At 56.3% G+C, this 57,671-nt stretch carries 54 protein-coding genes and 1 pseudogene (1 of these 55 running past the window's edge); 45 read left to right on the top strand and 10 right to left on the bottom strand.

Going from position 1 to position 57,671, the window contains the following annotated elements:
• Both ACTNBZ_RS08510 and ACTNBZ_RS08505 read left to right on the top strand, forming a co-directional pair.
• A protein-coding gene (locus tag ACTNBZ_RS08510) for a helix-turn-helix domain-containing protein (RefSeq protein WP_441209242.1) crosses the window boundary here: on the top strand, window positions 1-272 show its 3' portion. Its footprint begins 43 nt before the window's first position; 272 of the gene's 315 nt are visible here — the last part of the coding sequence; its start codon lies beyond the left edge, outside the window; its stop codon occupies window positions 270-272.
• Between the two features lie 172 nt (window positions 273-444).
• Complete coding sequence (locus tag ACTNBZ_RS08505; protein ID WP_441134905.1) at window positions 445-696, top strand: hypothetical protein; 252 nt, start codon at window positions 445-447, stop codon at window positions 694-696.
• 433 nt (window positions 697-1,129) lie between these two features.
• On the opposite strand, the gene ACTNBZ_RS08500 is transcribed toward ACTNBZ_RS08505, so the two are convergent.
• Complete coding sequence (locus ACTNBZ_RS08500; RefSeq protein ID WP_441209241.1) at window positions 1,130-1,723, bottom strand: sugar O-acetyltransferase; 594 nt, start codon at window positions 1,721-1,723, stop codon at window positions 1,130-1,132.
• Between the two features lie 555 nt (window positions 1,724-2,278).
• Here ACTNBZ_RS08500 and ACTNBZ_RS08495 point away from each other — a divergent pair.
• On the top strand, window positions 2,279-2,662 hold the full coding sequence (locus tag ACTNBZ_RS08495) for a recombinase family protein (RefSeq protein WP_441209249.1): 384 nt from the start codon (window positions 2,279-2,281) through the stop codon (window positions 2,660-2,662).
• Window positions 2,663-2,853: 191 nt separating this feature from the next.
• Here the strand turns inward: ACTNBZ_RS08495 and ACTNBZ_RS08490 are convergent, their stop codons facing one another.
• The 4 genes and pseudogenes from ACTNBZ_RS08490 to ACTNBZ_RS08475 all read right to left on the bottom strand — a co-directional run.
• A complete protein-coding gene (locus tag ACTNBZ_RS08490) occupies window positions 2,854-4,119 on the bottom strand; it encodes a hypothetical protein (RefSeq protein WP_441209240.1) in 1,266 nt (421 codons plus the stop codon).
• 32 nt (window positions 4,120-4,151) lie between these two features.
• The gene (locus ACTNBZ_RS08485; protein ID WP_441209239.1) at window positions 4,152-5,282 is read right to left on the bottom strand and encodes a hypothetical protein; all 1,131 of its coding nucleotides are present in this window, start codon (window positions 5,280-5,282) and stop codon (window positions 4,152-4,154) included.
• On the bottom strand, window positions 5,279-5,881 hold the full coding sequence (locus ACTNBZ_RS08480) for an RNA polymerase sigma factor (RefSeq protein WP_441209238.1): 603 nt from the start codon (window positions 5,879-5,881) through the stop codon (window positions 5,279-5,281). Before ACTNBZ_RS08480 ends, ACTNBZ_RS08485 begins: the two co-directional genes overlap by 4 nt.
• A gap of 294 nt (window positions 5,882-6,175) precedes the next feature.
• Window positions 6,176-6,232 (bottom strand): annotated as a pseudogene (locus ACTNBZ_RS08475) (helix-turn-helix domain-containing protein); the annotation flags it as partial.
• A 50-nt stretch (window positions 6,233-6,282) separates the two neighbouring features.
• On the opposite strand from ACTNBZ_RS08475, the gene ACTNBZ_RS08470 reads away from it, so the two are divergent.
• From ACTNBZ_RS08470 to ACTNBZ_RS08460, 3 genes are all read left to right on the top strand, one after another.
• Window positions 6,283-6,516, top strand: coding sequence for an LLM class flavin-dependent oxidoreductase (locus ACTNBZ_RS08470; protein WP_441209237.1), 234 nt, complete (start codon window positions 6,283-6,285; stop codon window positions 6,514-6,516).
• A gap of 107 nt (window positions 6,517-6,623) precedes the next feature.
• Window positions 6,624-7,430, top strand: coding sequence for a LytTR family transcriptional regulator DNA-binding domain-containing protein (locus tag ACTNBZ_RS08465; RefSeq protein WP_441209236.1), 807 nt, complete (start codon window positions 6,624-6,626; stop codon window positions 7,428-7,430).
• 171 nt (window positions 7,431-7,601) lie between these two features.
• Window positions 7,602-13,490 carry an S-layer homology domain-containing protein gene (locus tag ACTNBZ_RS08460; protein ID WP_441209235.1) on the top strand — a complete coding sequence of 1,963 codons (5,889 nt, stop codon included), beginning with the start codon at window positions 7,602-7,604 and terminating at the stop codon, window positions 13,488-13,490.
• 228 nt (window positions 13,491-13,718) lie between these two features.
• Here ACTNBZ_RS08460 and ACTNBZ_RS08455 read toward each other — a convergent pair whose 3' ends face one another.
• Window positions 13,719-13,895, bottom strand: a complete 177-nt coding sequence (locus ACTNBZ_RS08455; protein ID WP_441209234.1) for a transposase domain-containing protein — start codon at window positions 13,893-13,895, stop codon at window positions 13,719-13,721.
• Between ACTNBZ_RS08455 and ACTNBZ_RS08450 the strand changes: the two genes are divergently transcribed.
• Window positions 13,894-14,166 carry a hypothetical protein gene (locus ACTNBZ_RS08450; protein WP_441209233.1) on the top strand — a complete coding sequence of 91 codons (273 nt, stop codon included), beginning with the start codon at window positions 13,894-13,896 and terminating at the stop codon, window positions 14,164-14,166. The two genes, ACTNBZ_RS08455 and ACTNBZ_RS08450, sit on opposite strands and share 2 nt — an antisense overlap.
• Before the next feature lie 186 nt (window positions 14,167-14,352).
• Here ACTNBZ_RS08450 and ACTNBZ_RS08445 read toward each other — a convergent pair whose 3' ends face one another.
• The 4 genes from ACTNBZ_RS08445 to ACTNBZ_RS08430 all read right to left on the bottom strand — a co-directional run bounded on the left by ACTNBZ_RS08445 (window position 14,353) and on the right by ACTNBZ_RS08430 (window position 17,014).
• Window positions 14,353-14,625, bottom strand: coding sequence for a hypothetical protein (locus ACTNBZ_RS08445; protein WP_441209232.1), 273 nt, complete (start codon window positions 14,623-14,625; stop codon window positions 14,353-14,355).
• Window positions 14,626-14,832: 207 nt separating this feature from the next.
• A complete protein-coding gene (locus tag ACTNBZ_RS08440; RefSeq protein ID WP_441209231.1) occupies window positions 14,833-15,699 on the bottom strand; it encodes a nucleotidyl transferase AbiEii/AbiGii toxin family protein in 867 nt (288 codons plus the stop codon).
• On the bottom strand, window positions 15,696-16,283 hold the full coding sequence (locus ACTNBZ_RS08435) for a type IV toxin-antitoxin system AbiEi family antitoxin domain-containing protein (RefSeq protein ID WP_441209230.1): 588 nt from the start codon (window positions 16,281-16,283) through the stop codon (window positions 15,696-15,698). Before ACTNBZ_RS08435 ends, ACTNBZ_RS08440 begins: the two co-directional genes overlap by 4 nt.
• Window positions 16,284-16,651: 368 nt before the next feature.
• Window positions 16,652-17,014 (bottom strand): helix-turn-helix domain-containing protein, encoded by a 363-nt coding sequence (locus ACTNBZ_RS08430; protein WP_441209229.1) that lies wholly within the window; start codon window positions 17,012-17,014, stop codon window positions 16,652-16,654.
• 133 nt (window positions 17,015-17,147) lie between these two features.
• Between ACTNBZ_RS08430 and ACTNBZ_RS08425 the strand changes: the two genes are divergently transcribed.
• The 38 genes from ACTNBZ_RS08425 to ACTNBZ_RS08240 form a co-directional block, all read left to right on the top strand.
• A complete protein-coding gene (locus ACTNBZ_RS08425; RefSeq protein WP_441209228.1) occupies window positions 17,148-17,699 on the top strand; it encodes an SLOG family protein in 552 nt (183 codons plus the stop codon).
• A gap of 386 nt (window positions 17,700-18,085) precedes the next feature.
• Window positions 18,086-21,184 (top strand): helicase-related protein, encoded by a 3,099-nt coding sequence (locus ACTNBZ_RS08420; RefSeq protein WP_441209227.1) that lies wholly within the window; start codon window positions 18,086-18,088, stop codon window positions 21,182-21,184.
• Window positions 21,185-21,197: 13 nt separating this feature from the next.
• Window positions 21,198-22,328 carry a DNA polymerase III subunit beta gene (locus tag ACTNBZ_RS08415; RefSeq protein ID WP_441209226.1) on the top strand — a complete coding sequence of 377 codons (1,131 nt, stop codon included), beginning with the start codon at window positions 21,198-21,200 and terminating at the stop codon, window positions 22,326-22,328.
• A 13-nt stretch (window positions 22,329-22,341) separates the two neighbouring features.
• On the top strand, window positions 22,342-22,737 hold the full coding sequence (locus ACTNBZ_RS08410; RefSeq protein ID WP_441209225.1) for a zinc-finger-containing protein: 396 nt from the start codon (window positions 22,342-22,344) through the stop codon (window positions 22,735-22,737).
• A gap of 2 nt (window positions 22,738-22,739) precedes the next feature.
• Complete coding sequence (locus ACTNBZ_RS08405) at window positions 22,740-23,198, top strand: hypothetical protein (protein ID WP_441209224.1); 459 nt, start codon at window positions 22,740-22,742, stop codon at window positions 23,196-23,198.
• Between the two features lie 4 nt (window positions 23,199-23,202).
• Window positions 23,203-23,736, top strand: coding sequence for a hypothetical protein (locus tag ACTNBZ_RS08400; protein WP_441209223.1), 534 nt, complete (start codon window positions 23,203-23,205; stop codon window positions 23,734-23,736).
• A 180-nt stretch (window positions 23,737-23,916) separates the two neighbouring features.
• Window positions 23,917-24,264, top strand: coding sequence for a hypothetical protein (locus ACTNBZ_RS08395; RefSeq protein WP_441209222.1), 348 nt, complete (start codon window positions 23,917-23,919; stop codon window positions 24,262-24,264).
• Window positions 24,265-24,273: 9 nt separating this feature from the next.
• A complete protein-coding gene (locus tag ACTNBZ_RS08390; protein WP_441209221.1) occupies window positions 24,274-24,795 on the top strand; it encodes a hypothetical protein in 522 nt (173 codons plus the stop codon).
• A 144-nt stretch (window positions 24,796-24,939) separates the two neighbouring features.
• Complete coding sequence (locus tag ACTNBZ_RS08385; RefSeq protein WP_441209220.1) at window positions 24,940-26,307, top strand: AAA family ATPase; 1,368 nt, start codon at window positions 24,940-24,942, stop codon at window positions 26,305-26,307.
• 24 nt (window positions 26,308-26,331) lie between these two features.
• Complete coding sequence (locus tag ACTNBZ_RS08380; RefSeq protein ID WP_441209219.1) at window positions 26,332-26,742, top strand: single-stranded DNA-binding protein; 411 nt, start codon at window positions 26,332-26,334, stop codon at window positions 26,740-26,742.
• Between the two features lie 60 nt (window positions 26,743-26,802).
• Window positions 26,803-27,252 carry a hypothetical protein gene (locus ACTNBZ_RS08375; protein WP_441209218.1) on the top strand — a complete coding sequence of 150 codons (450 nt, stop codon included), beginning with the start codon at window positions 26,803-26,805 and terminating at the stop codon, window positions 27,250-27,252.
• The gene (locus tag ACTNBZ_RS08370; protein ID WP_441209217.1) at window positions 27,230-28,810 is read left to right on the top strand and encodes a hypothetical protein; all 1,581 of its coding nucleotides are present in this window, start codon (window positions 27,230-27,232) and stop codon (window positions 28,808-28,810) included. Before ACTNBZ_RS08375 ends, ACTNBZ_RS08370 begins: the two co-directional genes overlap by 23 nt.
• Before the next feature lie 121 nt (window positions 28,811-28,931).
• On the top strand, window positions 28,932-29,147 hold the full coding sequence (locus ACTNBZ_RS08365) for a type II toxin-antitoxin system Phd/YefM family antitoxin (RefSeq protein WP_441209216.1): 216 nt from the start codon (window positions 28,932-28,934) through the stop codon (window positions 29,145-29,147).
• Window positions 29,144-29,572 (top strand): PIN domain-containing protein, encoded by a 429-nt coding sequence (locus tag ACTNBZ_RS08360; protein ID WP_441209215.1) that lies wholly within the window; start codon window positions 29,144-29,146, stop codon window positions 29,570-29,572. Before ACTNBZ_RS08365 ends, ACTNBZ_RS08360 begins: the two co-directional genes overlap by 4 nt.
• Before the next feature lie 427 nt (window positions 29,573-29,999).
• Window positions 30,000-30,599 carry a TetR/AcrR family transcriptional regulator gene (locus tag ACTNBZ_RS08355; protein ID WP_441209214.1) on the top strand — a complete coding sequence of 200 codons (600 nt, stop codon included), beginning with the start codon at window positions 30,000-30,002 and terminating at the stop codon, window positions 30,597-30,599.
• A 4-nt stretch (window positions 30,600-30,603) separates the two neighbouring features.
• Window positions 30,604-34,128: an S-layer homology domain-containing protein gene (locus ACTNBZ_RS08350; protein ID WP_441209213.1), complete on the top strand. Its 3,525-nt coding sequence runs from the start codon at window positions 30,604-30,606 to the stop codon at window positions 34,126-34,128.
• Between the two features lie 452 nt (window positions 34,129-34,580).
• Window positions 34,581-35,948, top strand: a complete 1,368-nt coding sequence (locus ACTNBZ_RS08345; RefSeq protein WP_441209212.1) for a hypothetical protein — start codon at window positions 34,581-34,583, stop codon at window positions 35,946-35,948.
• Window positions 35,945-36,712 carry a ThiF family adenylyltransferase gene (locus tag ACTNBZ_RS08340; protein WP_441209211.1) on the top strand — a complete coding sequence of 256 codons (768 nt, stop codon included), beginning with the start codon at window positions 35,945-35,947 and terminating at the stop codon, window positions 36,710-36,712. The genes ACTNBZ_RS08345 and ACTNBZ_RS08340 overlap by 4 nt, the downstream gene beginning before the upstream one ends.
• Window positions 36,709-37,806, top strand: a complete 1,098-nt coding sequence (locus tag ACTNBZ_RS08335; RefSeq protein ID WP_441209210.1) for a hypothetical protein — start codon at window positions 36,709-36,711, stop codon at window positions 37,804-37,806. Before ACTNBZ_RS08340 ends, ACTNBZ_RS08335 begins: the two co-directional genes overlap by 4 nt.
• A gap of 210 nt (window positions 37,807-38,016) precedes the next feature.
• Window positions 38,017-38,772, top strand: coding sequence for a hypothetical protein (locus ACTNBZ_RS08330; RefSeq protein ID WP_441209209.1), 756 nt, complete (start codon window positions 38,017-38,019; stop codon window positions 38,770-38,772).
• Between the two features lie 66 nt (window positions 38,773-38,838).
• Window positions 38,839-39,288, top strand: a complete 450-nt coding sequence (locus tag ACTNBZ_RS08325; RefSeq protein ID WP_441209208.1) for a hypothetical protein — start codon at window positions 38,839-38,841, stop codon at window positions 39,286-39,288.
• 22 nt (window positions 39,289-39,310) lie between these two features.
• Window positions 39,311-40,729 (top strand): DUF6094 domain-containing protein, encoded by a 1,419-nt coding sequence (locus ACTNBZ_RS08320; protein WP_441209207.1) that lies wholly within the window; start codon window positions 39,311-39,313, stop codon window positions 40,727-40,729.
• Window positions 40,730-40,745: 16 nt separating this feature from the next.
• The gene (locus ACTNBZ_RS08315; protein WP_441209206.1) at window positions 40,746-41,294 is read left to right on the top strand and encodes a hypothetical protein; all 549 of its coding nucleotides are present in this window, start codon (window positions 40,746-40,748) and stop codon (window positions 41,292-41,294) included.
• The gene (locus ACTNBZ_RS08310) at window positions 41,291-41,584 is read left to right on the top strand and encodes a hypothetical protein (protein WP_441209205.1); all 294 of its coding nucleotides are present in this window, start codon (window positions 41,291-41,293) and stop codon (window positions 41,582-41,584) included. Before ACTNBZ_RS08315 ends, ACTNBZ_RS08310 begins: the two co-directional genes overlap by 4 nt.
• A gap of 11 nt (window positions 41,585-41,595) precedes the next feature.
• Complete coding sequence (locus ACTNBZ_RS08305; protein WP_441209204.1) at window positions 41,596-42,159, top strand: hypothetical protein; 564 nt, start codon at window positions 41,596-41,598, stop codon at window positions 42,157-42,159.
• The gene (locus ACTNBZ_RS08300) at window positions 42,156-42,815 is read left to right on the top strand and encodes a hypothetical protein (protein WP_441209203.1); all 660 of its coding nucleotides are present in this window, start codon (window positions 42,156-42,158) and stop codon (window positions 42,813-42,815) included. The genes ACTNBZ_RS08305 and ACTNBZ_RS08300 overlap by 4 nt, the downstream gene beginning before the upstream one ends.
• Window positions 42,816-42,828: 13 nt before the next feature.
• Complete coding sequence (locus ACTNBZ_RS08295; RefSeq protein ID WP_441209202.1) at window positions 42,829-43,797, top strand: Rad52/Rad22 family DNA repair protein; 969 nt, start codon at window positions 42,829-42,831, stop codon at window positions 43,795-43,797.
• 21 nt (window positions 43,798-43,818) lie between these two features.
• The gene (locus tag ACTNBZ_RS08290) at window positions 43,819-45,675 is read left to right on the top strand and encodes an AAA family ATPase (protein ID WP_441209201.1); all 1,857 of its coding nucleotides are present in this window, start codon (window positions 43,819-43,821) and stop codon (window positions 45,673-45,675) included.
• Window positions 45,676-45,700: 25 nt separating this feature from the next.
• Window positions 45,701-46,768, top strand: coding sequence for a hypothetical protein (locus ACTNBZ_RS08285; protein ID WP_441209200.1), 1,068 nt, complete (start codon window positions 45,701-45,703; stop codon window positions 46,766-46,768).
• A 16-nt stretch (window positions 46,769-46,784) separates the two neighbouring features.
• The gene (locus ACTNBZ_RS08280; RefSeq protein WP_441209199.1) at window positions 46,785-47,402 is read left to right on the top strand and encodes a hypothetical protein; all 618 of its coding nucleotides are present in this window, start codon (window positions 46,785-46,787) and stop codon (window positions 47,400-47,402) included.
• Window positions 47,403-47,423: 21 nt separating this feature from the next.
• Complete coding sequence (locus ACTNBZ_RS08275) at window positions 47,424-48,398, top strand: DUF6744 family protein (RefSeq protein WP_441209198.1); 975 nt, start codon at window positions 47,424-47,426, stop codon at window positions 48,396-48,398.
• 266 nt (window positions 48,399-48,664) lie between these two features.
• On the top strand, window positions 48,665-50,326 hold the full coding sequence (locus tag ACTNBZ_RS08270; protein WP_441209197.1) for a histidine kinase N-terminal 7TM domain-containing protein: 1,662 nt from the start codon (window positions 48,665-48,667) through the stop codon (window positions 50,324-50,326).
• Complete coding sequence (locus tag ACTNBZ_RS08265; RefSeq protein WP_441209196.1) at window positions 50,323-51,573, top strand: sensor histidine kinase; 1,251 nt, start codon at window positions 50,323-50,325, stop codon at window positions 51,571-51,573. The genes ACTNBZ_RS08270 and ACTNBZ_RS08265 overlap by 4 nt, the downstream gene beginning before the upstream one ends.
• Complete coding sequence (locus ACTNBZ_RS08260; RefSeq protein WP_441209195.1) at window positions 51,570-52,202, top strand: response regulator; 633 nt, start codon at window positions 51,570-51,572, stop codon at window positions 52,200-52,202. Before ACTNBZ_RS08265 ends, ACTNBZ_RS08260 begins: the two co-directional genes overlap by 4 nt.
• A gap of 173 nt (window positions 52,203-52,375) precedes the next feature.
• Window positions 52,376-52,762, top strand: coding sequence for a hypothetical protein (locus ACTNBZ_RS08255; protein WP_441209194.1), 387 nt, complete (start codon window positions 52,376-52,378; stop codon window positions 52,760-52,762).
• A 64-nt stretch (window positions 52,763-52,826) separates the two neighbouring features.
• Window positions 52,827-53,279, top strand: a complete 453-nt coding sequence (locus ACTNBZ_RS08250; RefSeq protein WP_441209193.1) for a hypothetical protein — start codon at window positions 52,827-52,829, stop codon at window positions 53,277-53,279.
• 193 nt (window positions 53,280-53,472) lie between these two features.
• Window positions 53,473-53,937, top strand: coding sequence for a hypothetical protein (locus ACTNBZ_RS08245; protein WP_441209192.1), 465 nt, complete (start codon window positions 53,473-53,475; stop codon window positions 53,935-53,937).
• A 10-nt stretch (window positions 53,938-53,947) separates the two neighbouring features.
• On the top strand, window positions 53,948-57,671 hold a 3,724-nt coding region (locus ACTNBZ_RS08240; protein ID WP_441209191.1), incomplete at its 3' end, for a hypothetical protein.

Below are 57,671 nucleotides of genomic sequence, written 5' to 3'. Positions count from 1 at the left end.
GATGGACAGAGTATCGACTGGCTAAAAATTGCGGTCTTTCCAATTCTACCATTGCGAACATCTATCACCGCAATACGATTCCCTCCATCAGTACGCTGGAAGCGATCTGTACCTCTTTCGGCATCTCGCTTTCTCAGTTCTTCGCAGAGGGCGAAATGGTGGAGCTGACGCCGGAATTGAAAGAGCTATTTGATAACTGGGTGAATCTGACGCCCCAGCAGAAGGACGCGGTTTTACAGACCATGCGCGCCATGAACCACGATCAGACCTGATACAGAGGAAGCCTTTGCAGGCTTCCTCTTTTTTCGTCCATTATCGTTTTATTGAACGATAAAACTTCACACTTTCGACCATGTTCGACGGTTTTCCTCTCAATACTTATGCTATGTTGTCGTTAAATTAAGCAATAAATATCGCTGAGAGAAATATCAGGAGGGAAACCGTATGAAAACAAATGCCAAGCAGCTTACCGCAGCGCGACGCGCCATGGAAGTCATCGCCGCGCGTGAAGGGATCAGCGTGGAAGAAGTCCGCAGGGAAATCAGCCTTGCCATCCTCATGGCGCAGCCAAGGGACGCCGGTATCGTCTCCGAGATTCCGTGCGCCGGTGCGATCCCGACGCCGGAGGAAATGATCGCCTGCTGTGCGGCGCGGATACAGAAGGAACGGCGCAATTCACCACGGCCCCGGAAATAGTAATGGTGATATAGAGGTTTCGCTCCGTCCAGCCATCGTCGTCACCGCTGCCGGGGTGGTTGATCGTTTCCACCTCCGTTGCGATCCCGGTCATATCCCAAAAGACCGCTTTCAGGCGAACGATGCGGTCGGCATCCATGGTGGCCACGTCCGCGGCGTCTGCATCGGATCCAGCCACCTTCACGGCAAACACCGCCAACACCTCTATCCAATCGGCAGACTGCCCGGTCACGGAGATGGAGTCGTAGCTGTCCGCTGTTTGCAATTCCTCCAACCGCTCGTTACCACAGTAATGACCTTGATTTGTTCTTTTGAATTCCCTTCCACATTTCGGACATTTCCACATATTCCGTTTCCTCCGCAGATGCCAATTTGTTCGAAGCTCAGCAGTCTGCCAAGCTGGAAAACACCAGTATCAATGATCTATTATCTATCAGAATAAAATCTCCGCCGATGAAATTTTGTCTTTTTCTGTAATGGGACGAATGACCTTGCAAGGCACTCCTGCCGCAACAACCCCCGCCGGGATGTCATGTGTTACCACACTTCCAGCACCAATGACAGAACCGGCACCTATGGTAACACCGCCACAAACCGTAGCGTTTGCACCAATCCAAACATTCTCTTCCAGCGTGATTGGCGCAGAAGTTCCAATGCCGTGACTGCGCTGTTCCGGATCAACAGAGTGGCCGGAGCAGGCCAGACACACGCCGGGAGCAATAAAAGCCCCTGCACCGATATTTACTGGCGAAGTATCCAAAATGACGCAGTTGTAATTGATAACAGCAAGGCCATGGATATGGATGTTGAAGCCATAATCGCAGTGAAAATCCGGCTCAATACCGGTCATTTGCGAACACGACCCCAACAGTTTCTGCAAAATGGACCTGCGTTTTTCCTGTTCATCCGGTGCGGTGCGGTTATATTCCCAGCAAAGCTGTTTTGCACGCTGTTGCTCCATTACTGGTGTATTCTCATACCCACTGGCATAGGCAGCGGATTGTTTCATAATTTCAAGTGGAGTCATATCCATGCGTCCTTTCAATCAGATTCAGAGTTGTCGAATCCATTTTATCATTTCAAGAAGCCCTGTACAAGATAGCTTTCCATGCAATAATCCGGCCTTTATGGAGCAGCGTAGTGAGCAAGATAGTAGCGAATTGTTGTTATTTCCGCACCTCTCCCGTAAGAGTGATTAGACAAAGCTGCGAGACAGGAGGAAAAAACTATGATGACTTTTTACGCTGCCGTTCCGAACAAGGGAGTGACCCCCTTGCGTTGCTTACGCAGCTATCCCAGCGCACTTTGTGGCGGATACAATCTTCTGACGCAGACAGTCCCCGCCGCAAAGTTTGAAAATCCCATGCCGTCAGTCAGACCGTCTACCGAAAATGCAGGCGGTCTTTTTCTATCCTATCCATCCCATCAAAAAGGAGGTCATGGAGCACATCCTGCATCTGCCGGATGCACAGAAAATGACAGCAAGGGTTTTCACAGATCACGCCCGCAAGGAGCGGAAGGCGGTGGACGCTGTTGACGCTGTACCACCTGTGTCAAAGACCCGGCGGACAAGCACCAGTGAATCGTTGATGAAGAAGCTGCCGCTGTGGTCAAACGTATCTTCGATATGTGTATGGAGAGACGCGGCCCTCAGCAGATCACCAATCAGCTCAAAGCGGACAAGGTGCTGACGCCCACTGCCTACAAGAAACGGCAGGGGCAGAAGACCCCTTACGCCGAACCGGAGAACCCCTACGAATGGCGAGATAGTTCTGTGGTCAACATTCTGGAACGCAGAGAGTACACAGGCTGTACGGTCAACTTCAAGACCTATACCAATAGCTGCGTAAGCAGCGCAAGGGAGGCACTCCCTTGTTCGGAACGAAGTGACGCAAAACAGCCCGGACTTCAATTGTCCGGGCTGTTCGCTCCGCAGGACGCACAATACAGGGTTTACCCTGTATAGAAGTGCGCCATTGGCAATGGAGAAATCTTATCGTCGTCTGCACCGATGCGGGCTTAATATCCGAAGTGACAAGAATTGTCCATCTATTCCACTGCTCGTGTGTTTGATTTATAGTGATCTTCCTATGCCGTTTACGGCGTTAGATTTTCGAAATCTGTTTGTGTTCAATCACAGAAGAATCTCTTAAATGCTTATTTCGCAGGATCTATCGTGACATAGACAGTCAGCTTATTCTGCCCCACATCGATCCAATCCATGGGCTGGGTACAATCATAATCGTAGTACAGCTGATAGCCCTCCATGGCGTCAAATTCCACCTCCGTGGACTTATCCATCTGGAAAGCCTGTTCCTCGGAATTCTCTTTTCCGGGATTGATGATCACGTTCAGATAGCAGGCGTCCTCCGGGAACAGAATATTCATAGCCGCCTGCTCCTCCATGAGCCGGGGTTCATCGTAGAGAATATTGCTGCGGGTCACGGAGACTACGCTGCCGTCCTCTGCACTATGCTCCGTCACCTCCATGCCGGTGATGAGGCCGGTCGCATCGTCGATAAAGTAAATGACCTCGCTGTTGATCCCTGTCAGACCATTCTGCCTGGCGGCGGTCAGGGTGGTGGTTCCATACTCTGTGCTGTCGGTCTTGTCCGCCACGGTCTCATAGTCATACGGCTGACGCGCCAGCCAGCGATCAGACACCATGGCTTCATACTCAGACGCCGGGCACAGCGTCATCGTTTTCAGGCCGTCTTTTTCGCAGGTATACAGGGCACCGGGAACGTCATCGTTGATGTATCCCGCCTCGCAGTATACGACCTGGTCAGCATCATCGTACTGTTCGTAGTCATACCACAGGCGACCATCGGAACTGACGAATTGACGGACAGTCTTATTCTGCCAGTTGTTCTCCCCGTCCCAGGTCTCGGAGACGCAGGTCACCGCGCTGTGTTCCTTCATAATCATGGGGATGCTGTTGCTGTTTCGAAGGTCTGTGATCTCCGGATCATCCTGCCCACTAATGGGCATAACGGAAGCGTTGGAGACGTCGGCTACTTTTCCATCCTTGCAGGTAACATTCAGCGCCCGGATTTCCTCCAGCACATCATCCTTGGCATAGGAGAAAGACACAACTGTCTCGCCGTCTTCCAGCGCCCGGAAGCTGGCAACAAAGGTGCCGTCATTGTCCTCCAGCGTGACCAGCTCCAACAGGGTGGTGTCGTCGATGGTAAAGTCCCAAATGAATCCTTCCTTTTCGGCGGGAAGGCGGACGGTCAGAATGCCTGCTTCCTGATCTGCTTCATACCAGGTGTCGGACGATGGTTCTTCCGAGGAGCTTCCCTCAGCTTTGCCTTCACCGGTGTTCTGCTGAGCGCACCCTGCCAGCAGCCCTGTCACGCAGGCGAGAGACAGAATCAGGGCAAGCACCCTTTTTACGTTGTATTTTTCTTTCTGAATCATGTCATGTTACCTCGATTCTATATGTTGATCCATCAGGGAATCCAATAGCGGATGATCTGCACCACCTGCTCCTGCCGGACAGTGATGACCGTGTTGTAGCAGTTGAAGGGCATTTCACTGGACGTAATAGCCGATGGGACGTCCTCGTACTCATAAACCAGGCCATCAGGTTCATGTTCCAGGTCGGCGTGATCTTCAAAGGTGCAGTCGGTAGATAGGGGCAGGGTGATCGTTCCCAGATCATAGTAGATCGGATGGTCATCCATTGCGTAGGTGCGGTACAGACCGTCATCCTCAATCAGCTCTACGCCGCCGCTTTCGATGCCGCCGTTGATGATGACGGTGCCGTTATCCCGCCGGATGCTCTCAACGGTCACCGGCTTCCGACAGACCTGGATCTGGTCGCCTTCTTTCAAACCCTGAATATCTTCCAGTTCATAGCGGTCATAGTCATAGATCTCCGCGGTCAGGGAATACCCATCCCCGGTTTTGACAAGGTCCGCTGCCGTGAAGTCCACAGAGTATCCGCCGTCGGCAAAGGCATCCTCCACACTTTCCATCGGATACAGCGGCATGACGTACCCCAGCTTCTCCACAATGGTTTGGGCGGTGTCCAGCAGCACCTGGGCATCGCTGCCGCCGGCAACACACCACTGCACCTCGGCCTCCGGGGCATACCAGCCCACCCAGGCCGCATCCTCGGACTTGCGCAGCTGCACGGAGACATCTTCGCCGCTCCAGTCCAGGCTCTCCGTCCAGTCAGCAAAAATGCCGGAGATGTCCTGGGGCTGCTCTGCCTTTAAGGCACGGCAGTAGTACGACCGTCCGCCCTGTTCAAAATTAACTTCGGCCATTTGCTTGTCGCTTTCCCCTGTGTCGATCAGGTAGTAGGAGGTGCCAGAGGCGCTGTCCGGCAGAGGGATGGAGTACCCCAGCTGCTGAAACTCAGCTGCGCTGGATTCGTGCATGGGGTTTGCGATCATGGCCGGCTGGTCAGTGCCCCGGTGGGTCATGGTGACGGCAGTTACAGCCACGGCAAGACAGGCGGCAATCGCCCCGGCACTGTACAGCCAGGTCCGTCTCTTCCGCATGGGCTGCTGCGCTTCCTCCAGCAAGTCATCGTCCACGGCGTTCATCCATTTCTGAAAACGAGTTTTGTTCATAGTGTGATCCTTTCCTGTTCCAGTTCCGCGCGCAGCCGTTCCCGTGTGCGGAACAGGGATGTCTTGACCTTTGCTTCGCTGGCATGGCATTCTTCCGCAATCTCCCGGATGCTCTCTCCATACCAGTAGCGGCGCAAAAAGAACACGCGGGCCTCAGCGCTCTGACGGCGCAGGAAGCCGTTCAGCACCCGGCGCAGCTCTGATGCATCCAGTTCTGTGTCCGGATCACCCTGCCCGGCAACGATCCAAGGTTCCAATTCCTCAAAAGCGTCGGTGAGGGCGGTGCTGCGCTGGGCGGCAGTATTGTAGTTATAACGGTCCAATGCCAGATTCCGGGTGATGCGGGCCAGATAGGCCCGCAGAGAGCGGGGGCGTTCCGGCGGGATGGCATTCCAGGCACGAAGGTAGGTGTCACTGACACACTCCTCCGTGTCTCTGGGGTCTGCCAGGAGCCGCTGGGCCACACTACGGCACAGCGCACCATATTTCTTCTGGGTCTGGGTAATGGCTTCCTCGCACCTCTGAAAGAACAGTTGAATGATCTCCTGATCTCCCATGGCGGCTGAAAATTGTGCTTTCTTTGTTTCGATTTGTTCCATAGTGTTTCCCCCGGTACTTGAAGCGGCTTCATCCTATTAGACGGCACCATATCCGTTTTCGTTTCAGAAGTCAAGTGGAACATTTTTGGGCTATTCAAAGTTTAACGTAAGATTATAGATGATCAGAATAAATTCCCTGTAAGGCGGGCACCTTACAGGGAATTTCCGTTTTATTGTTTTTCCGCTTGTTCTGTTTCAGTTCTTACAAAGAGATCCTTGAGGATTTGCTCCGGCGCCATGGTCATCGTTTGCCCTTTTCATCGGCATATGCTTCATCCACGTTCATTTTATTCTTCAGGGCTGTATTTCCAAGATGTCACCCGGCTGATATTGCAGGACATCACATATAGCAGCCTATGTAGAAAACCGGATGGCGCTGATTGGCAGGTGTTCGTAAAACAGTGTTAAACAAGGCGGAATACTGCCGTAATGAAGTGAAATCCTTCATCGCCTGGAAGGGCATGACCATGACGGAGGCGGTAAAGCTGCTGGCCGACGAACACGGCTGGAGCAGCAGCGTCCCCAACCTGTCCGGCAATCTGCGGCACGGCTCCCTGCGGAACACCGAAGCCGTTGAGCTGGCCGATGTGCTGGGCTACGATCTGGTCTGGCAGAAGCGCCGGGAGACAATGTAATTTTACACGGTTTGCCTGCAGCCATATCCGTGCGCCGGACACAGTTGAAATTCAAAAGGAAATATGCGATAATTCCTGTACCAGTCAGAGAAAAAGAGGTACTTGAATTGCAGAAAGCAGCATACATCACGATTTTATCCAACGGGGCAAAGCTGGTGCTGAACGCCAACACCATTCTCTATGTCCTGATGATCGAAAGGACCGCCGAGATCCACGTCTCCGGCGGCAAGGTATATGAGACGCGAATGAAGATCAGTGAGCTGGAGGAAGCCCTGGGCGACGGATTTATCAAGGTCCACCGGGGTTGTCTGGTGTCCGCCATGGCCATCCACGACATCACCGACCACATCAATCTCAACAACGGCGAATCCCTGATCTACACCATCCGGAAGAAAAACCAGATCATCGCCCGTCTTCAGGAAGCGCAGAAGCGCCTGATCAGCGGCTTCACCCGGGACGGTATTCCCGCCACGGAGGAGGAATACCGGGCCCATTACCGCGGCTTTGACGCCATGCCCTTCGCCTTCACGGACATTGAGATGGTGTTCGACGAGGAGCGCCGCGCCGTGGACTGGATCTTCCGCTACGGCAACCCCGCCCTGGCGAAGCTGGAAAAAATGCCTCTGGAAAAGCTGATCGGCAGCTCCTTCGGCAGCCTGTTTTCCAACATGAATACCAAATGGCTGCGTCTGTATGAGCGGGCCACACTGTACGGTGAAACGCTGGAGGTCATGGACTACAGCCCGGAGATCGACGCCTATCTGAAGGTGACCTGTTTCCCCACCTTCAAGGGCCACTGCGGGTGCATCCTGTTCAATCTTACGGAGATCGAATACGTCAAAATCAGCAGCGACACCAACAAAGCACTGATGCGCTACTTTGGCAAGACGCGGGAGAGAGATAGCGAAACGTGACAAACCCATATCCAAACCGCCGCACACGGCTGCTTGCTTCGGCAGCAGGGTGTGCGGCGGTTTTTGTCGTTTTACGCCGTTTTAATGTCGTTTCGCGCAGGGGCTATTGAAACAGACGGCGCAAAGCCGTAAAGTAAATGCGGTTATATTTCCAAAGCAGGAGGAACCTCTATGAAAAAACGATTGTTCAGTATCATCACGGCGCTGGCCCTGTGCCTAACGCTGCTGCCGGCCACGGCGCTGGCGGCAACGAATGTAACCTATTATTACTGGGACAGCAGCGCAAAACAACTGAAACAAGCAACCTGTTCCAGCGCCACCGAGGTGACGGGCAGTGAAAGCGACACGGCCATTACCTGGGGTCAGGACGGACAGGACACCTGGTATGTGGTAAACAGCAATGTGACCATCGGCAAAACGGACTCCGCGGACACCTTTGCCTGCATCACAGTCAAGGGCAATGTCCACCTGATCCTGGCCGACGGCTGCAGTCTCACCATCAAGGGCAACATCCAGGTGATGAAGAATGTCGGCACGCTGACCATCTACGGTCAGTCTGCTGGCACCGGCAAACTGAATGTCGAGAATTCGTCGTCATCGTCATCGTCGTCGTATTATGATGCCGCCATTGGCGGCCAGCGCCTCGAAAAGAGCATGAGCGGAGCCGGCAGCATTACCATCAATGGCGGTACGATCAACGCTACTTCTAACGGCTATGGCGCAGCCATCGGCGCCAGCGGCAGAAAAAATTCCGGTGAATATGGCACTGCCACCGTTACCATCAATGGCGGTACGGTCACCGCTACTGCTAACAGCTGTAGCGCAGCCATCGGCGGCGGCAGCTGCGCTGATGATTATTATGGCACTGCCGACGTTACCATCAACGGCGGTACGATCAACGCCACTTCTAACTACGAAGGCGCAGCCATCGGCGGTGGTCGTTGGTGTACCGGCAAGGTTACCATCAACGGCGGTGATATCACCGCCAACTCTACTTATACCAACGGCGGCGCAGCCATCGGCGGTGGTCGTTCGAGTCCCTGCCAGGTTATCATCAGCGGCGGTAAGATCAACGCAACGGCTTCGAATGGCGCAGCCATCGGCAGCGGTTATGCGGGAGCGTCTGTAACGTCCACAATAGCAATCAACGGCGGTGAGATCTACGCCACGGCTTCGAGTGGCGCAGCCATCGGCGGCGGTAGCGACGCGATCCTACCGGTCAATGTCACTATTAACGGCGGCAAAATCGAGGCCCACGGTGCCAGTGGCGCCGGAATTGGCACAGGATATGGATATGGTGCCGGTTCATGGGTATCTGACACCAGCAGTGTCACGATTACAGGCGGCGAAATTAATGCAGATGCAGATACAGGAGCGGGAATCGGCAGCGGCAGCAAGGCTGATAGTGCTATTGCTAAAAATTCTGTCAATGTCAGCATTAGCGGCGGTACTGTTACTGCGAGAACCAATTTTGTTCGTAATACGGACTGTGGTGCAGCAATCGGCGGCGGCGGAGGTTCTCCACAGGGCAGCATTACCATCTCCAACGGTACGGTTAAGGCCTACGGCACCAGTTATGCTCCCGGTATCGGCAACGCCCCGGGCGGCACCGCAATGGGAACGATTAAGATCTCCGGCGGCAATGTCACGGCCGAGGGCGGTCTTCAGGCTGCCGGCATCGGCAGCGGCAACTACACCAAAGCAGGTACAATTGTGATCAGCGGCGGCACAGTCAAAGCCACAGGCGGCAATATGGGTGCCGGCATCGGTACCGGCGCCGGCCAAACGGCTACGACTTATCTGGGAACGGTTTCAATTCAGGGCGGCACGGTTAACGCCACCGGCGGCAAGTGGGCTGCCGGCATCGGCGGCGGCCATTATGTCGGCGGCAGCGGTAGTATTACCATCTCCGGCGGAACAGTCACTGCCACCAGAGGCGATCAAAGCGCTATGACCACCCCTGCTGCTGACATCGGCCACGGCGGCGATGCTACGTCATCTGGTATCAATTTTACTCTGAATGGCACCGCATGGACCTATGTCAACAACGAGGGCCAATATACCACCCCAACGAAAACCGCCGGTTTCTACTTCCTCGGCAAGAACGGCACGGTCTATGGCAGTCAGACGCTGCCGTCCGTTTATTGCATTGCAAGTGATGAGAGCCTGACTGTTCCGGAAGGCGCGTCGCTGAACACCGGCGGCTACAATCTCTATGTGAACGGAACACTGTCGGGTGCGGAGCGCGTCACGGGCAGTGTATATTGTCCCCTGACCCTCACTGACTGCACCGTGGCAGGCTTGATTGACGACTACGGTGGAACCCGTTATGGAAAGGCGGGCACATCCTTCTCCCTGGTGCCCTACAACAAAACCGGCTATGTATTCGATTCATGGACGACGACCCCTTCTGTAAGTATTTCCAACAACGCCTTCACCATGCCTTACAGTGCCTTGTCCGTGAAGGCTACTTACAAGCTTGCTGTGACGATCACCGCCCAGCCTCAGAGCCAGACCGTCACCTACGGCGGCGATGTCCAACTCAGTGTTTCCGCCCAGAATTCCAGCGGCGGAACGGATGGAATTACCTACCAGTGGTACAAGGGCACCGAGAAGTTGACGAACGAAACCTCGAACACGCTGACCTTGACCCAGCCCAACGCGGGTACATATCAATACTATTGTGCGGTGACCTACGGAGGAAGCACTGTCAAGAGTAATACCGCCACCGTCACGGTGAACAAGGCCGCCGGCGGTGTGACCATTACCGGCGACCCCGGTAAAGAGTACAACGGACAGCCCGCCGATCTGGAAGAAAATGGATATTCCGTCACCGGCGACGGAACCGTCACCGTGAAGTATAAGGTCAAGGGCGCGGACAACAGCACCTATACCGAGACAGCCCCCAAGGATGCGGGCGACTACACCGTCAAGGTCACCAAGGCGGCTGGTACGAACTATGCCGAAGCCTCCGCCACGAGGGACTTCACCATCAGCCGCAAACCGGTCACCGTGTCCGGCATCACCGCCAGCGACAAGGACTATGACGGCAAAGCTACAGCTACGCTGGTCTACACCAATGCCGTGTTCACCGGAAAACTGGAAAGTGATACCCTGTCTGTCACCGCTACCGGCACCTTTGAGGATAAAAATGTCGGCACTGACAAGACGGTCAACATCACCGGTCTGACTCTGGGCGGCGACAGCGCGGGCAACTACACTCTGGCGGAGGAAGAGCAGCAGGCAACCACCACCGCCAGCATCAGCCCCAGGCCGGTCACCGTGACCATCCAGCCCAAGAGCAGCGCCTACGGCGCGGCCATCGCGGAGCTGACGGCTACGGACAACGGCATCGTGGACGGCGACACCGATGTGTATGCCCTGGCCACCTCCGCCACTTCTTCCAGCCCTGTGGGCACCTATGACATCACCGGTGAAGGCAAATCCGCAAACTATGTTTTTACATTTGAAAACGGCACCAAGGCCTACACCATCACCGCGGCGCCCCAGTCCGCCACCGTCACCATGGAGGGCTGGACCTACGGCGATACACCCAACGAGCCTGTGGTGACCGGCGATGCGGAAGATGGGGCCGTCACCTACCGCTACAAGGTCAAGGACGGCGGATATTTGACCGAGAAGCCCACTGACGCGGGCAGCTACACCGTGGAGGCTACCATTGCCGCCACCGCCAACTATCAGGAAACCGTGGTTCCCGCCGATTTCACCATTGCCAAGAAGGAACTGACCGTCACCGGCCTGACGGCCACCGACCGGGTTTATGCCGCGGGCAACACCACGGTCGAGTTGGCCGGCGGCGTGCTTTCTGGCATTGTGTCCGGCGACGAAGAACAGGTTGCGGCCGTAATGCCTACCACGGGTACCATCACGGACGCCAACGCGGGCGAAAACAAGATCGTTACCTTTGCCGAAATTACCCTGACCGGTGAAAAAGCGGGCAACTACACTCTGACCCAGCCCACCGTCACCGTGACCATCTCCAAGGCTGATCCCGCCGTGGGTACTGTCACGAAGGCCAGCCCTGATACTATCTACACCAGCACCGCGCTGGGCGACATCTCCCTGAGCAGGGCCAGCGAGGCCATTGATGGAACGCTGCAGCTGACCGCTGGTCAGACCCTGACGGCTGGTACTGCTGACTACGGCTGGACCTTTACCCCCACCGACAGCACCAACTACAAGACTGTTACCGGCACCATCAGCCTGACTGTGGAGGCCGATACGCTGAGCAGCATCTCCGCTTCTGGCACACCTGACACGACCAGCTACAAGTATGGCGAGGCCTTCAAGACCGATGGCCTGACCGTCATCGCCACCTATGCCAGCGGCAACACCAGAGATGTCACCGCTGAGGTGACCTTCGGCGCTCTGGCCGTGGGCGATACCTCCATCGAGCTGTCCTATCAGGGTAAAACCTGCACCGTCAGCGGCCTTACCGTCGATAAGGCCGACGCGCCGACGCTGGCTGATATTTCTGTCTGGCAGAAGTACACTGTGACCACTGAGCAGAGCAAGGATATCGGCCGCGCGGGGATGCCCGCCGATGCCGGCACCCTGACCTATGCCAAAGGAACCCCGGCCAAGAGTGATCCCGTTACAATATACGGCTGGAATGTGGATAACACTGGCAAAGTGACCTACACTCTGTCCAGCGAGCTCCCAGCCTGCCGTGCGACCCTGCCTGTGGTCATCACCTCCGACAATTATGAGGACGCCACCGTCAATATCAATATCGAACTGACGGCAAAGGACGTTCCCACGGTCAGCGCCAACGACATCACCGTGACCTATACCGGCTTCGCTGTTCCTGCCAGTGCCATTACCGGCACCGCCAGCGTGGAAGGCAGTTGGAGCTTCAAGAACGCGGCTCCCGTGAAGGTTGCGGACAGCAGCGAGAATGTGACTGTGGTGTTCATCCCCACGGACACGGACACCTATGAAACGGTTGAGGATATCATCAAGGTGACCATCAACAAGGCCACCCCCACCGGCACGCCCGCTTACACCGCCATCACCACCGGCGACAAGACCCTGGCGGACGCGGATTTGAGCGTGGGCAGCATCACGCCCGCCGGCGGTTCCATCGTGTGGGATCTGGGCGACAGCCAGACGGTTTCCGCCAACACCGCGTACAACTGGACATACACTCCCGCGGTGGCTGACCAGGCCAACTACAACAACCTGACCGGCAGCATTAAGCCCTATGTGGTGTCCTCTTCCGGCAGCGGAGGCAGCAGCACCCCCACCTATAGTGTCACTGCCGCCAGCACCAAGAACGGTACTGTGTCTGTCAGCCCCAAGAATGCCTCCAAGGGCGATACAGTGACTATCACTGTGAAGCCCGACAAGGGCTATGAACTTGATACCCTGAAGGTCCTTGACAAGAACGGAGACAGGATCAAGGTCACTGAGAAGAACGGTGTCTATATCTTCACCATGCCCGCATCCAAGGTGACGATTGAGACGGTGTTCACGGAAATTGAACAGACCACGGAGAATCCTTTTAAGGATGTGTCCGCCAGCGCGTACTATTACGATGCCGTGATTTGGGCCGCTGAAAACGGCATTACCAGAGGTACCTCTGCTACCACCTTCAGCCCCAATGCCCCCTGCACCCGGGCGCAGATCGTCACCTTCCTGTGGCGCGCCGCCGGTAGTCCTGTGGTGAACTATGCCATGAACTTTTCCGATGTTCCCGCTGACGCCTACTACGCCGAGGCGGTCCGCTGGGCTGTCAGTCAGGGCATCACCACCGGTACCGGCGACGGTACCTTCAGTCCCAACGCCACCTGTACCCGCGCTCAGGCTATGACCTTTATCTACCGCAGCGAGCAGGCCCAGGGCGGCGGCATGCAGGGTGCATGGATGTTCCAGAATCCCTTCTTCGATGTGGACCTGGAGAATTACTACGGCGAGGCGGTCATGTGGGCGGTGGCCAACGGCATCACCAACGGCACCAGCGACACCACCTTCAGCCCCGGCGCAGACTGCACCCGCGCCCAGATCGTGACCTTCCTGTTCCGCTGCCTGGGCAAGTAAACAGTATCTAAAACCGAATGGCGCACTTCTATATAGGGGAAGCCCTGTATCATGCGCTCAGCGAGTCGAACAGCCCGGACGTCGATCGCCCGGGCTGTTTTCCGTCACTGCGTTCCGAATAAGGGGGTGCCTCCCTTGAGTTGCTTACGCATCTATCGTAATCGTCAAAGCTCTCGGCGTATAAAAATCATGCCCTCCCAAATCAAGTTGGGAGGGCATGATTTCATTTTAGTGGTATTCTGCATTCATCCGGAGCACTGGCGTGGGCGTAAGCTGTTCCGCCCACGCCACATCTGCCTGGCTCAGGGCAGGAGCATTCCATAGGACCCAGAGCAGGTATCGGTACGGATCCAAATGGTTTTCTTTCGCCGTTTCAATCAGGCTGTACTTCTGGATTGCGGACATGAAGAACACGATGCAGAGATGGGATGAGTGGCTGAGACGAAGATTCTGGGTATATATCTGGAAGCAATGGAAGGTGCCCTCGGCGAGGATACGCAACCTCATAAAGCTGGGCATACCGAAACGCTACGCCCGCAAATGGGGATACCTGAAAGCTTACTGGAATGTAGCCGGAAGCCCGATATTGACTCAGTCTATTACAAATGAGAGACTCGCACGAGCCGGATACAATAGTCTATCCGACAGATACGAGTCCCTGCACTTATGCGATTGAACCGCCGAGCGCCGAACGGCACACTCGGTGGCGTGAGAGGACGGGGCTAACTGCCCTTATCTACTCGATTAGGAGTCTACACGCCGTCAGCTTTGACGGTTACGGCGGGAACGATTCGCTTTCAGCAGACCGTCCCCGCCGCAAAGTCTGAAAACCCCATGCTGTTAGCCGTTGATAGCTGTTAACTCAGCTATCGACGACTTCATTGAGCAGAAGCTTCGTCTTTGCCAGGACAGATACCAGGTCCCGCTGAATCTGCCGGTCGCCGTCAAAAGCAGGGAGCAGGAATGATAAAGCTGCCCTGATATTGACCAAATCTTCGCGTCCGATCCGGCTGTGCGTAATGTTTTGATGCGTGTCCCAATATTTCTCCCGCAGCTGCCGGCTGACAGAACACGGGGCAAAGTAAGACTGGATCACCCCGTCGATCAAAGCGATCTCCTCGTCTGTGTACGTCATTTGATGCTCCCTCCCAACAGCTAAATATGGTACCACACCACGCCGATGGTGACAAGGGTATATTGAGCATCAGATACCGCGCTGACAGTATGGTCACGCCGCCCGCGTGATGAAGATCTGGAAAAGGCCTCCGGGTTCACCAGCCGGATAAACATGAAAAAGCCCCGTGCAGCCGGCCTGATCCGGGCCGGTCGCACAGGGCTTTGCTCAGCATTCAGTTAAGTTCATTGTGATCTGCGTAAAGAAGTCGGCGCTCCAAATATCCAGTACAGACGTGTCACGGATAAACGGTTCCACATCCCTTTTTGCCTGTTCAAAGTCAATGGAGTCAAAGCGGTCGCAGAGCATCTTCTTGATTTCTGCCAGCGTGCAATCAACATCATCTGTAATGTAGCCGGAGTCGATCAGCCGTTGGCGCAGATGCATCCTGTTGACGGGCGCGCCTTTAGACAGATAGAAGATGTAGTCGTACAGGTCTCTGCCCTTGATACGGCTCTGCCAAGCACGGCAGAGCACAGCGTGGATCTTTCCCGCGAAGAGTGAGGGCATATCATACAGTCTTACGCTGTACGGAACAGGCAGCAGGCGATATTTATGCTCGAAGGTCGCAAAGGCAGGCGGGTTTACATCAACCTCAAACTTGATCTTGACCGCCTCGCTTCTGGCAACGCTGCCTGCGATCTTCTCATCCGCGTAGAACAGCAGCAGATGTTCCTTGGTGTTGCCCTTCAAAAACGCGGAGCGGATGTCGCTGTCCTTGGATTTTTCCTTCTCTTGAATGGTCACATTCAGGCCAAAGGAGCGCACCTCTTTTTCAAGAATCGGAAAATACGCTTTCAAATCAAAGTCCTGATCGGTGGTCTCCAGGGAGAAGTCCAGGTCCTCGGAAAAACGGTCCAGACCGTAGAAAATGCGCAGAGCCGTGCCGCCGTAGAATGCAGCCTTGTCAAAGAAACCGGCGCGGGATAAGCCGCACAACACGATCTCCTGCATAATCTCCTTCATGGCGTTCTTTCTGTCATAGATATTCTCAACCTGATACGCCTTCAGCATTTGCTCGATTACGGCACTCATTTCTGCAGCCTCCTCAACAATGTGCTAAGTCTTTTTACATTTGTGGTGTGGTAGTGCTCTGACAATTCGGCAACCAAGTCGGCGTCCAGCTTTTTCAATTCGCTGTCTTCGATCCGAAGATCATCATTCAGCATGATGTGCAGCTCTGCTGCGTTGGCGGTTGGCCGCAGGGTATAGAGTATATCACAAAGAGCCTTTTCCAGCGTGGCAATGCGGTAATAGTACCCGTTCTCGTTTACCAGCTTGAGCGCCAGAGGAAATGCCTCGGAGGGGACATCCCGATAGGTAAATGTACCAAACGGCGTTTCATACTTCTTGGCCTTTTTCTTTTCAAAAGTAGCGCAGGTCAGGGTGTAGACTGCCTCCGGGATCAATTCGTAATGGCCGAGCGCATATTCAAAAGAAACATAGGATGGACCATAGATGCTGCCCGCAAGGTAAATACCCGGTGTACCCTTCTCCGTTTCATAGAGGCCCTTGACGATTGGGAAGATCTCACCATTCTTTGCCATGCGAGACAGCTTGGAGCGGGGACTTGCGTATTCCCGAAGTTCCTCCAAGAGCATATCCGTCGTTTTTATCATATTCTCACCTCGCAGTATTATTATATGCAATTATCTGGTGAAAATCAAGCGTTTTTTGGAAGAGCTTACTTCTGCGAATTCATTTTATCCCAACCATTGATATTCGATACAACACTGCAGCTATGAAACCACATGAAATCTCCCCGCACCGTCATAACAGTCTTTGACGATGCGGGGTTTTTACATTTTACAGATGTTGCTCTCATAGAAGGCGCCAGCCTGAGAAGCCAAGGTGCGCATTTGATGTTCGTTCGCGCAATCTGCGGTTTTCGCAAAGTGGGTCCCGCTTGGCATTGCTTGCCGCTTTCCCGTACCCTCCGTTTCCGTGTGCCGGAGGAAAACAAAATGACGGCCTGGGTAGGCCGTCATCATTTGCCTTTATTCTGCCGGTTCACTTTCTTCTGCAATTCGATATACTCACGGACACTCTCCCGCCCCTTGCGGTCCAGCGTCAGTACATCCGCCAGCAGTTCGTCTGCCGTGTACCCGGCGACGATTGGCTTTTGATATTCCTCCAGGCGTACCCGACAGGCCGTGCGCCCCAGGAGATAGTCCACAGATACCCCATAGAAGTCTGCAAGGGGCACAACATAGTGGATCGGCATTTCATATTTGCCAGTTTCATACTTGGAATAGTATTGCTGCGAAGTGCCGAGAAGATTTGCAACATCGGCCTGGGTCATATCCCGATCCTCCCGCAGTTCCCGAAGAATCTCACAAAACGATTTCATGCGACGCACCTCCTTCTTAATGATGCGTAAAATATTATATCGTACATCATTTTCGGCTTATTGACAGCAAAATGTATTTGGCTTATAATGATTTTATGCACATCATATTTTGCTTATTCACGAAGGCGGTATTATGGAAGATTTGACTTGTGCATTTACCGGACACAGACCGTCCAGCTACAAATTCGGCTACGATGAAGAACACCCGGACTGCTGTAAACTCAAGGCCCTGATGACGATTCAGATCGTGTCCCTGATTGAAAATGGCGTGACAACATTTCTTACGGGGATGGCGCTGGGTGCAGACATCTGGGGCGCGGAGATCGTTCTCGCCTGCATGAAGAAATATCCCCAAAAGGACATCCGCCTGATTGCGGTGCTGCCATGCGAAAGTCAGGCGGACCGCTGGAGCGTGGAGCAGCGGGAACGCTATTTCAACATCCTGGCGGAGTGTGACGAAACCGTCTATATCAGTCGCCACTACACACGCGACTGTATGTTCCGGCGCAATCGCTGGCTGATCGACCATGCCAATTTCGTTCTTGCCATCTTCAACGGCTCGGCAAAGGGCGGCACAGCCTATACCGTCAACTATGCGTTTGAAAAGAAACGGGCAGTCATCATCATCGACCCGGACACGCTGACTGTCCTGCCATATACCATCCGCGTGAACAATGATTTGTAAGAGCGCGGGACAATGCCCACGACTGCTTACATGTGTCCCCGGCTTCCCTTATGCAAAGCATCGGTTCCTGCATAGGTCAATGAACCATTGAAATGCTTTCGGTACGAAAGGAAACAGAACCGAATGGCCCGCTTTGCCCTTGCGGCAACCGCAAGTTTACACTGGCCGCAGATTGGGGTAGAATATAGCTGTATTCCAGGGTGGAGCATTTTTAGGGCGGAGCATTTTAGGGCGGATGAAATGGACCAGGGGGGTAGTCTGCCCTCATGAGTCGCCCGCGGGACTGACCGGGAATACAAATAACATTGGGACCAAGAAGACCGTAATTGCCTGTATGGGCAGTTGCGGTCTTCTTTTGTTTCCCAAAGAAAGGAGAAGAATCATGAATGACTAACCAAAGCAGGCTGATCCCGATCAGCTACTACAACAAGACCCAGGAAGTCCGGCTGAGTGCGTATGCGGACACCATCGTGTATGAGCAGGAAAGCCGGCAAAAAACGCTCCGGGCCATTCGCTTCGGCGGATACCCGGAAATGGTACGGGCCATGGCCGACGCCTTGTACGCCGGTGCGACCCTGGAAGCCCAGGTAGGAGGAACGTCATTGCTCCTGACCTGTCAGGTCAAACGGTTCCAGCGGCAGATCACACATGACGGCGTGTATGCCGAGGCAACGCTGCTGGCCATTGACGACGATCAGGAGGCAAAGACGGCAGAAGATGAAGCGGATGAGGGCCAGGAGAAAGTTGACCTGCCGCCCCGGAAATGCATCATCTTCTGCCCCGAAAATGACCGTGACCGGCTATTTGAGGAAGTAGACCGGAAAACCGCGGTGCCGCTGATCCCGGAGTTTCGGGACTATGTGCTGGATGAGCTGGAAGAACGAGGCATCTTAAAACGGCTGGTGGTGATCTCCCTGCGGGAGAAGCTGGAGGCCTGGGTGCTGAACTGCCGGCAGGATGACAGCAACATCATTTCCGTGGTGGAGGACGGCCTGAAAACAGGCGCGATCGCCATACCGGGTACGGTGAAAGACCCTGACGGCTTTGACGGTGTAGAGAACGTCACCGGCTATCTGAACACCTTTGGAGTCACAGTAGCAGAACGCATCCGAAAGCAGTTTGAACCGCTGTTTGACCCAGCCTCTGAGCCGTTGTCGCCGGAGATCCTGGCGGTCAACGACTATATCCGTCAGCACGCCGGCTATTCTCTCTACGATGCGCAGCTGGCTGTGGCTGAGGCGGTGAAGCGGCAGCTTCAAAAGCACAAGTGCGGATTTATTGTGGCGGAATGCGGTTCGGGCAAGACGAAAATCGGCGCAACGGCCATGGCTGCTGTGTATGCCCTTCGGGCAGCGCAGGCAGGACGGGGTGCGGCCAAGACCTTCAACATCATTCTATGCCCGTCCCATGTGGCAAAGAAATGGGCGCGTGAGATTGCTGAGACCCTGCCGGATACCGCAGGCGTGGTGGTGGGGAGCAACACGGAGCTGGACCGCCTCTTTGCCCTGTTTGAGAAGGGGGACAAGAGCATCTACGCCATTATCTCCAAGGAAAAGGCACGGGACGGCTACATGAAGCAGCCTGCCGCCATATGGAATGAGAGACAGAGGGCATTTCTCTGTCCCGACTGTCTGCATCCCATTGAGCAGCCCTTTTCAGAGGATGGCGTGCGGTACATCGGAAAGGTGGACCAGTTCTTCTTCCGGGCGGAAAACAGCAAAAACCACAAGTGCGACCACTGCGGCACCACGCTTTGGGAGCCGGTCAATCCCGGAAAGAAAAGCTGCTGGGTGAAGATCGGCGGCTACGGCTGGGTGTACCGGTACAGGGCTGCGGAGCACTTCGGGAAAAACAAAAACGAGGCCGTACTGGAACGGCTCAAGGAGATCGCAGACACCCCGGACGGTCATTATCCCACTATTGGAGCTTGCCGCAGATACCCCGTGAGTTCCTATATCAAGCGCAGGTATAAGGGCAAGGTAGATGGCCTGATCGTGGATGAGCTGCACGAATATAACAATGACAGCGGACAGGGCGATGCCATGGCGGAGATCCTCGCGGTCTCCAAGCGGGCCATCGGCATGACAGCCACGCTCATCAACGGCTACTCCTCCGGGATATTCCACCTGCTCTACCGGGTTTCCCCCAGCCTGATGCTGCAGGATGGCAAGCCGTACAGCTCCCCTGGCGTCTTTGACGCGGAGTACGGTGTTGTGGAGACCACCTATGAGGAAAGTGAATCTGACTATGCCTCCAACAGAAGGTCGCAGCGAACCAAAAAGCAGTCGCGCCAACTCCCCGGCGTTTCCCCGCTGGTTTACTCCCGGTTCCTACTGGAGCAAACGGCATTTCTCTCCCTGTCGGACATGGGCAAGGATCTTCCGGATTATGAGGAGATCCCCGTCCCTCTGGATATGGAGGCCGCTGTTGAAAAGGAGTACAAGCGTATCGAAAAGATCCTGACGGGGGTCCTGAGATCGGACAGAAAAGCCGCACGGAAGATCCTCTCTTCGTATCTCAACCTTCTGACCATCTATCCGGACCAGCCCTACGGCCAGCCGGAGATCGTACACCCGGACACAGGTCAGTCCCTGGTAGAGCCGCAGAGCATCGGAGACTTTGAGACTATCGGCGCCAAGGAACGCGCTGTACTGGATATCGTCCGGCGCAAGGTGGAAAACGGGGAACGCGTACTGGTCTACACCAGCTGGACACGCGCCGACTCGCGGCAAAAGCTGATGAAGCTGCTCAACGCGGAAGGATACAGCACGGAGATCATGCGTGAGAAGATCAGGCCCTCCGCCCGGGAGGAATGGGTGCAAAAACGCCTTTCCGCCGGTATGCAGGTGCTGATCACCAATCCTTCCCTGGTAGAGACCGGATTGGACCTCAACGCTTTTACGACGCTGATCTTTTACAGCATGGGCTACAAGCTCTTTACGCTGCGGCAAGCGTCCAGACGTTCCTGGCGGATCAACCAAACCGCGCCCAGGGTCGAGGTCTATATGCTCTACTACAAGGACACCATGCAGCACAAGGCCATGAAGCTCATGGCCTCCAAGCTGGCCGTGGCGGGCATCATCGAAGGAAACTTCACTGAGGAGGGTCTGGCCGCCATGAGCGATGTACAGGATATGACCTCTTTGATGGCAAAGGAACTGATGCAGGGCATCCGGGACAATGTAGAGGATATCGCGGCTGCCTTCAAAAAAATGGCGATCATCAATCCGGACAGAAACCGGGATGTGTCTCCTGCAGGTATGGCAGCACCCGGCGAAAGCGTTCAAAGCGAAGAAACAAAGACCCATCAGGTACCGCAGCCTCAGGAGGAGCCTCAGCCTGCCCCGGCGCCGGTACCAAAACGGATCGATCCCCAAAAGGCTGCGGAGCTTGCGGCAATTTTGGAAAGAGAGCAAAAAAAGAAGCGTGCCAAAAAGGTCAGGGTAGATGAGAACCAGCTGAGCCTTTTTGACCACGCGGCATAAGGAGGAACCTGCTATGAAGGCCATACTCAACAGACTGGAGCTTTTGTCCCTGGCGAAGGCAGCGGACAGCATTGCTCCCAATCTCGCAGCCATGGACGCCTTGAAAGGCGTCCTGCTGGAAGCTGCGGACGACGGAAAAGTGACCGTCGCGGCCACCAACCTGGAGGTGGCGCTGGAGCGGCGCATGAGCGCCGAGATCCTCCAGCCCGGTCAGCTGGTGCTCAATGCCCGGCTGTTTGCAGACATGTTGGAGCTGCTGGGCGGTGAAACCGTCACGATCTCCGGTGAAGACGGCAAGCGCGTGGAGATCACCAGTGAAAGCGCCGGTTACAGTATCCCGGCGCTGCCCGCAAAAAGCTTTCCCCGAATGGAGATCCCGTTCCCGGAGGATACGGTCCCTGTGACAGGTATCCCAGCTATGGCGCGACGGACTGTGTTCGCGGTATCGGAAAATGAGGCGCAGCCGCTGATGCGCTGTGTCAATCTCATCTTTACCAGCGAAGGACTCAGAGCGGTGGGCTGTGACGGCTCCCGCCTTGCCGCTGCCAAAGGTGACAGCAAGAGCGAGGGCTCGGTCAGTATGCTCATTCCGGCCGCGTCCCTGGGAAAGCTGGCTCATCTGATCGGAAACAAGGATGAACTGTATGTTGGCACCACCGGCAAGACCGTGGTGTTCACAAAGGAAGATTTCGTCTTTTCCGCCCGGCTGATGGAGGGAAACTTCATCGACGCAGACCGGATGTTGGCCGGCGTAAAGAGCGGTTTTACGATTTTGACTGATGCCGCGGCACTCTGGGAGGCTGTTTCCTCCGTCACGGTGGTGGCCGGAGAAAGCAACTCTTTCAGCCTGCGGTTTCAGGAGGGACGGCTTACGATCCGCTGTGAAAGCGAAAACGGCTCTTCCAGCCGGGAAATGGATGTGGTGCCGCTGGCAGGTACGCCAAGCGGCGAATACTGGTACAACCACCGTCAGCTTTCCGATTGCCTCAAGGCCCTTAATGGAACGCTGATGCTGGAGGTGGGACAAAACGGGATCCTGCTGATGCGCACCGATGATCTGGTCTGCTTGCAGATGTCCAAGCGCAAGCCGACCGTTCATGTGAAAGCAAAATCTGAGAAGAGTACGCTGCCCAAGGCGGCGTAAAGGAGGAGTGCGGTTGAAAATCTCACGGATCTGCCGCTACTGCGGCGGCAAAGTGGAGCTCGTGCCTGCCCGGCGGATCTACGGCGAGGCTGTGAAACGGCTGGGGCTGGAGGACGAGAGCATCTATCTCTGCCTGAACTGTAATGCCCGCGTAGGCTGCCATAAAGGGACCACCCGGCCTCTTGGGAATGTTGCCAATGAGGTGCTGCGGCTCAAACGGATGGAGACCCACCAGGTATTTGATACCTTCTGGAAATCCAGAGGCATGAGCCGGACGCAGGGCTACAAATGGCTGGCTGGCCGAATGGGCCTGCCAGAGCGATGCACCCATATCGGGGGTTTTGAAATGGACCAGTGCCAACAGGTCATCGACCTATGCAGAAAATGCGAACAAAAGGAGGCGGCATAGGAATGTGCCAGAAAATGAATTGTCCCCATGGGGACCGGGAGCTCTGCACCTGCAGCCCGGTGAAAAGCAAAGACATGATGGAACTGGTGTTGCACGTTGCGAACAACCTCACTGAGCCGGAATGGGAGCTGGAATACACGACTCTCTCCCAGGCGGAAACGCGCAAGCTATGTGTTGCCGGTGTCTGCCGGCGCTGCGGTGGGCGGCTCTGCCACGGCATCCGCGTGGAGAACGATCTGACCGGTTCTGATCTGCTGGCGGCGCTTTACCTCCATCTGCACCAGTACCACAACAGCAGTGGTCATCACATGGAAAACACGGCGTTTCGGCAGCGGTTTCAGGAGATGTTCCATGAGGCGGACAGACCCGCGGTGGGCGTCTGGCTGAAGCAGCCGGAGAATCAGAGCGTCCATACCATGTACCGCAGAAGTGTTGATGAGAGGCCTTCTGATGAGGAATAAAGTGTTGACCTCAGTGAGAAAGCCCACCTGTGCCGGCTGCCCGGACAGCTTTCGTTATGAAGGCTCCATACCCATGAAGCAGCATGGCGTGATGATGCACCTGGGTGAGCGGTACTGCATCGGAGGCAGGAAGGCCCGGCGGTTTCGCCGGGGCGATCCCACCGTGTATGTACCGGCATGGTGTCCAAAGCGAAAGAGCCCCTGTGAGCTGCGGATCTATGGCTTTAAGAGCCGGGACGATTGGATGCTTCACACGATGCTCTGCCAGGAACTGGGTCATGCCATCTCCCCCAGCGCCAACCGGTATGCCGTTGATTTTGAACTGCATACGGAAATGACGCCGCCCGAGTTCTGGAAACGCTGTGACACGGAGCCCATCGGAGAACTGCTTCATGTGGCGGTCCACCGGTATCAGGTGGTAGAGATCGATGACGGACTCAAACCCTGCTTTTTCTACAAGACGGATCAGGGCTTTGAATACTGTCCGCAGTTTGACGCGCAGACGGCGCGCAAGAACATCAAGGAGGATACGGATTGAAGGAAGAGGAAAAGACCTGTGATACCTGCGCCCACGCCTACTATGACCCCGCCGGGGCGGGGACGCAGAATTGCAGCAGCCCCAACTACAACTCACAATCTTATACCCATGACATGCTCATGGAGGACTGGAGCCAAGGCCGTTGCCGCTTTTGGGCTCCCCAAATACAGGAGGAACATTATGAAAAACAAGTATTCCATCGCTCAGCGCAACCGCATCGTGGAGCAGCACTTGTACTGCATTGACAAGGTGATCGGCAAAAACCGTGGACTGATGAAGGCGGCGCGGCTGGACTATGATGATGTGTACCAGCAGCTGGCCCTCCGGCTCATCAAGGCCGTGGCGGGCTATGACCCTGACAAGGGGCCGCTGAAGCAGCACATCTATGCTCAGCTCCAGTATGAGCTGTTCAGCTGCGGTTCGCCCCGGGCGCTGTGCGGCATGACCGACCTGCCCCGCGGCTATGACAGGAAGAATGTCATTTCCATCTGCGAGCTTCAGGAGTACGGCGAGCTTGCGGCAGCGTGAGGATTTCAAATGCTGCACATGAAAGAGATCACAATGTACGTTTGCCGGAAGGTCCGTTCTTTGGAGCGGGCGCTGGAAGCAGCGTTTTACGCCTTTTTCGGCGAACTATCTGATGACCGGGACCAATCCTGCGGCAGTTACAGGGAATCTCTCCTGAGGAAGAAGCTGGAGGGCAAAGAGCGGGATGTGAAATACCTGCAATTCCAGCTGGCAAAGGCCAGGACGGATATTTCTGAGCTGCGGCAGCTGCGCACAAGTGCGGCAGAGGTGTTTGCGGAAGTCCTGAGCCGGACTGATGAACAGCTCCGGCAGTCTCCGGCGCACATCGTCCGGGAAACGGCAGATAAAACCGCATGGGAGGTCGTAACAGCGCACTGCTGCCTTGGCGGGTGCGATCTGGACATCTACTCCTTCCCAACGGAACGGGACGCGCGGCTCTATTCCGCACTGCTAAAGGCCGTGGGGCACCATGCGCCCAATAACCGCGCCTGCCCGACCTGCTATGCAGAGTACATGAAGGACTGCATTTGAAACGTCGGGAGGACACGCAAACGAGCGGAAATCCATATGGAAAAGAGGTATATCGTGGCATACCGAAGAACGCAAATCAAGGTTGACAACGAGGAGTGTATTGTCATGGAAAAAGTAGAACTGTCAGGCGACAGGAGGTGCCGCATGACGCTGCGCGAAAAGATGATGGCGGTGATCGCTGATGTGAATGCGTCCGTAGCTGAGCGGTCTGAACTCATTGAGCTGATCGCCATTGCGATGCTGACCCGAAAGAACCTGTTTATTCTGGGTGACCCCGGCCAGGCCAAGAGCTATGCCATCAACCTGTTCCGCCAGCACATTTCCGGCGCACGACAGTTTGAACGGCTGCTGTCCAAGCAGACCGATGAGGAACAGCTTTTCGGGCGGATCGATCTATCCAGCCTGATTCCGGGCAGTATCCCACAGGACGTTTTGAAGAATGACCGCAGATACACGCAAATGGTATCAAATCTGGAGAATATGCTGAGCGGACTGCCAGCCGCGTCTCCGGATGGGACGGCGATTGCCCAGGTGAAGCAGCTAAGTGATGATCTGGAGGCTTACCAAAAGGCCGTTGCCCTGACAAGGGGCAGCGAGCCTGTGGTAAACACCAGCGGCAAGATCCCGGAGGCGGATATTTGCTTTCTCGACGAGATATTCAAATGTAACGACGGCGTCCTCAACTCCCTGCTGACGGCATTCAATGAGCGCAAGTACACCAACGAAGGCCGTACATACCCCATTCCCACCATCTCTTTCTTTGCGGCGTCCAATGAGATCCCTAATTTCAACGACCCGCAGGAGAAGATCCTCTCGGCGCTGTATGACCGTCTGGAACTGAAGGTAGTGACGGAGAACATCGCCGGCCGCGATAACCGTCTGCGTGTTCTGAAGGACAAGCAGGCGGGAAACGCCGGGCAGGTCCGTGCTGAGATCACCCTGGAGGAACTTCTGGAGATGCAGCGGGACGTTGCCGCGATCCCCGTACCGGACGCGGTCAATGAGCTGGTGGACGACATCCTCTGTGAGCTTCGCAAATCCGGCATCGTGGTATCGGACCGCAAATTTCTGGGCTATTACCCTGTTGTTCAGGCAAAAGCATGGCTCTCGGGACATGCGCAGGTGGAGCCCATCGACCTGCTTGCCCTGAAGAACTACCTCTGGCAGCTGCCCGGTGACCGGGAAACGGTGGAATCCACGCTCCAGCGGATGTGCGTCAATCCCATGCAGGATAAGATCAACGACATCCGTGCCATGGCCAAAGAGGTGCTGGACGAGTTGGATGTCTCGGTCGCTGCCGGCGCCGATGGGAAAAAGGCGTTTCGGAAGTTCCGGACCGAGCTGCTGCGTGTCTACGGTCTCTATCGGGAATTGAACACAAAGGCGCAGAGCGACAGCGAGCGCAATATGCTTCGGGAGCTGCTGGACGACCTGGAAAAGGATAGCCGCGGCGCTCACGAGAAAAACGGCTATACCTACGCGACACTGGAAGAACTGGCAGAACTGCAATGAACATGAAGTATTGGAGGTAATCGTATGCTGAACAAAATCATTATCATGGGACGACTCACCAAGGACCCTGAACTGCGCAAGGCCGGCGATACCCCGGTGTGCAGCTTCAGCATCGCCTGTGACCGGGATTTCAAGAATAAGAGCGGTGAGAAAGAGACCGACTTTTTCGATGTGGTCGTCTGGCGCAAGAAGGCGGAGGTCGTGGCGAAGTATTTTGCGAAGGGCCGCATGGCTGTGGTCGAGGGCCGCGTTCAGAACCGTGACTGGGAAGGCCGAGATGGCGAGAAACGGCGCAGCACGGAGATCGTCGCTGACAACGTCTACTTTGGGGATTCCAGACCCAGAAGCAAGGATGGGGACCCCGAGGCAGAGGGACAGACGCCGGATGATTTTGTCCCCGACTTCAATGAGGAGGACGGCGAGCTGCCGTTCTGATGAGCGTATGGGGAGAGGCACTGCCTCTCCCCGAGCTTTCAAAGAACAGGAGTGTTTAACGTGAAAAACGATATTCTTTCCCGTTTGCAGACAAAGTGTTCCTTCCCGGAGGTTTTCGAGGAGAAAGAAAAAGCGGAAGGCTGCTCTTTCCCGGAACCCCTGAGGAAGATCGGACATATCCGCGCGGACTATGATGGCTACCGCTGGTACAACACGGTGTGGCCCTGCCACAGAGAACTGGCAACGCCGGAGGCCCGCAAAGAGATCGACAGGGTATATGAGGCGCTGACGTCCAAAAACGCGCTCAAAGACCTGGATACCCTGCGGCGGTTCTGCGCTGCCCATATGGATGCCTGCATGAGCGAGGAGTACCACGATGAGTTCAGCTTTTACCTGGAGGGTGAGGTCTGTAATTACTGGGTGCGGCTCATCACCCGCAGAGGCGACTACAATCTGTATCTGAACGCCTATACGAGAGGAGAAGTTCATGAAAGCCTATCGGACCATTGAAGATGTGCTGCGCTCTCCCTGGGCAGGAAAACCAGCTCCCGGTGCGGAGCGTGTATCAACAGACCGGGTGCTGCGCTCCAGCAGGCTTGAGGACAGCATCTATCAGGACCTGCGGGCCGGGGACGATGCTCTGGACGATATTGAGCACAGCGCCGCGGAAAAGCTGCGTTCTTTTCCTGCACTGTCCCGGGATGTCTTTCAGTCCTTCTATTCTCTGATGCCAAAGCGCAACGACCCGGCTACGCTGTCGGCTGCGGCGCGTAAATTCAATGCCCGGATACTGGACCACGTTACCCAAAGCGAGGATTATCCCACGCTGAAGGCGGTGTGTGAGGGCCAAGAGCTGCCTGCGTATGAGGCTGCTTCTGAGTTTGTTTCCCGTACCGCAGGAGAGCTGGATGACCTCCTGGGCGATACCGGCGGCAAAGGCGCGCTGAACACACTGGAGAAGCTGGAACAGGCTGAAGCAAGGGCTGAGGAGGAACTTGCCGGGCTGATGGAGCGGCTGCAGCAGGCGCAGGACCGCAATGAGACACTGGAGCAGGCGGTCATTTCGGCGGCTAACGCCGCTGAGAGCAAACGCCGCCAGGTGGAAGCGGTCGGCAGGATGATCGACACCGGCGCAGCGCAGAACAAGGAGGCCCTGACGGCGCTTGTAGGCCGTGCGGTGAGCGCGGCAGCCGAAAAGGCAGAGGAAGTGCAAAGCATTATCAGCGCCTGGAGTGATGAGGCGGGCGATCTGGAAAAAAGCGAGGTCAACACGGAGATACTGGAAACTGTGCGCGGCAGCGCTGTACTGAAGAACATCTCCCAATACCTCGGACGGTTCCGGGAGATCTTTGCTCAAGGAAAGCGCAACGGCTACGCCTATGGCCGGGGCGAGAAGTATTCCCTGGAGCTGGGACGGGACCTTTCAAGAGCCATTACCTCGGAACTTGCCATGCTGGCCTCGCCGCTGACGATGCCGCTGCTCCTGCGAAAGTATCAAAACCGACAGATCAAGCAGTACCAGCGCCGGGAGCCAGTCTTCAAGGGCATGGGCGACATCATTTGCTGCCTGGACGAATCATTTTCCACAAAAGGAGATCCGGCCGCCTGGGGAAAGGCTGTTGCGCTGACGCTCCTGGAGATCGCGGCAAGCAGCAGGCGCAGCTTTGCGCTGATCCACTTTGCAGGCAGCGAACGATTCAAAACAGATGTATTCCGGCCTGGGGAATACGCATTGGCTGATAAGATCGCGGCGGCCGAGACTTTTCTGAACGGCAGCACCGATTTTGAAACGCCTCTGAAGGAGTCTCTCAGGCTGATGCGTGAGGAAGGCTTTGAAAACGCGGACATTGTATTTGTCACAGACGGCGAGTGTTCACTTTCGGACGATTTCACATCCGAATTGCTTGCCGAGCAGAAAGCGCGCCGGTTCACGGTGACAGGTATCCTGCTGGACAAAGGCAAAGGCTCTATGGATTTCAGCTTGCGGGGCTTTTGCCAGAATGTCTACCGCACCAGTGAACTGAGCGGTGATGCCATTGTGCAGTCGTTGGTCAGCAACAGAGTCTGAATTGGTCTTGTCACGGCGGGCCAATGGATGACCGTTAAAATCGAACGATTCTATTGATTATTTCGTGCGATTTGCGTATAATATATGTGAACCCAAATCATGACGGAAAGGGGGAACTCTCGTGTCAATCACTGCAACAGAATTGAAGAATAACCTCGGTAAGTATTTGATGCTGGCTGCGACAGAGGATATTTTTATCACCCGCAACGGGAAAGTCGTTGCAAAGCTTTCGAATCCGCACCAGGACAGGGTGGATATTGCCAAGTCCCTGTTTGGTATTCTGCCCAATGAACCTACGCTGGAGCAGGCCAGAGAGGAAAGACTCAACAGCATATGAGAGCGGTCATTGATACCTGTGTGGTTGTAGATGCCCTCCAAAGCAGAGAACCGTTCTGCGAGGACGCGCAGGCGGTGTTCCTTCTCGCCGCAAACCGCCAGTTTGAAGGGTTCCTGACGGCAAAAGCGGTTACGGACATCTACTATCTGACGCACCGGAAAACGCACAGTGACCCGGAGACGAGAGATGTACTGACAAAGCTTTGTACGCTGTTCCAACTCGTGGATACCGCTGCGCTGGATATTCGAAACGCCATATCGTCGGATGTGTCGGATTTTGAAGACGCGGTCATGATCGAAACCGCGGTACGTTCCGGCATGGACTGCATCGTGACCAGAAATATCAAAGATTATGCGAAAGCGAAGCTCCCAGTTTACGCTCCGGCTGATTTTCTCCGTCTGATGATGGAAGATCAGGAAGAGTGATCCGGACGGCATGATCTCTACGCTACCTGATTGAAAAGACTGCCAGGTGATGCCGAACAACAGCAAATGGCGGTCCAAGTATCATAAACAGGACCGTCAACAAGTAATACGCCATATTCAGCTTCAAAGGCTGGATATGGCGTATTTTCTGTTAATTTGCGGTTCCGATTTCCTGTTCCGTACGGCTTATGGCTTTGACGGGCCAAAATGTGACGTTGGGTTATTCAGGCGCTGGAACAGCAAAAAGCCTCAAGGGTGTGGTTGCCGTCGCGCGATCGGCACTGAGATCCTTCTGAATACTGTTGAAAAACGCTTCCTGGGGAGGGTGTGTTGCAATTTCAGCAGATGCCGTACTGATTGTTTTTTCTATGGACATATGCTATAATTTATATAGAACGGATGATTTGAATAAAAAGTGGGCGATCATGTGGCGAATTATACTGAGGAACAGTGGAACGCCAAAAAAGTCGAGCTGATGGAAACGTGCTTCAACGGCTTTGCTGAATTGGGGCTGCACGGCACAGGTATTCGTGTCCTTGCGAAGCATTGCGGCTATAACGCATCTATGATTTATACATATTTCGAAGATCTGGATGACCTGATCGTCCAGTCCACCGAATACTGTATGAGCAAGGTAGAAGATGACTTTATGGCAAAAGCCCCCACCGACGTTGCGGACCTGGAGCGGTTCATTGACGAGATCCCCTACTGGACGGCCCAAAAGCACGGAAAGAAATACCGCCTGATGTATCAGGTCTACACCCACCCCAAATACCGGGAATACGGCAAGAAATTCTTCGCGGGCGTGGATGCGCGCTATACCGAATACGCGAAAAGCCTGGAGCCAAAGCTGGGCATCCCCTATCAAAAGCTGACGCCGCTGATCTTCATTCTGATCCGGGCCTGCGTCCACTACGCCCTGTTTGAGGATGAATTTTACCTGAAATCCCAGATAGAAGCACTCAAGGAAACCCTGGAACTCTTTATTAGAAAGTATAACCCCAACGCGATTCCAAAGGAGGACTGAAAACATGAAAAAACGGTTTTTAAGTATCATCACGGCCCTGGCCCTGTGCCTGAGCCTGCTGCCCACGGCGGCGCTGGCGGCAGATACGGTGACAGGCGTGCCCTATCTGGACGAAACCGGCGACGAAAAGACCTGCGCCAGAGCCACGGTGGTGGAAAGCAACACCATCAACTGGGGCGTACGTACCTGGTATGTGGTACAAGGCACAGTTGAGATCAACCGCCGTGTTATCGTATATGGCGATGTCCACTTGATCCTGACCGACGGCTGTGAACTCATTATCAACGGCGGCATTGAGATGGAGGACGATGATACTGATCCTGATAACGGCAGCAGAAACGCCTTGACCATCTACGGGCAGGCAGGCGGCACGGGTAAGCTGACCACACGGAACGTCGAAGACTATGACGCGGGCATCGGCGGCACCATTAGCTCCGCTGATGGCCACGGCTGCGGCGAGATCACCATCAACGGCGGTTACATCGAAGCCACCAGCATCTTCGGCGCGGGCATCGGCGGCGGTTGGAGCTCTGGAACGTGCGGTTACGGCGGCAGCGTCACCATTAACGGCGGTTTTGTCAAGGCCATCAGCACCTACGGCGCAGGCATCGGCGGCGGCGGAGGTGCCATAGGTGGACACGCCATAGGTGGAGCCGGCGGCGAAATCACCATCACCGGCGGCACTGTTACCGCCACCAGCACTTACGGCGCGGGCATCGGCGGCGGTTGTAGCCCTGGAACGGGCGGCATCGCCGACAGCGGCACCTTCCAGACCAGCAACGGCAGCGCGGTGATCTTCGCAAGCTCCATTGGCGACCAGAGCGGCAAAGAGTCGAATGCATGGAGCGGCGTCATCTTTGAGGGCGACAGCGGCGCGGTCTATGGGGATCAGACGCTGACTGGCGACCTGACCATCCCGGAGGGCAAGGCCCTGACCGTCCCCGAGGACAAGACCCTGACCGTCCCCGAGGGCAAGACCCTGACCATTCCGGAAGTCGCGACCCTGACCAACAACGGCACCATCAACAATTTTGGTACCATCGTCGGCACGGTTGGCGGCAACCAGCCCAAGAATTTCGTCAGCGCGGAGTATCTGGATGAAGACGGCGCAGAGCAGACCTGCAACACCGCCATCGTGGTGACCAGCGAAGACACCACATGGACAACCGGCTGGTATGTGGTCACCGGCGATGTGACGATGGGAACGGCTGATGCGCCCAAGCGTATCACCGTCAGCGGCGAAGTCCACCTGATTCTGGCGGATGACTGCGATTTCACCGTCAGCGGCGGCATTCAGGTGCAGGACGATGACGGCGATATCACCAACGGCAGCGCCAACGCCCTGACCATCTACGCCCAGTCCACGGAGGAAAGCACCATGGGCACACTGATCGCCAATGCTGTCGCTTCCGGCAATGCGGGCATCGGCGGCAATCAGAGCTACCACGGCGGCACCATCACCATTAACGGCGGCATCGTCGAGGCTACCGGTGGCAGCAATGGCGGCTCGGGCATTGGAGGCGGCAGCGGCAGCGTCACCCACGGCGGCACCATCACCATCAACGGCGGCACCGTCAATGCCACCGGCACTATGGGTGCGGGCATCGGTGGCGGTGGTGGCAGCAGCTACGGCGGCTACATCGTCGGCGGCAACGGCGGAAAAGTCACCATCAACGGCGGCACTGTCACTGCCACCAGCACCAACGGCGGCGCGGGCATCGGCGGCGGCATCGGGGTAGACTGGAACAACGTCGGCAACAGCTACGGCGGCAACGGCGGAAAAGTCACCATCAACGGCGGCACCGTCATTGCCACTGGCACTATGGGTGCGGGCATCGGCGGCGGTGGTGGAAGCGGCGGCAGCGGCGGCGTCATCACCATCAGCGGCGGCACCGTCAAGGCCACCAGCACCAACGACGGCGCGGGCATCGGCGGCGGCAAAGGCATCAGCAGCGAGCAAAACGGCGCCCCCGGCACCTTCCAGACCACCAGCAACGGCAGCGCGGTGATCTTCGCAAGCACCATCGGCGACCAGAGCGGCAAAGCGTCGGACGCGTGGAGCGGCGTGATCTTTGAGGGCGACGCTGACGGCAAGGTCTACGGCACCTCCGTCACCCCCATCGAGGATTTCACCATCGACAGCGGCAAGACCCTGTTCATCCCGGAAAGCGCCGCGCTGACCATCGCTAACATCACTGCCGTGAACAGCGGCAGCGTGTATGTGGACGGCGCCCTGAGCGGCACGGTGAGCGGCACCGGCGGGGTGTATTACCCCCTGACTGTCACCGGCGGTGCGGCCACCCCGACCTACGACTACAATAATGGCAAAACCTACGGCAAGGCGGGAAGCGAGATCACGTTAACGCCCAATACGCCGACAGGTTATAAGTTGACGCAATGGAGTTCTGCTCCAGTTGTAACTATCAGCGAAAACAACACATTCACCATGCCAAGTGCGGCTCTCACCGTTACCGCGCAGTTCAGCAAGATCAATTACATTACCTATGAATTAAACGGCGGCGCGATCAACGGCGACTATGTCACCGAGTACACCAACGGGCAGAGCGTAACGCTGCCGACCAACGTTACCAAGGCAGGCTATACGTTCGCAGGCTGGTACGACAACGAGACCGTCACGGGCGATCCCGTCACGGAGGTCAGCGCGGACGATACGGGCGACAAGACATTTTGGGCCAAGTGGACGAAGAACAGCTCCGGCGGCGGTGTCAGCACCTACGCCATCACTGTGGACAGCGCGAAGAACGGCACCGTGACCATGACTCCCAAGACCGCTTCCAAGGGCACCACCGTGACCCTGACTGTCGTTCCCGACAAGGGCTACACGCTGGAGACCCTAACCGTCACTGACAAGAACGGCAACGAGATCGAACTGACCAACAAAGGCGACGGCAAGTACACCTTCAAAATGCCCGGAAGTAAAGTCACGGTCACGGCCACCTTCATGGAGGATAACTCCATGCTGAACTTCTTCGTGGACGTGTTCCCCGGCAATTATTACTATGACGCGGTGCTGTGGGCCGCTGAGAAGGGCATTACCGGCGGCGTGGATGATACCCACTTCGCCCCCAATGCCCCCTGCACCCGGGCGCAGATCGTCACCTTCCTGTGGCGTGCTGCCGGCAGTCCTGTGGTGAACTATGCCATGAACTTCTCCGATGTTCCCGCTGACGCCTACTATGCCGAGGCTGTCCGCTGGGCTGTCAGCCAGGGCATTACCACCGGCACCGGCGACGGTACCACCTTCAGTCCCGACGCCACCTGCACCCGCGCCCAGGCCATGACCTTCATCTACCGCAGTGAGCAGGCCCAGGGCGGCGGTATGCAGGGTACCTGGATGTTCCTGAATCCCTTCTCCGATGTGGACCTGGAGAACTACTACGGCGAGGCGGTCATGTGGGCGGTGGCCAACGGCGTCACCAGCGGTACCACCGACACCACCTTCAGCCCCAATGCGGATTGCACCCGCGCCCAGATCGTCACCTTCCTGTATCGTTTCTTTGTGAAGTAAGCAGGATCTGAAACCGAATGGCGCACTTCTATATAGGGGAAGCCCTGTATCATGCGCTCAGCGAGGCGAACAGCCCGGACGTCAATCGTCCGGGCTGTTTTGCATCTCTGCGTTCCGAATAAGGGGTCTCACTTGTGAATTCGGTTGGCGCTTCTAAGTGCTTCGCACTTCTTGGTGCCTACCTGAGACCCGCACCCCCTTTGCTGCGCTGCCCTTGCGGCAACCGCAAGTTTACAATGTCCGCAGGTTGGGGTAAAATATAGCTGTATTCCAGGGTGGAGCATTTTTAGGGCGGAGCATTTTAGGGCGGATGAAAAGGACCAGGGGGGTAGTCTGCCCTGAGCCGTCCGCAAATCAACCGGAAATACAAATAAGGACCGAGAAGACCGTAATTGCCTGTATGGGCGGTTGCGGTCTTTTTTTGTCCGAAAAAATGAAAGGAGACCCGAAGTATGAGTGAACTGGAGCAAGCGTTTAACTTCAAGGAACTGGGCGAGGAAGGCCTGGACTTCGACGCGATCTTTGGCGGAGGCAATATCCCCGCGCCGCCGCCTCCGGCGCCGGAGACTGTTCAGGAACCGGAATATGCCCCCGAAAACAGAGCCACCGCGGAGCAGCCGTCTGTGCAGGACACGACCAACACGTCCGCGGGCATCGCGCCTGACATGGTGCGCGCAGACACGGGCAACGAACCTGACCTGTTCGCGGCACTTGCCGGGAACTGCGGGACGAATGTACCGGCTGCAAAACCCAAGGAGGATAAGCCCAAGCAGGTATCCCTCTTTGACAAGCCCCCCATTTTTTCCTACGGCGGAGCCAAGGAGAGCATCAAGGACACCTCTATGACCTTTGAGGAGCTGCGCATCGCAAAATCCGATGATTTCCCGGAGCTGGCGGAAGGGAAAAAGGTTTCCTGGTCGGTGGAGTACGGCAAGACCACCAAGTACATCTCCGACCCCAAGGAGACCACCATCGCCAGCGTCAAGGAGGAGATCGAGAAATCCAAAGCGTTTCTGGACGGCCTCAAAAAGGCAAAGGACAAGGACCGTAATCCTGACTGCCTGGTGAAGCCCAAAGTCACCGCCCAGAGCAAGGGGACAACTTCCTATAAAGGCGTGTTCCCCTCTGTGGAAGCGGCGAAAGCGTCGGACAAGGTCATCTGCCTGATCCCCGGGCAGGACGGCCGTATGTACGAGCTTCGCAAGACCGAAATGGGCGACTTTATCGCCCCCAAAAACAAAGTTGTTGAGTTTTCAGCGGTCAGGGCCGGGTTTACCCCGGCTCTGCCCCGCATCCCCAGAGAGCTCATGGCGCAGATCGTCTCCTTTTTCCGCTGCTTCATGAATGAAGAGGAGGAGTTTGAGGCGTTGGTCCACATTTACTGGGATAAAGAACGGGAGGAGTATTCCGCCTTTGTCCCCAAACAGAAGGTTTCCAAGGCCAGCATCGACGCAGACCTGCGCGGCGACGCGCTGCCGGAGGAGCGGTACATCCATTACGCCGACGTTCACAGTCACAACAGCATGGCGGCAAAATTCTCTGCCATTGATGACAGGGACGAAAAAGCCACACGGCTGTATTTTGTGCTGGGACATCTGGAGCGGTACTACCCGAGCATTACTGCCCGGATCTCCTGCGGAGGCACCTTCCAGGAGATCGATCCCGGCCTGGTTTTGGAGAGCATCGGTGAGGAGTTCCCCCCTGAGTGGCTGGACCGCGTGGAGCGATACAGCCGCTTTGCGGAGGATGCGCCGCATCGCCGCAAAGGCCGTTTTTGGGATGACCTGCTGCGGGGGCTGCCGGAGGCGCTGCTGGCATGAGGTTTTCAAGAGAACGGCCCGTCAAGGTCGTTATGCTGGGCGCCGGAGGCACCGGCGGCCACATCGCACCCCATCTGTACCGTCTGCTGTATGCCCTGGAGCGCCCTGTGCGCTTTATCATCTGCGACGGCGATGTGGTGGAGCAGAAAAACCTTGTACGGCAGAACTTTACCCCCGCAGACCTGGGCGAAAATAAGGCCAAGGTCCTGGCGGAGCGGTATTCCGCTGTGTTTGGAATGGAAACGGAGTACGTGCCAGAGTTTATCGAGAGCGAGGAACGGCTTCAGGAACTGCTGACGCCGCAGACCTGGCAAATGGGGCCGGAGTATAACGCACCTTTGATGAAGGAACAGGTCATACTCATCGGCGCCGTGGACAACAACCGAAGCCGGCAGCTCTGCCACAGCCTGTTCTATCAGATGGATGAGCTGATCTACATCGACAGCGGAAACGGAGAACACACCGGGCAGGTAGTCTGCGGACTCCGAAGCGGCGGCCGGACACTGTACCGCCCCATCGGCGCGGTCTATCCGGATGTGCTGAAACAAACGGACAAGTTCCCCACGGAGCTAAGCTGCGCAGAGGCGTCGCTTTCCGCTCCACAGAGCATCGCGGCCAATATCACGGCGGCGACCATCGTGGTGGATCTGGTCTACAACATTCTGACATTGGGCGAGAGCCGTGTGCGGCAGGTCACCTTCGGGACGACCTCTGTCAATGTGCGGCCTACCCTGCAAAAACAGAGGAGGAGAAAAGCGGCATGACAAGTGCAGTAGACGCAAGAGATTTTTCAGAAGGCCTTCGGAAAGTATCAAAGGTGTTGGAAAGAAGCTGTATTCCCTGCCTGAACGCGGTTCTTGTGGAGGTCAAAGACGGAACGTGTACCCTGACGGGAACGAATCTCGGCGCCTGGGTGACGCTGGAGTTGCCGGCGGCCGGTGATGAGTTCTCCTGCCTTCTCGGAAGGCCTAAGGATGTTGAACGGGCCTGCCGTCACTTCGACGGCCCTCTGGAACTGGAATTGAGCGAAACCGGCCAGGGAGAAAAGGCACAGCTTCGTATGAAGATGCGCTGCGGTTCCCGGGCGGCGGAGTTTGAAGCCCTGCCTGCGGAGGATCGGCCGGTGAAACCGGATTTGGAGGTCATGTACGAGCTCACGATGGCCACAAAGCCTTTGCTGGAGCGTGTGGAGCGTGTGCGTTACGCGACTATGAAGCCCGGTCAGAGCAGAAGAGAATCCAGCTCCTGCGTGCAGTTCAACGGCAATCAGGTCTATGCGCTGGATGGATACCGCCTTGCCTGTGACAGCGATCCGTCTGTTGCATTCCCGGCTCCGTTCCTGATCAACACGGATGCCGCGGCCCTTTTGAAGCTGCTGGACGGCGAGCAGACAACGCTTCGGATCGGAGCACGCTATGTCTGTTTCCAGGATGGAATCATCAGCGTCATGGTCAGAAGGGCCGAAAGCAGAGCGTATGACCTGGAATCCGCGATCCCCAGGGAGTTCCGGGATGAACTTCTCGTATCGCCTGAGGAGTTTTTGCAGGAACTGGACTTCCTGCAAAAATCCGCGCCGGAGACCAAGAAGCCCTATGTGCGCTTTGGCGGCGGAGAACTGCTGATGTCAGTAGGCGGCAGCGAGTTTCGTACCGCGATCCGGACAGAGGGAGAAAGCACGGTGACGTTTGGCTTTGACCTTCGGTACATGAAAGACGCCCTGCGGCAGTTCCGCGGCGAGGAGCGCGTGAAGCTGAAAATCGTCAGCCCCTCCGCACCGGTCATCATGGAGGCGGAAGGACGTGGAGATTTTGCACTGATCTGCACGATACGTCTGAAGGATGAATTGTTGGCGGCATAGGAGGGGACGGAATGGAACCCGAGAGCTGCCGAAACTGTGCCAACTACCCTGGCTGCCTGATACGGGGCGCAGCGATCTTCCGCTTTTTTATCCTGACAGGACGGGACAGGGAGCTGCTTGAGGACAGGGAGAGTTTTAACGCCCGTGGACTTTGCGGGCCGCACTATCAGACCAGAAAGAATGAAACTACATGAAAAGGAGAAGAAAACCATGAAAACTGTCTACATTCCCAAGGGAGAAACTGTGAGCTATGAATCGCTGGTGACGGACCGCCTGGTCATCAAGGGCTACGTCCATGTTCTCGGCGATGTCCGGGCAAAGACCATCAGCGGAAACGGCGTTCTTCACGCCGGCTCCGTTCACGCGGATGTGATCCGGCTGGATGAACTGGAAAGTGCCGGCGTCATCTGCAAGCGGCTGCTGGCCAAACGTGTCCAGGCCCCCGAGGTCATCGCCTCCGACTGCGCGGTGGTCAGCTGTTTCCTCTCCGCGGCCTATGTGGAGACCGGAAAGCTGACGGTGGCAGTCAGTGAGATCAGTGAGATCAAGGCTGAGGAGGTCGTCAACCTGGCGCCGAAAAAGCGCGGGATGCTTCGCACGCTGCTGGCATCTGCGCTGCGCTCCGCCTGGGTGGCACTGACGGCTCCCAAGCCCAAGCGCGTGCCGGTGGACGCCGAATACACACCTGTGGAGGAGGCTCCTGCGCAGGAAGAACAAATGCCGGACATGGACCCGGCGGTAAAGGCTGAGATCATCCGGACGGTGCGGGAGGCCCTGGAGCAGGACCGTGCCGCGCGGGAGTCTGAGGACAGCGATGCGGAGGATTTTGAACTCAAGCGTGTTGTAAGCACCTTCAAGCTGTTGCGAAGCAGCGGCTACACGCTGCGCATCGTGCCGGGTACGCCGGAGGAAAACGTTCCGGTGTTTGATCCCGAGCTGGAACAGATCCTGCGCCCTGCGGCGTGAGAGAAGGAAAAGAGGCAAGGAGCGTTCCCTTGCCTCTTTTCCAAAAACAGTTGAGGAGGAATCAAGATGTCAATGAAATCACAGCAGGAAAACATGCGGCGGCTCCACGAACTGCTCAGCCGGGACCTGAGCTACATCTGGGGCGAGCGGGAGTGCGGTCCCAATGGGGCCAAAAAGGCCTATCTCAATCAGGGAAAGGTATTCCTGCGCGCTTTGGCCAAAGATCTCGGTTTACGGGATGTGGTGGTAAAGTCCAACGCGGCGGGTATCGCTGTGTCCGGTGACTGCTCCCTCTGCGGAATGTGGGAGGATGGCGGCATCTATGTCTGCATCGAGCAGCCGGTTTGCGGAGGAGAGAATGTGATCCTCTACCGAACCATTCGGAACCTCAAGGACCACCGCGGCGGGTACAACAATTATATCCGCCTTTCCGAACTGGCCGATATGCCCTACGAAGAACTGCTCCGGCGGATGGGCGCCCTGCGGAAAGCCGATGTGCTGCCATGGGCGGCATGACGCGCGGAAAGGGTGGCAATCGTTGAGTGAATTGCAAAATGAACAAAGCCAGGAGATCGTTTTTGCCGCGGCCAAGCTCACGCAAGCCCGTCAGGCCATTTTGAAGGGCAGCGCCGAGCTTTTGACCTGCCGTGCCAGAGTGGAGAAGTACCTCCAGAGCGAGCCGCGAAAAGCCCGCGCCTGTTATGAGGAACTGGAAAAGACTGCTGTGCGCCTGCAAAACGCTCTGGGTGACGCGAGGCTGGCTCTTTTGGAACTGGAGGAATACGGCCTGGCCGGAACGGCTGGCAAGCTGCAAGCTGGCCTTGCCGGATTCAATCTCATGTCCAGGGCCTACAAGCCCGTCTATGAGGTGCTGAACGGCTTTGCGCAAAAGCTGCCGGAGCGGCCGGATTCGGTAAACGCCGCAGTGATCGGCCGCCTCATGAACAATGTCCGCATGGGCTACTATCCAACGGACCCGGACAACATCAGCCATATCCTGCGGGGGATCAGGTTCCCGGAGGGGGTCACCACCAATGTGTTCGACCCCTGCTGTGGCTGCGGCAAGGCTCTGCGGCAGATCGCGCAGGGAAACAACTGCTATGCCTATGGCGTGGAGTTGGACGAATACCGGGCGGAGGAGGCGCAGACACGTCTGCACCGCGTCGGTGTGGGCAGCTTCTTCCAAAGCCGCATCAGCTCGGAGACGTTCCACCTGATGTTTTTGAATCCGCCCTATTTGTCGGTGCTGACCCAGGGCGGCAGCAGGGCGCGTCATGAAAAGCGGTTTCTGGTGGAGAGTATGGGCCATCTCATGCTTGGCGGACTTTTGATCTATGTCATTCCCTACTACCGTCTGACGCCGGATATCTGCCGTATCCTTGGCGAGAACTTTACAGACCTCTCCGTTTGGCGCTTTACCGACGGGGAGTTCAGGAAATTCAAGCAGGTGGCGGTCCTGGGCCTTCGGAAAAAACGGATCGACGAACCATCGGCCGGCGTGGCGCTTGAGCAGTACGCCTATGACCCGGATACGATCCCCAGCGTCACGCAGCTGCAGGAGGGGCGCTACGCCCTGCCGGCTGTGCCGAAAAAAGTGGAACTGTTCAAAGGAGAACTGTTCAACGAGAAGGAACTGGAGCGCCAGCTGTCCCACTCGGACAGCATCCGGCGGCTGATGAACGCCAAGAGCGAACTGGACAGTGCCGGCAAGCATCCGCTGCTGCCCCTTTCCATCGGCCAGATCGGCCTGGTGGGCGGCTCCGGTATGATCAACGGCCTGATCGAATGCGACACGCCTCACGTCATCAAGGGACGCATCATCAAGGTCAAGACTGAGGAACGTGAGGAAAAGTACAGCAGCCGCGGAATGCACATGGGGGCTGAAGTAAAAGAGGTCATCAGCAACAAAATGGTGTTCAACGTCCTGACGCCGAAAGGCTTCAAGGCGCTGACATGAAAGAAAGGAGAACCTTATGAGAGTGAATCAACTGGTCATGGTCGTTCCTGTGCCGGGACCCGGCATGGACGATGCCGCTGTCCGTACAGAGGTATGGCAGCAGGTATCGGCGTTTCTCCTCCAGTATCTTGGAAAACGGTATGTCCGCTTTGAGCCGGCAACGCTGGCCTGGAATCAGAAGGTGGAGCAGCCCTTTGGCGTTGTGCTGGGCAGAAGCGACCCCGCGTTGTTTCTGTACCTGTATGCCATGGGAAAGAAGTTCCAGGACGAGGCGATCCAGTTCCATCTGGATGGCTTTCTGAAAAACATGGAGGTGGACCAAACGCTGGAGCACGGGAGAGTCCTTTTCTGCTCCATGAGCGTGAAGGGTGACGGCGAAAACCTCAAGCCCCATCTTATGTGGCACCTCTCCATGATGAAGGGTGAGCTTCTGCCGGACTGCGCGCTGTATTACCTGCGGGAAAAGCAGGCGCACGCCACGGAGGATCTGGACGAGAAGGTGCTTTCCCACCTGGACCGTTATGCCCTTTGCGCTGTGTCCCTTGTCATGGAGGAGCGCACATGAAAATCGACCTGAACTGGCTGACGGAATCGCTGAACGCGGCAAAAGAGGGAAAAAGCCTTGCGCCGCTGGAGAGCTGTGATTATGTCATGGAGCATATTTACCAGCCGCTCCTGCGCGGCGAGCAGGTCCTGTTTTCCGAACTGGATTTTGATGCCTTCTGCACAGAGGATCTCTGGGAGCTTGACAGGTGGATCGAGGAAACGGAGAATATCCGCTACCACCTCTGCCGGCTCAACCTGAAGTTCTGTGAGGCGGCGCCCGTCAGCCTTTCCAAACGTGCCTATTGCTGAGGAGGGCTGATATGACACCAGGAGCTATTCAGCAGGTACTGCCTTCCATCGCACTTGCCCACCTGTTCCACGAGTATGGCAAGTTGGACGCAATGATCAAAGAAGGCTATAACGAGCCGGGAGATGAATTCTACGCGTACTTCCTGGACCTGCTCTACATAACGGCAGATTTTGTCTATGAAGACTACGTGGAAGATTACGACGTGGCCAGATGGTATTTCAGCGACCGGGCAATGGTGGAATATTACCGCCTTTGCCGTACCTACGGCTGCGCCCATGGCCTGAAGCTGAAAGACAACCCCTATATGCGGGAAGCGGAGCGGTTTGTGGAATCCGCCATGGACCTCGGTAACTCATACGGGTACGGCTGGTACCTGAATACCAAGGTGGGCCATGAGTGGGCCAGCGGGATCGTTTTTCGCACGGATTGCTATTTTGACGGTGAAATGGAGCTTTTGGAGGCGCTGCTTTCCATCCGGCAGTGGTTTGAGGTAGGCGTTCAGCGCCTGCGGGAGAAACTGTCGGAAGAGCAACAGCAGACAGTGCCCCGGTATATGGAGGTGATGGCCGCGTGAACGCAAAGAATGAGATCGTGATCCGGATCAGCCCGGATCAGCAGCGCATCCGAGTGGAAAACACCAATGGCAGCGTGATCTCCTGCAAAGAGATCACGGAACAGACCTTTTATGACTGCATCAAGCAGAGTATCCGGAATGAGGAAGTGCAAAGTGGTTTTCTGCCGGCCAATTGCTTCCATGTTGGCATTGAGAACGACGGCAGCCACAGCTATTGCCTGTGGTATCCGGAACTCTATGCGGACATCAGCTACTTCGGCACGGAGTACCCCAACTTCCCGCTGCCGCGGCTGGTGTTTGGCTTTCACGTCAGCAAGGAGGGAAAAGTGTTTTCCTGCAAGCTGGGCGTGGTGGAGGACAAACCGCCTGCCGAGGATGTCGGTATGTTCGTTTATCCCTTTTCCAATGTGGGAGGCTTCAACTTATGTACCGGTAACAATGAGCTGCCAGTCTACAAAAAGATCGGTGCGCTGGGCAATCTCCCAGGGTATCTGCTGCGCCTTCCCAACAACAATGATAGCTTCAACGCGAAGAACAACCGGCTGCACATGGAGTACCGTGCGCTGCTGAACCACCTGAAGGACAAGGAGCCGGCCTATTACTATACTGACGTCCTTGTTCCCAATGGCAAAACACTGAAAGACTTCATCAGATAGGAGGTTACTCTGCATGGAGCAGAAAAAACCCAGCGAGATCCAGGCGGCTCTTGCCCAGCCCTTTGCGCCGGAGGATCTGGAGTGGCGTCTGCAGGCCACATCCAGGGATAAGACTCGGGGTATGGCGGTCCCCTACGTGACCAACCGGGCGATACAGACCCGGCTGGACGATGTGGTGGGGCCGGAGAACTGGTACAACGACTTCAAGCCCTGGCACGGTGCCGGGAAGAAGCAGGCGCAGCTGTGCGGCATCGCCATCTATTTTGAGGGCCGCGGCTTTATTACCAAATGGGACGGCGCCGAGGATTCCGACATTGAGGCAGTCAAAGGCGGACTCTCCGATTCCATGAAGCGTGCCGCGGTTCAGTGGGGCGTGGGCCGTGTCCTATACAGTATGGACACCGTCTGGGTCGGCATTGAGGCCCGGGGCGACAGTTTTGTGATCAAAGACACGGAGAGAAAGAAACTGGATGACGCGTATCTCGGGATGCTCAAGCGCCTGAAGCTGACGCCGGCGCTGCCCGGCGGGACACAGGCGCAGCTGATGCCCACCGCTCCCCAGAGCGAAGGGCCGAAACAGACTGCACCCGAAACGAAGTCCTCCGGCAGTGCGCCGCAGACGCAGGAAAACCCCAGACCGGAGCAGAGCGCTCCCACTGCCCAAAAGCAGCAGCCTGCGGCTTCTGTGCCTGCTGCATCTTCCGGCAAGACCACGGAATTTCCCCGCAGGAAGGAGCCGGAGTACGAGTATGTGGTGGAAAATGCCCAGATCCAAAACGGCATGAACAGTAAGTCCACCACCGTTATGCTCAGGGACAGGGACGGAAAGGTGCTGAAGGCCTTCGCCCGGGGCGCCCATGAGGACCTTACGCCGGGCACGCTGCTGGCGCAGGTGAAGATCTCGCTGAAAAAGCAGAATACCGTGGTGTTCAATTTCCTGGAAAGCTACAAAATTACCGCATCCGGCAAGCAGGCCGCGTAGAAAGGAGCGTAAATCTGCATCATGAAAACCATCAAGAGCTTTGAGATCACCGGCATGAGGTTATCCGGCTTCAAGTGCTATCAGGAGCCGACGCAGCTGGACTTCGGAAACCCCACCGTCGTGACCGGAGGGAATGGCCGCGGCAAAACCAGTATCGCGGATGCCATCGCCTTCGCCATCACCGGGCTCCCCTTTTTCGGGGAGCGGGGCATTGACCGGCTGCACAGCGAGCAGAACCCGGAGTTGTTCGTGTCCCTTCAGTTTGTGGACGAAAACGGGCAGCTCCATGAGCTGACCCGCACCCGGCAGAAAAGCCGTATGGCCATCAGCTATGACGGCTATGAGATCCGCCAGCTGGATCTGACGGACCTGTTTGGCGAGCGGGATGTGTTCCTCTCCATTTTCAATCCCCTGTACTTTATTGAGGAGCTGGGCGACGATGGGAAAAAGCTGCTGGAACGGTATCTGCCGGCTATCTCCCATGAGGAGGTACTGTCCCAGCTCAGTGAGAATGTGCGTGCTTCGTTGGAAAACGAGTCCATTCTCTCGCCGGAGGTCTATCTCAAAAAACGGCGTGAGGAGATCCGGGACCTGGAGCAGACCGTCATCTATCTGACAGGGCAAAAGGACCTGGCGGAATCCCAGCAGCGGGACGGACAGAAAAAAGCTGCTGAGCTGCAGGCTCGCCTCGACGCGCTGGTGTCCCAGCGGGACGCCCTGGAAGCAAAACGCTTTGAGGGACTGGACCTTTCGGATATGCAGGAAACGCTGATCGAACTCAGCGCCCGCTATGATGAGATGGCTCAGGACGGCCCCGACGCCGCTGACACGGCCGAGCTTGACGAGCGGCTGAAAAGCCTGCACCAAAAGCTGGGACAGCGCAGCGCCGAGCAATATGTGCCGAAATACAGCCAGCCCATCGCGGAGGCGGCGGCCAGAGTCAAGGAACTGGGCTCCAAGTACGCCCGGGAATCGGCCCTGCTCAAGGGTTTCCGCCCCGGTGTTGTCTGCCCCACCTGCCGCCGTGCGGTGACGGAGGCGGACTTTCCGCTGGTGCGGGAGGAGATCGGAAAGGCTCTTTCTGCGGTCGTGGCAGACGGCAAGGCGCAGAAAGAGCAGCTGAATGAACTCCAGATGCTGGAAAAGAAGACGGAGGAAACCTTTCTGCAATTCCAAAAAGACGATGTGGAGCAGATTCGGCAGGAGATCACAAAGCTGACAAGTCAGCGGGAAAACCTGGACACGGAGCGAGGCGCCATCAGCGCACGCCGCAAAGCGGAGCTGGAAACCCTGCAAACCCAGATCCAGAGTCTGACGACGGATATGGAGTATGGGAATCTGACCCAGGAGGAATATGACCGCCTGACAGCGTGCAAGGAAGACCTGCGGGATTGTCAGGCGGAGCTGGACGCCGCGTTGGCTGCGGCACACGCCGGCCCGCAGGACTACGACGCAAAGATCCGGGAGGTCAAGGCACAGATCGGTGAGAAAAAGAAGCTGCTGCAGGACGCGGCCCTCTATTTGAGCAAGCGTGCTGAGCTGACCTTTTCTCAGCTGAAGATGAACAAGGTGGAGATCTCCCTCTACGATGTGGTGAAATCTACCGGAGAGGCCAAGGACACCTTCAAATTTACTTACGGCGGACGGCGGTATGACCGGCTTTCCCTCTCCGAAAAGATCAGGGCCGGCATGGAGCTGTCTGAGCTGATGAAGCGCCTGACCGGCCGCAACTATCCCGTGTTCATTGACAACATGGAATCCGTTGACGACCTTGCCAATGTCCGGCCCACCGGCCAGATCATCATGGCCAAATGCGTACACGGTGCGGCGCTGTCGGTGCGTCCCATGAACCAGACGCAGATGCCGAAGGCGGCGTAAACCTCAAGGAAGGGGGAGGCGCCGTTTGGCACGCGAGTATGTAGAATTTCCCATCGTGGAAACCGCCAGACGGTGCGGGCTTGTCCTCGACCCTCGTACACTCAGGCACGAGGAAGTCGAGGCAAGCTGCCCCTTCTGCCGCGACCACGGACCGGGGAAATACCATCTGAGCCTCAACACCTCAAAAAACCAATACCGGTGTAATCTCTGCGGCGCCCACGGCAACAGTGTTTCGCTGTATGCCCGGCTCCACAGCATCACCAACAAAGAGGCTTATTTGGAACTGACAAAGGACACCAGGGTATATCCCTTGCCGTCCCAGCCTGTTCCCCAAACACAAGAGCGGACGCCCAGGGCGCTGGAGGAGCGCCACGCGGTCTATTCGGAGATGCTGTCTTTTCTGACGCTCTCCGAAAAGCACCGTGAAAACCTTCTGGAACGCGGACTGTCCGATGAACGCATCGAGCGCAACGGTTACCGGTCCATGCCGGAAACACCGCAGGCCCGGCGGCTTCTTGCGAAGCTGGTGGGCAGCAGCCATGACCTGCTGGGTATCCCAGGGTTCTATACCCGAAATGACCAGTGGACGGTGGCCGGCCCCAATGGCTTTCTGATCCCTGTGCGAAATCAGGATGGCCTGATCCAGGGCCTGAAGATCCGCCTGGATGACGCGGATAAGCCGGGGCGGAAATACCGCTGGCTTTCCAGCCGAGACAGACATCTGGAAAACGGCACACGCAGCTACTCGTGGATCCATGTTACCGGCGACCGGAGCCGAAAACGGGCCTTTCTGACGGAAGGGCCGCTCAAAGGCGATGTAGCCAGCTTTCTCGCAAATGATGCCCTGTTTATCTGCACCGGCGGCGTCAACGCCATCAAGGGCCTGCGGGAAACGATCCTGGATCTGGGTGTCACCGAAATCGTTGAGGCGATGGATATGGATCAGATGACCAACCCGCAGGTGCGAAACGCGATTCTTACCATGCGCCGGGAGGTACAGAAGATCCCCGGCGTCCGATACTCAAAATACACATGGAACCCGGCCTACAAGGGTGTGGACGATTATTTCCTCAGCCGCGTGGCCGCCATGTGATCCGAGGAGTGAAATGATGAATAGCAGAACAATGGTAAAGGTGTCTGCCGCCGGACAGAGCCTGTTCTTCCGGACGGTCACCAGGAACAAAAAATCGCCGCACAGCTTTGCCGTGCTGCGAAGCGATTTAAGGCGCATGGTGCAGGAAGGGAGCGTTACGATCAGCGACGCCGGTTCCTTTGCCGTGCTGCGGTATGAGCGGGAACTGCGCAGAGTCGTGATCCGCTTTGTGTGGCTGAATCAATGCGGTTGTGCGCTTACCGGCCGTGAGGAGACGGTTCAGCTCTCTTTCGACGCGCTGATGAAATTCGCTCTGGAGAGCGAAAAGAATCCCGAGGTGACCGAATGGCGGGCGCTGTCCATGGAGGACGCGGAGAGGCCGCGGCTTGTTTTCTGCGAGCAGAGGAACCTCCGGGCGGCGCTTGCCCAAAAGACGGTCCGGCGCAAGCTGATCCGGTTCCTGCGGGATAACTTCCGCTGGAAGCAGACGGACCGGATCTGCTTTTACGACGATCCCCTGCCGTACAGCTTCTTTTTCCGGGAGTTCCGTCTGGGGCGTCCGGGCATTTGCGGCGGCGTGATCCTTCATGGGCAGGATCACATGGAGAAAGCGCAATATGCGCTTCATACCTGAATCAGAAAGGAAGTATTGAATATGGAAAAAACGATCAATATGAACGAGTTTCTCGCGGCAAACAGCGGCGATAAAGAGCACATGCTGGGAAAGTTCCTGTACTTTACTCTGGCGAATCTTCTTGTGGAGAAAGAGGCTCTGTCCGATCTCTGTGAGAGCATGGGCATTCCCTATGCCGGCGGCAACCGTCTGTCGGTGTCGGATGCTTTCCGCTCCGCAACGGGGGATATCCGGGAGCGAATCCCGGTCACTTCCATGGGCGAGAGCCATATCTACCTTGCTTACTGCCGGGACAATAAGCGCACGTCCGGGGTCCTCTCCCGAGAACTGGTGAAGGAAACGCTGAATCAGCAGACCAACCGGTATGAGAAGCTGGCCAACATCAGCTACGACAAGGAGGATGGGATCTTCCGCTGCGACAACCTGGTGATGGATGACGCGGTAGATGTGCCTGGGTGCTGCCGCCGGGCGGAGGAGCTGTTCGAGCTCTACCAGCGGTGTGCCAACCGAAAGCAGATCGAGACCATCTGCACCAATTACCTGCGCAGCATCGAGGCCACCAAGCTGAGCATCACCGGCCATATGTATTTTGTTCCCCGTACCTACATGGATAAGGTCGATATTTTCGAGGACTTTATCAATTTGTTGGGTGGCCTGAACCGGAACGACACGCCGCTGATGGTCAATAGCTTTTACATCATCGACGATGAAAAACAGCGCGCCAAGATGACGGAGGAGTTTTACGCGGCGGTGAAAAAGGAGATCGCCACCTATCAGGAGCGAGCGGACTACCTCATTAAGTCCGGCAGTCAGAGCCCTGCGGTCATGGACCGGTGGGTACTGAAGATCCAGGGCCTGGAGGAAAAGAAGCGCCACTATGAGCAGGTGCTCCGCCGGGAACTGGATGGACTGGACGATGAATTCTCCACGCTGAAATTCCTCTCCCAGGAGCTTCAGATGCGATCCCGGAGCATTCGATTTCAAAAGGCAGCGTAAGCCGATAGAAAACGAGAACGAGTAATATAGAGAGGGGCTGTGCTTTCACAGTCCCTCTTTCTTTTCCGGCGAGAAGTGAAAAAGGGCAGCGTTGCGTTGGAACGGAACTTTTCGTTGAGTTTTTGAAGGACATACAGTATAATTTAACCGGATAGATTATACTCTGTCCTCTCAAAAGAGAGCAGAGTATTGTTAAGGGGGTACCCCCTTATTTGGTTGCGCAGCAACCAAATAAGACCGCTGTATGCAGAAAGGAGGGGCGCACGATGGCAAAAGTAAATTTGAAAAACCACCGTGCCTTTCTCTGTGCGGCTCTGGCCGTCATTGTAGCGGCTACTCTGCGGCAGATAGGCTTTCGGGTGGAGCCCCCCTTCGATTGGCTCTGTTCATTCTTTCGTTCTGTCATATACGTTATGCTGTTTGCAGCGTGGGGTATTTCCGTCCGCAGGCGGATCATCCAGCCTCAGGTGCGCCGCTATCTCACTGCCATTTCCGCACTGATGGTATTCTGGGTTACTGCCAGAACGATCCGTTATATCATCGCGGAAGATCCCTGGGTCCTGCGCCACCTATGGTACCTGTATTATCTGCCTATGCTGTTCATCCCGGCGCTGGCGGTGTTCGTTGCCCTGTCGCTTGGAAAGACGGAAAACTACCGCCTGCCGAACTGGATGAAGCTTTTTTACATACCGACCACCTTGCTTTTTCTGCTGGTGCTGACCAATGACCTTCATCAACTCGTGTTCGTGTTCCCGGCAGATGCGGTCGTATGGGCGAATGTGTATGCTCATAGCATCGTTTATTATCTGGCGGTTGGATGGATGTTCCTTTGTGCCCTGGCAGCGCTTGGCGCCATGCTGATCAAATGCCATATCCCCCACAGCCATAAATTTTTGTTGCTGCCTTTCGTTCCCTTTCTACTGGCAATGATTTATTGCGTCTTCGACATCGTCCAGCTGCCGTTGCAAAAAGCGCTTGCCGCCGATGTAACCGTGGTTTTCTGCCTGCTGATCACCGCCACGCTGGAACTTTGTATCCAGTGCAGCCTGATTCAGTCCAACACCCGATACGGGGAACTGTTCCGGGAGTCCACTCTGGCAGCGCAGATCGTGGACCGGGATTATGCTGTCCAATATGCTGCCAAAAACGCACCGAAGATCCCGGTGGAGAAAATGCGGGAGGCGGAGGCCGGCCCTGCGGCACTCACGGAAGGGATACAGGTCCACAATATGCCGGTGGACGGCGGCCATGCGGTCTGGACGGAGGATATCTCCCAGCTGCTCCGCCTGCGGGAGAGTCTGGAGGACCAGCAGGACGAGCTGCAGGAGCGGAAAGCACTGCTGAAATCCGAGTATGACCAGGAGCGGGAACACAAGACAATTGAGGAGCAAAACCGCCTCTACGACCTGCTGCAAACCCGGACTCAGAGCCAACTGAACCAGATCGACCGCCTTGTGCGTACCTATGAGAAAACTGACGGCGCCGAAGAAAAGCATCAGATCCTGGCCCATATCGTGGTGCTGGGCAGCTTTATCAAGCGCCGGAAGGACTTTGTACTCTCCATCGACAGCGCTCCTGTCATCTCAGAGGAAAAGCTGACCAGCGCACTTCGGGAATCCTTCCGTGCCTTGACGCTGCTGGGGGTGGAGGGGGCTTTTCTCGTACAGACGGGAAAAGAATACCTTCCCGGCGAACTGCTGGCGCGGGCCTATGACTTCTTTGAAGATGCGATTGAAACCGGACTGGATACCCTGCGCGCCATCAATGTGCAGGTGCGCCCGGTAGACGGTAAACTGCGGATCAACATACTTCTGGACTGTGACGCGGATTTCACGCCCCTGTGCGGCAGGTATCCGCAGGTGCGGATCGACGGGGAGGACAGCGAGATGATGCTCGTTCTGCCTTTGGAAGGAGGTGGCGGAGCATGACCCCCTTCTGTGAACTCTCTGCCAATGCCCGGACAGCCCTGCTGACCCTACTGCTGTGTGCGGTGTTGGGCGTATTGTTCCTGCTGCTGAGTAAGGCCATTCGTACAGGACGGATCAAACTGGCGGTACCGGACTGCTGCATGTTCGCAGTATTGACCTTTGCCATTGCGCTGCTGGGGCCGGACTCAACAAGCCGGACTTACGATAATATTCCAACGGCTTTTGTAGTGCTGCTGCTCGCCGCTGCAGCCTATGTGGCTGTGGAAGCTATGCGGGAGCGGAAACGGCACCGGACAGAACTGTCAGCCAACGCCATCAAACAGGCTTTTGACGACCTGCCCACCGGTGTCTGTTTCGCCGACGAAACGGGCCGCATCATCCTCATTAACCGCGCCATGGGCGAATTGGGCGCGGTGCTGACGGGCAGCTATCCCCAGACTATTTGGGATTTGACGGACGCTCTGAAGGATCCACCAAAGGGCTGCGGCGTTACCCGCCTGGAACCGAACCCGCCGCTGTGCCGGTTCCCAGACGGACGGGTATGGCGATTCCAGACTACGGCGCTGGAGGGCATAGATGGAGTCACCCAGATCCTCGCCCAGAATGTGACGGAGCTATACGAGGGAAACGCCCGGCTGCAGCGGGACAACGCGGAGCTGCGGCGGGTCATCGCCAAGCTCCGGAAAATGTTCCAGCGCCTGTCTGAGCGAATTCGGGAAAAGGAAACACTGGAACTGAAAATGCGGATTCACAACAACATCGGCGCCAGCCTCATCGCCATCTCCGAGATGATGAACGGCGGCGGAGACGGAGATGTGGAGCATCAGCTGGCGGTTTTGAAGGACGCCATCAGCTATTTCTCCAACGACTTCCCGGCGGCCCGCGGCACCTTTGAGGAAGCGCGGCAGAAAGCAGCAGAGATGCATGTGACGCTGGAGCTGGACGGCTATATCCCTCAGAACCCGGATATAGAGCGACTGATCGCCGCCGCTGCACGGGAGTGCGTCACCAACTGCGTTAACCACGCCGGGGGCGACCGGGTCAGGGTGGAGGTCGTGGAGCGGGCCGACATCTATCGGGTGATTATCACCAACAACGGAAAGATCCCGGAGCGGGAGATCACGGAGGGCGGCGGTCTGTCCTCCCTGCGCCGGAGCGTGGAGAGCGCCGGCGGCGAAATGTCGGTCTCCCATCGGCCGGCCTTCGCACTGATCCTCAATCTTCCAAGGAGGGAACAAGAACTATGACCACAGTGATCATTGTGGAAGATAATGCCTACATGCGGCAGCACTTTGAAAAGATGTTTGCCGATGATCCCCGCTATCGGGTGGTCGGCGTTTTTCAGGATGCCATTGAAGCGGTGGACGCCTGTCGAGGCGGCAGCGTGGATCTGGTTCTGATGGACGTGCTGACCCTCCACGACCACTCCGGCCTTGCGGCGGGAAAGCGCATCAAAGAGAGCGGCTGCCGCACGAAGGTAGTGGCGGCGACCTCCCTCATTGACCCGGAAGTGCTGGCGCAGGCCCGGGCGGGCGGCGCCGACAGCCTGTGGTACAAGGACCACGGCGACGCGGACCTGATGGAGGTCATTGAGCGGACCCTGGCCGGAGAGCATATCTTCCCGGACACCTCACCTGACGTGGAACTGAAGGACATCCGTTCGGCCCAGCTCACGCCCCGGCAGCTGGAAATACTCCGGCTGTTTTCGGATGGCTTGGGCTACGACGAGATCGCGGAAAGAGTGCATCTCACCAGCCGCGGCGTCCGGTGGAACCTGGACGAGATCGTGGGTCGGAGCGGCTTCAAGAACAAAAACGCACTGCTGACAGCCATCATCCAGAAAACCCTGATCGTAAAATTTGAGGACGAAGAGTAAAAACAGCGTCCGGCCACTTCACGGTGACCGGGCACTTATTTTTTTGAAAATTTTTACCTCTTTTTTCACTGATACTGACACAAGTGACAGTTACAAACTCAAAAGAATCCGTATAATGAGAATTGGAGAATCAGGAGCTTATGTCCGCAGCTCCTTCAGAGAAGGCAGGTGGTATGATGAAAAGAATCATTCTCGATATTCAAAGCGGACTGTATGCAAGAACGATCCAGCGTATGCTGCTGCAAGAGCTGGAAGAATACCACATCATTATTTCCGAATCCCCCAGCAAGACCGTGGAGCGGTGCAAGATGTTCCGGCCCTACGCCCTCCTCATGGAGGTGACGGGATATACGCCCTGGATGCTGGAGGAACGGTTGGCCATCCGGGAAGCGGTTGCCAGGAACAACCCGGACTGCAAGGTGGTCATGCTGGTGGATGATGCGGCGGACAAAGCCCTGGCGGAAAGCGTGAAACAAGCCAAGAAGGACGGACTGGTCGACGCGTTTCTCTTTGGGTCTGTTACCGAGCAGTATATGGCTGCCGTTATGGACAGCCTGTAAGCGTTTGGCAACCGATTTGAAGAAAGCGGGTGAGAAAGGCGTGGACTGCAAAGAAGCATTGGACATGGAATATGTGAAAGGCCCTATGACCTACCGTGGCTTTGCCCTTCCGGCGGTACCCGGGGTGTCTTACTGGAAACCAGAGGACGAAAACGATACCACCGACTGCCTCTATATCCGGGCGGATGACGGCATGTTTGTCCTTTCCTGCTGCGAGACAGACCAGCCGGCCTCCACGGCGGGTATCCTCCAGGCCGAGGAATTCACCGGACGGATGACCGTTACGGTTCAGGGCGGCAGTGTCGTGTTGTCCTACAAGCCCGGCGGAGATCCCGGAGACCGGGGCGTCCAGCTTTACCGTCTGCAGGGCTGCAAGGATGTGCAGGGCCCCGGTGGGAGCGTCAGGCATTTTCTCTTCCTCGCAAAAACAGCTCCCGATGTGACCGCGGAGCAGATTTTGAAATCTGAGACCTGGACCGATGTGATCAACGGCATTGGTTTAACCTCAGAGCAATGAATCACCACACCCGGCGGCCCTGACCGCCACGGGAAAGGAGGGAGACACGACGGGCAATCAAAAACTATCTGAACTATTTGGCTTTCTTCGCCACAAAGCGCAAAGCCCAGACCGCCCCCCGGTACGGGAACCGCCTCCCCAGCCGCTGACCGCTGAGGACGAAAAGGGAAAGTGGCTGACCGGCGGCAGAACGGTGATCTGGTGCGGCTGGCGCGTCCAGATTCCGCCATCCTGGCATTTCTTCTATGATGGTCCCAGCGTTCACGGCCAGTCCAGCCTGGTTGTGGAGACACTGGACACGGGCGTGAACTTCTACCTGGAGGACCCTCCTCCCAACTGGAAGTGGAACGACCTCCTGTCCGATGACAGGATCGTTCAGAGTCAAGTCGTGGACTACACGGAAAACGGCCTGCACCTGTACGGAGTCTATTTCCCCCCACGGAAGGACGGCTACTCCTACCTGAATTTCCGCCTGACGGCCAACGAGGACACGACCCCTGTTTGCCTGGGCGGGTACATCAGCCGCTCCCGGCCGCCCACGGCGGAGGAAAAAGAGGCGCTCCGCAGCCTGCTGTTCAGCGTGGAGGCGGAGGAATCACCAGGCAAGAATCCCCACCCCGGCCCCGGCGGGCCGGAGAATGAACCTTTCAGGAGTTAGGAGGTCAAACATGAAGAAACGAACAAACAAACTGCTCAGTCTGCTGCTGACGCTGGTGATGGTGCTGGGTCTGCTCCCGGCCATGAGCATGACGGCGTCGGCCTACAGCGGCAGCGGTACGGAGGGCGACCCCTACATAGTCACCGATTATGACGAGCTGCTGGATTTGATGAAGAACACACCTGATAACACCACCCGCTATATCAAGCTGGGCAGCGACATCAGCTACAGCGCAAGCACCAACGGTACTGCACTGAACTTGTCCAATGCTTTACAGAGCGTGGATTTGGATTTGAACGGCTATACCGTCTCCCGGTCGGGCACCACCACGGACACCGGCGTTGTTCAACTGCTCATAGGCAGCCTTACCATCCGGGACAGCAGCAGTGCCGGCACGGGCAAGATGACCAGCAGCGTGAGCGGCGGTGAAGGACAGGCAACAGTCTATGTTTCCTCCAGCGGCAAACTGACCATTGAAAACGGCACCTTTGAAGTTACCAACGGCACATATCCCGATGCAATATGGACACAAGGCGGCACCACTCAAATCAACGGCGGTACCTTCATCAACACGAAGGCAGGCGGTTCTGGGGCCACGTTCGAGCTGGGCAACGTCACAGTGGACGGAGGCACCTTTATCACAAGCGATGACGACCCGGACGCGGGCTTCGGAATTTACGTGGGCGGCAGAGCAAATGTGACATTCCACAGCTGCACGGCAATCGGCGGTCCCCGGGGCATCATTACTCTTAACGGCACCAAAATCCCCGAGGGGTACTTTTATTACGCCACTACCATAGACGGTAGGTCTGCCATGGTTGTCATGCCCAACGACGGCACAAGCAAAGATAAACCGATTTTTGTGAGCAATTTCGACCAGTTGAAAGCGATACACAGTGCCCCTACGGACGGCACTCCCTTCTATATCGCTCTGAATGCGGACGAGGCTTATTCTACAGAAACATTCTATATATACGGTGTCGAAGTCGATAATGGGCAGAATGTCATACTTGACCTGCGTGGACACACTCTTCATGTTCGTCTGATTGCTGACGACATGATTACGGTTTTCGGCGGCGGAACGCTGACCATTAATGACAGCGTGGGCGGCGGCGCACTGATTACAGAAGGACAATCCAGTAAACTTCTCAATGTTATTAGAATCTCCGGAGCAGGCAAGCTTACCGTCAACGGCGGCAGCTTCCAGAACCGCGGTTACGGCCGCTGCATGAGTGTCAGCGGCGAAAATGCCGAGGTCATCCTGAACGGCGGCGAGTTCCTGTCCACGCGTTCTCCCGCCGAGGGCACCTATAACGTGGAGCTACAATATGGCTCCATGACCATAAACTACGCCCATATCTATGATTCTCTGTATAACGCCCGCAAGGCGGGTAACTTTACCATAAACGGACTTTTGTTCCAGAGCTTCGGCGAGCCCGGCGTTATAAAGCAGGCCACCGGCTCCTCCTGTGTGGGCAGTAAGTATCTTGAGGATCATATTAACCCCACCTCAACCGTAACGGTGGACGGCGAAGAAGTTACGAACCTGCATGTCTCCTCTCTTAAGGGCTATACCATAGAAATCACCCCCGTCGCCAAAATAAGCTCCGTTAAAATTACGGACGTGACGGCGCCGGTAATCGGCGAAACGGTGGACTTTACCGCTACAGCCACAGCCACAGGCGCTGAAATGCGCAATGTGCGCTGGTTTGACTGGGACGAAAACCGCTACCTTTCCGAAGGCGACTTCTTTAAGGAAGGTCACGCCTACATGATTGTCGTGACCATGAACGCCATGGAAGGCTACGCCTTTAACACCACAAACAGCACCATGACGGTTACCGTCAACGGCAAGAAGGGCTTTTTGAGCCGGGCAACTCAAGAGTCGGTGGATTGCTGCTACTGTTTCGACGCGGCTTACCCTGCGCCGGTCATCACCACCCAGCCCGCATATAACCTGAACATTGACGAGGGCGAGGGCTTCTCCCTCCATGTGGAAGCGGAAAACGCTACAAGCTACGAGTGGCATTACGTGAACCAGGTCGGTACGGATTATGTGCTGGAAAAGCAGATTCTGTACTATCAGGAGGGAACCCAGAACACCGACACGCTGGTAATGAATTATTACGATTACAACAGCAGACTGGGCCACATCTACTGCCGCGTCTACGGCCCCGGCGGCTACACGGACTCCGATGACTCCTACATCAACGTTCTTCCCGTGGAATACGACCTGTGGGTAAACGGCGTGCAGGTGACCAGCGAGAATAAAAGATCTCTTGCCTATACCGACAACAGCGCCACCGGCACCGCCGCCACCGCCGTATATCTGCCCTATAAAAACGAACTGCGGCTGTGGGACGGCGTAGAAATCACCTCCGGCAGCGGCGAACGTGTGGATTTCAGCGACGGCGGATATATTCCAAGCAACGTTTTCGGAATTCTTTATTATACTCCTGCCGGAAAAACCGCAAGAGAGCTGACAATTAAGGTGTCCGGCAGCGTTACCTCCAATGCGTCGTATGCTATCAACATACTGAAAAGCGACGACGCCGATGGTACCGCATCAGCCCGTATCGTAGGCTGGAACGGAAAGGATACGGACACCCTGAATATTAACAATTATCCGTTCCGCAACGGAGCATACACCGTTGAAAACTGCACGGTGAATATTACGGGCTGTATCAACGTTTCCAGCTCCCTGACCCTGAAAAATGCGGATGTGACGGCAACCGCACCAAGCAGTTCTTCTTACGCCATTAACGCAACCAATTATTCCAAGACCATTACCGTTATGGGCGACAGCAACCTGACCCTGATGGGAAAGAACGGCGGCAAGGCGGCAAATCTCTATCCGGAGCCGGAATATCGGGCTCAGCAGGTGCTCTATCCCGCATATACCACCTCCGTATTCCTTGACGCTACTTCTCCCACCGGTTCCAACGGCGCCAACGCCTGGACAGACCCGAAAACGGAGCCCAACTGGAACGATTATCAGTACATATCCATAAGGACTCAGGACGAGAACACCCCTGTGGGGATGGTGCAGTTCAAGCTTGACGGCGTGCCCACTGTGGGCGAAACAGCGCCCTCTGTGAGTGTGGTCGATGCTTACGCCGACTACGTGGACGGCGAAACCTTTGAGTATGCATGGTGGCTGGTTGAGGACGGCAGGGTTGTTTCACAGCTTCTCGACTGGAGCACCCTCCAGCCGGGCAGAACCTATCGGGCATACGCCTATGCGGTTGCGGCCGACGGTTACAGCTTTGCGGAATATACGGTCAACCGGTTTAAGGTCTATAAAGAGGACGGCACCGTCGCGGATACCCAGTACGGCACCGTAGAAAGAAACTGGGGCGATCATGCGAACTTCTACGCGGAGTTTACCATGCCGGGCGAGGCTTCTGCCGGCGTGACGGTTTCCGGCACGGCGACCAGCTTTAACAGCGACACCGACGATGTGACCATTCAGCTCATTGAGAGCGGCGCATCCGAGGCGGCGTATGAAGCAGTCGTCAAAGGCAATACCGCCAGCTATTCCATCGCAGGCGTGGAGTCCGGCACCTACACCATGAAGGTGATGAAGCAGAACCACGTCACCCGCGAGTACACTATCACCGTGAGCGCGGAGAATGTGACGCAGGATGTGAAGATTTGCCTGCTTGGTGATGTTACAGGTGACGGAAAGGTAAATCTCAAAGACTGGAACCGAATCTATCAGCATTATGACAATA

The organism is Pseudoflavonifractor sp. HCP28S3_F10 (assembly GCF_052065415.1).
Lineage (GTDB): Bacteria > Bacillota > Clostridia > Oscillospirales > Oscillospiraceae > Pseudoflavonifractor_A.
This window is presented reverse-complemented; position numbering and strand designations above follow the sequence as displayed.

Excerpts from the sequence above, each read along its gene's own strand:
- ACTNBZ_RS08505 (WP_441134905.1), top strand. The coding sequence starts at position 445 with ATGAAAACAAATGCCAAGCAGCTTACCGCAGCGCGACGCGCCATGGAA.
- ACTNBZ_RS08500 (WP_441209241.1), bottom strand. The coding sequence starts at position 1,723 with ATGACTCCACTTGAAATTATGAAACAATCCGCTGCCTATGCCAGTGGG.
- ACTNBZ_RS08490 (WP_441209240.1), bottom strand. The coding sequence starts at position 4,119 with ATGATTCAGAAAGAAAAATACAACGTAAAAAGGGTGCTTGCCCTGATT.
- ACTNBZ_RS08485 (WP_441209239.1), bottom strand. The coding sequence starts at position 5,282 with ATGAACAAAACTCGTTTTCAGAAATGGATGAACGCCGTGGACGATGAC.
- ACTNBZ_RS08480 (WP_441209238.1), bottom strand. The coding sequence starts at position 5,881 with ATGGAACAAATCGAAACAAAGAAAGCACAATTTTCAGCCGCCATGGGA.
- ACTNBZ_RS08460 (WP_441209235.1), top strand. The coding sequence starts at position 7,602 with ATGAAAAAACGATTGTTCAGTATCATCACGGCGCTGGCCCTGTGCCTA.
- ACTNBZ_RS08450 (WP_441209233.1), top strand. The coding sequence starts at position 13,894 with ATGAAGAACACGATGCAGAGATGGGATGAGTGGCTGAGACGAAGATTC.
- ACTNBZ_RS08455 (WP_441209234.1), bottom strand. The coding sequence starts at position 13,895 with ATGTCCGCAATCCAGAAGTACAGCCTGATTGAAACGGCGAAAGAAAAC.
- ACTNBZ_RS08445 (WP_441209232.1), bottom strand. The coding sequence starts at position 14,625 with ATGACGTACACAGACGAGGAGATCGCTTTGATCGACGGGGTGATCCAG.
- ACTNBZ_RS08440 (WP_441209231.1), bottom strand. The coding sequence starts at position 15,699 with ATGAGTGCCGTAATCGAGCAAATGCTGAAGGCGTATCAGGTTGAGAAT.
- ACTNBZ_RS08435 (WP_441209230.1), bottom strand. The coding sequence starts at position 16,283 with ATGATAAAAACGACGGATATGCTCTTGGAGGAACTTCGGGAATACGCA.
- ACTNBZ_RS08430 (WP_441209229.1), bottom strand. The coding sequence starts at position 17,014 with ATGAAATCGTTTTGTGAGATTCTTCGGGAACTGCGGGAGGATCGGGAT.
- ACTNBZ_RS08425 (WP_441209228.1), top strand. The coding sequence starts at position 17,148 with ATGGAAGATTTGACTTGTGCATTTACCGGACACAGACCGTCCAGCTAC.
- ACTNBZ_RS08420 (WP_441209227.1), top strand. The coding sequence starts at position 18,086 with ATGACTAACCAAAGCAGGCTGATCCCGATCAGCTACTACAACAAGACC.
- ACTNBZ_RS08415 (WP_441209226.1), top strand. The coding sequence starts at position 21,198 with ATGAAGGCCATACTCAACAGACTGGAGCTTTTGTCCCTGGCGAAGGCA.
- ACTNBZ_RS08405 (WP_441209224.1), top strand. The coding sequence starts at position 22,740 with ATGTGCCAGAAAATGAATTGTCCCCATGGGGACCGGGAGCTCTGCACC.
- ACTNBZ_RS08395 (WP_441209222.1), top strand. The coding sequence starts at position 23,917 with ATGAAAAACAAGTATTCCATCGCTCAGCGCAACCGCATCGTGGAGCAG.
- ACTNBZ_RS08390 (WP_441209221.1), top strand. The coding sequence starts at position 24,274 with ATGCTGCACATGAAAGAGATCACAATGTACGTTTGCCGGAAGGTCCGT.
- ACTNBZ_RS08385 (WP_441209220.1), top strand. The coding sequence starts at position 24,940 with ATGACGCTGCGCGAAAAGATGATGGCGGTGATCGCTGATGTGAATGCG.
- ACTNBZ_RS08380 (WP_441209219.1), top strand. The coding sequence starts at position 26,332 with ATGCTGAACAAAATCATTATCATGGGACGACTCACCAAGGACCCTGAA.
- ACTNBZ_RS08370 (WP_441209217.1), top strand. The coding sequence starts at position 27,230 with ATGAAAGCCTATCGGACCATTGAAGATGTGCTGCGCTCTCCCTGGGCA.
- ACTNBZ_RS08360 (WP_441209215.1), top strand. The coding sequence starts at position 29,144 with ATGAGAGCGGTCATTGATACCTGTGTGGTTGTAGATGCCCTCCAAAGC.
- ACTNBZ_RS08350 (WP_441209213.1), top strand. The coding sequence starts at position 30,604 with ATGAAAAAACGGTTTTTAAGTATCATCACGGCCCTGGCCCTGTGCCTG.
- ACTNBZ_RS08345 (WP_441209212.1), top strand. The coding sequence starts at position 34,581 with ATGAGTGAACTGGAGCAAGCGTTTAACTTCAAGGAACTGGGCGAGGAA.
- ACTNBZ_RS08340 (WP_441209211.1), top strand. The coding sequence starts at position 35,945 with ATGAGGTTTTCAAGAGAACGGCCCGTCAAGGTCGTTATGCTGGGCGCC.
- ACTNBZ_RS08335 (WP_441209210.1), top strand. The coding sequence starts at position 36,709 with ATGACAAGTGCAGTAGACGCAAGAGATTTTTCAGAAGGCCTTCGGAAA.
- ACTNBZ_RS08330 (WP_441209209.1), top strand. The coding sequence starts at position 38,017 with ATGAAAACTGTCTACATTCCCAAGGGAGAAACTGTGAGCTATGAATCG.
- ACTNBZ_RS08325 (WP_441209208.1), top strand. The coding sequence starts at position 38,839 with ATGTCAATGAAATCACAGCAGGAAAACATGCGGCGGCTCCACGAACTG.
- ACTNBZ_RS08315 (WP_441209206.1), top strand. The coding sequence starts at position 40,746 with ATGAGAGTGAATCAACTGGTCATGGTCGTTCCTGTGCCGGGACCCGGC.
- ACTNBZ_RS08310 (WP_441209205.1), top strand. The coding sequence starts at position 41,291 with ATGAAAATCGACCTGAACTGGCTGACGGAATCGCTGAACGCGGCAAAA.
- ACTNBZ_RS08305 (WP_441209204.1), top strand. The coding sequence starts at position 41,596 with ATGACACCAGGAGCTATTCAGCAGGTACTGCCTTCCATCGCACTTGCC.
- ACTNBZ_RS08295 (WP_441209202.1), top strand. The coding sequence starts at position 42,829 with ATGGAGCAGAAAAAACCCAGCGAGATCCAGGCGGCTCTTGCCCAGCCC.
- ACTNBZ_RS08290 (WP_441209201.1), top strand. The coding sequence starts at position 43,819 with ATGAAAACCATCAAGAGCTTTGAGATCACCGGCATGAGGTTATCCGGC.
- ACTNBZ_RS08280 (WP_441209199.1), top strand. The coding sequence starts at position 46,785 with ATGAATAGCAGAACAATGGTAAAGGTGTCTGCCGCCGGACAGAGCCTG.
- ACTNBZ_RS08275 (WP_441209198.1), top strand. The coding sequence starts at position 47,424 with ATGGAAAAAACGATCAATATGAACGAGTTTCTCGCGGCAAACAGCGGC.
- ACTNBZ_RS08270 (WP_441209197.1), top strand. The coding sequence starts at position 48,665 with ATGGCAAAAGTAAATTTGAAAAACCACCGTGCCTTTCTCTGTGCGGCT.
- ACTNBZ_RS08265 (WP_441209196.1), top strand. The coding sequence starts at position 50,323 with ATGACCCCCTTCTGTGAACTCTCTGCCAATGCCCGGACAGCCCTGCTG.
- ACTNBZ_RS08260 (WP_441209195.1), top strand. The coding sequence starts at position 51,570 with ATGACCACAGTGATCATTGTGGAAGATAATGCCTACATGCGGCAGCAC.
- ACTNBZ_RS08255 (WP_441209194.1), top strand. The coding sequence starts at position 52,376 with ATGATGAAAAGAATCATTCTCGATATTCAAAGCGGACTGTATGCAAGA.
- ACTNBZ_RS08250 (WP_441209193.1), top strand. The coding sequence starts at position 52,827 with ATGGAATATGTGAAAGGCCCTATGACCTACCGTGGCTTTGCCCTTCCG.